The following is a 56,582-nucleotide window of genomic DNA, read 5'->3' on the forward strand; positions in this document are numbered from 1 at the left end:
GTTGGCTTCTTCGATCATTCGTTCTTTCATATTCCTGGGCTTGGATATATTCCGTTCGTTGTTCTTCCATCAGTTGATTGAAAATGGTGGTTAAAATATTTTTCGATACGTCATCTTTGACAGAATGTTCAATAATGCTTTGAACCTCTTCGTTATTCAGTGTAAAATGTACTTGGGTCATATGAAGTCCTCCTAGGTATGTTTTTGCGTTAAAAACATTGTACCGTAAAAGGACGTTTATATGGCCTTTTTACTTTTACACAATTATATGGACTTTATCGATTTTTTCGTAATCCTTTTAATTTTAAATAATATTCGACAATACATTCATCATTTTATTATTATCTTGATTTTCTAATTCATGGATAATATGAAGATAAGTATTTTGAGTTGTTGTTATGTTAGAATGTCCTAATCTCTTTGCTACTGTGGCAATTGATACACCACCATATAATAGTAAGGATGCATGGGTATGTCTTAAAGAGTGAATAGTTATTTCTGGGACATTCGTACTCCTACAGTGTCTTTGTAATATCTGATTAATTGTAGAATTATGAATTCTTTCTTTTACAAAAATTGGTTCATTAGGATTCATGTTAACAATTAAATGTGAGAACTGCATAACTGTCTGCCAATCTAATTGAACTTTACGATTCGAAGATTGATTCTTTGTGGGTTGAAAGCCACCTAATGCTTTTTTATAATTCCATGTTTTATTAATATCTAACGTTTGACGAGAAAAATCAAAATCATTTGGGGTTACTCCAAGCGCTTCACCAAATCTTAGCCCTGTCTTTGCAATTAAAAAAATTAGCCAATCATAATTTACTTCTGTACCTAACTCCAATTCATTTAAAAGTGCTTTAAGCTCAAATTGATTTAAATATTGCGCTCTTTTTGAAGATGGTTTTTTCCCTTTAATAACAACTTTACGAGTAGGATCTCTCTCAAGTAGTCCATCATCAAAAGCATCGAAAATTGCGCTCTTAACCTGATGATGAAAGTCCATTGTAGTCTGCCGTTCATGTGTTTCAGCAAAATCATTCATTAGTTGTTGATAGGATTTTCTATTTAAATCTTTTAACCTCAAAGTTGGTGCTAAATTCACCAAATGCTTATGAGAAATATAATACTTCTGCAATGTTGTTTCTCTGATAGCACCTACTTTATACATATGTACCCATTCAATAAAATATTGATGTAACAACTCATTTTGTTTTCTTTTTGACATAAAATACCTCCTGATAAATTTAAGATAACTCTATTATCAGGAGATATTGAATTTATACAAATAAACTTTGAAGTAAATATGTTTTTATTTTTTTACATCTATTAATCTTTTGCTCAGTAATAAATATTATATTATCTATTTTTTTAAAGTATTGAGAGATTAACAGTTGTGTTTGATAATTATTAGGTATTGGTATATTGATATTACCCATGTTTTCAAACGTCAAACTTTGCCTAACACTACCTTCTGTATTTCGATTTACTTCATATAAAAATTTTTCAGTTTGTGTATAATAATAAAAATATCTATCATTAATTTCATCATTTAACCGAAATACAATATACAAAGGACTGACAATTAATATATTGTCTGTATCATTATATCCAATAGAACCAACGTTAATTCTTGATGGATTATACGCAAAATCTTTTGGCTCTATTATTCTATATGTACTTTTATCTAAATTATTAAGACGAGTACTTTCAAATTGTTCACTCTGGTTAATAAAACCTTTTTTATTATTTACCGATGAAACAATATATTCTTTATTCTCTTTATTTATTTTCCCTTTTTTCGAAATATAATTGTTCAACTTACATAAAACCATATTGTCATTAGCTTTAGTTGAATATACTTTTCTTAAAAAAACATGTTTCATTTTTAAAATAAGATTTAATTTTTCCTGTTCAAGAGTAATTACATTATTGATGAAGTCAATAATACTCCTAATTTTAATTTGTTCGTCAATTTTTGATGGCATATTAAAATTATACTTTAATAAATTATTACTTGTTATACCAAATACTTTCATCCCAGTTCCCATACGGTAACCAAATTTTCGGAAATCAGTTGTTAAAAAAGTATAGTACATAAACAAACTGTCAATATTAGCTTTGGGTCTCAAAGCAATAGTATGCAGACCCGCAACAATGTTTTCATCTGGATTTATATTTAAGACTGCAGGCCAAGCGATACCTTGATAATCTTCTGAAGCATCAGCTAATATAATGTCATCTTTTTTTAATGTTCTATATTTTCCTTCTAGTATACATGGTAAATTATTTTCTTCATTAATGACATTCGCTATGCCTGTGTGAATATCACCATAATGAATATATCTGAAACCTGAATTTCTATGAGTTTCATATTTTCTTGATAATGGATATGAGCGTAGTAGCTCAATTAAGTTAGCTAATTCACACTGCATCCATGTTATTGTTACCTTAAACATGCGTTTCCTTTATAGATAAAGTAATTACTGTACACAAGCAAGAGTAATTTTAGATATTTTACTTTCACCGCACTCAAGTAAAAATTTCTGAAAGCACTCTTTTAAATCAATATTTCTTTGGTATAATGAAAATAATATATAAATGGATATTTATTAAACATGTGAGTAGGTGAAGGTTTATGAATAATATTTTTACTCAAGAGCAAGAAATGGAAAATAAATTAATTGAATTGTTAACTGTGGAAGGTTCTCATTGGAATTATCGTGAGGATTTAAAAACAGAAGAGCAGTTATGGGATAATTTTTTTAATCATTTAAAATATACAAATAAAGCGATTTTACTTGAAAATCCTTTAACGGAACAAGAAAAAGAACGAATCAAATTAGATGTAACTTCTACAACTTTTTTTGAGTCTGCGAAATTTTTAAGAGGAGAAAACGGTGTAGCAAAAGTTATTTTAGAACGCGAAGATGCGAGTTTAGGGCGAGTAGAATTAAAAGTGGTCAGCGCCCGTGAAGTAGCTGGTGGTGATTCGGTTTACGAGATTATCAATCAATTCGAAGCGAAGAAAACAAATATACAAGACCAAGATGCACGGTTTGATGTTACATTATTAATCAATGGTTTGCCTATGATACATATTGAATTAAAAAGTCACAGAAAACCATGGAATGATGCTTTTCGTCAAATTCAGCGATATATTTCAAATGGAAAATTTCAAGGGATTTATTCGACTGTACAAATGTTTGTGGTGTCAAATGGTACTGAAACAAAATACATAGCGGCTGGTGAAGAAGATCAATTAAATCCAGCATTCTTAACAGGATGGGTAGACAAAGATAATAAGCCTGTACGAAATTATCTAGATTTTGCAGAAGAGGTTTTAACTATTCCTGCTGCTCACAATATGGTGGCCCATTATTCTGTATTGGACCATGATAAAAAAGCGATTATTTTACTGCGACCTTATCAAATTCATGCGATAGAAGCGGTGAAAACAGCGAATAAAAATTATGAATCAGGTTATGTTTGGCATACTACAGGATCAGGAAAAACTTTGACTTCTTACAAAGTAGCTCATAGTTTACTAGAAAATAAAAAAATAGAAAAAACTATTTTTATTGTGGATCGTAGAGATTTAGATCAGCAAACAACGAGCTCATTTTTATCTTATTCTGAAAATGATTCTGTTCAAATTGACCAAACAGATAATGTGAATGAATTAATTGAAAAGTTATCATCTAAAGAAAAAACGGTCATTGTAACAACTATTCAAAAATTAAATCATGTAATGCTACAACATGAAAGATTCCCTAAAAATAAAAAGATAAATCGTGCTAAAGGTGCGAACATTGGTTTTGTTGTGGATGAAGCGCATAGAGCAGTGACGCCTTGGAAACAGAAAGAATTAAATGAATTTTTCGGGAACTCACAGTGGTATGGATTTACAGGAACTCCATTATTTGCTGAAAATGCTAGAGATGAATTTGGTGATATGGCCCGAACGACTGAAGAACAATACGGGGAGCGATTGCATGAATATACTGTTAAAGAGGCAATTCATGATCGGGCAGTTTTAGGTTTCCAAGTGGAATATAAATCAACCATTAGTGATTTTCAAATAGATCAACATTTAATCCAACATCACCCGAATTTGAATATTGATGCTCTAACGATAGAAGAAAAAGAAGCTAAGTTAGAGTCGAGTTTATTTGATGAACCAGCTCATATGGAACAAGTAGCTGATTCTATAATTAATAAGTCTCAGAATAAATTCGGATTCTTAAATGGTGTAGGACAGACATTTGGTGGAATGCTAACAACTAACTCGATTGATAAGGCAATTGATTATTATAATTTATTTAAAGAGATTAAAAATGGAAACCATCCAGACATTAAAATTAGTAAAAAAACTAAAAGTACGGTCAATGATTTTCCTAAAGTGGCGATTACATATTCTGTTTCAGATAATGAAGAACATTCAGTAAAACATCAAAATGCGATGAAAGAAGTACTAAGCGATTATAACGAAATGTTTGACACAAATTTCACTCTTGAAACGATAAATAGTTACAATCGGAACCTTAATGAACGATTAGCCAGAAAAAAGGAAAAATATAAATATAGAGATGAGCAGTTAGATTTAGTGATTGTGGTTGATCGCTTGTTAACAGGATTCGATGCTCCTTCGTTGTCGACTTTATTTATGGATAGATCGCCAATGAAGCCTCATCATTTAATACAAGCTTTTTCTAGAACGAATCGAATTTTTAATGATCGAAAGAAATTTGGGCAAATTGTTACTTTTCAGACACCACATTTATATGAGAAGGCAGTAGATGAAGCGTTATATCTTTATTCGAATGGCGGAGAAAACGAAGTACAGGCTCCTACATGGGAAGAATCAATGTTAGAATTTGAAGAAGCATTAACAGAATTCAGAGAAATAACACCGACTCCTGAACATATGATAGAATTAAACCAACTTGAAGAAATGAGAAAAGCTGCCAGTGCTTTCCAACGTTTTGATAAAGCATATAGCTCACTTCAAGTGTATACGAATTATATGGATGATTTTTCTGAAGGAGAATTTGAGGAAATTTATAACCTCGAACAAGATGGATTAGAACAATTTAATGGTGCTTATGAAAATTTAATCGAAAGAATTCGTGATGAGGTTGTTGGTCCTGAAAAAGAAGATATACCTTTTGAATTCGATATTGAATATGAAATTGAATCGATCAAAACAGAAAAAATAGATTATGAATATTTACTATCTTTAGTAGATAGTTATAGACAAGCTCAAATTGAAGAACCCAATAAAGATCATAGTAAAAAACTATCAGAAATTACTAAAGTTATCGAAGAATTTGGTAGAGGAAATCCAAAATTATCAGAAATTGTATTAGATTTTATCCATCGTTTCTCTACTGATCCAGAAAAATATAAAGATGTTAAAGCTGCAAATTGGATAAGCGAAAGAGTTAGCGAAAAGCAGAGAAATAAATTACAAGAATTTGCTAGTGAGTATCATTTAAGCGAGCCAGCCTTAGAATTTTTTGCCTCCAATTATGATCCAGAAAAAGATGGAAGTGACAAACAAATTGGGATTAGAGAGTTGCTCAATACAGCTGATTATGAATCCTATAAAGCTGAAAATCCTGATGTGTATGACAAAAAACTAATTTATAATTATAATCTTCGTCAAGAAGTAGGAGAATTTGTCGAGGAAGAAATTTTAACTTATGAGTTAAAATAATATTACTACAAAAAGATGGAGAGTCTAAGAAAATTTGTCTTAGATTCTCCATCTTTAAATTATGATGTGAAGGCAAAAGTAGTTGGTTTCTCCCACTACTTTTGCCTTTTTTATTTTAAGATGAAATTTAATTTTTAAAATTCTTCATGTTTCGCTGGATCTAAATCTTTATTCCGACCATCTTCGCGAGTTAAGCCATTGATTTGATTCATTTCTTCATCGGATAGCTCAAAGTCAAAAATGTTCAAATTCTCAGTTTGACGCCCTGCGTGACTTGATTTTGGAATCGGAAGAACACCGAGTTGGATTTCCCAACGTAAAACAACTTGTGCCGTCGTTTTTCCGTGTTTGTCCGCAATGTCCATAATAACTTTTTCATCTAAGGTCTCATTTTTCTGTCCGACAGGTCCCCAAGCTTGCGTGATAATCCCTTTTGAAGTATCAAATTTTAGCTGTTCTTCTTGGTTAAAGTAAGGATGCAATTCAACTTGATTAATGACAGGCAAAACTCCTGTTTCTTTTTCCAAACGTTCAATGTGCTCTGGTAAGAAGTTGCTGACCCCAATTGAACGAATAAGTCCTGCTTTTTGCGCATCAATCATTGCTTTCCAAGCTTCAACATACTTATCTTGCTTTGGATTAGGCCAGTGAATTAAGTATAAGTCAAGATAGTCTAAACCGGTACGCATAATCGACTCTTCAATAGCTTTCATAGCATCCGCATAGGCGTGATGACGTCCAGGCAATTTTGAAGTGACTGTAATTTCATTACGTGGAATGCCGCTATTTCGAATCGCATATCCTACAGCGCCTTCATTTTCATAATTATAGGCTGAATCGATTAATCGATAACCATTCTTTAAGGCCATTTCAATTCGTCGAGCACCGTCGCTCCCTTTAAATCCTGATGTTCCAAAGCCAATTTTGGGAATTTTAAAACTGTCTGATAAAATATAATGTTCCATATTACCGCCTCCTATATATTATTTATTTCAAAAATTATATATTCGTTTAGTTTTCTAAATCATTTCATTAGAATTTTTTATGAGTTCTTCTTTTCCATTATCTCAAAAATAATTATCGATGCAAAGAAAATGAATGTACTCTGAAATGTACGGGATGTTCCAGCTCGTGTGAATCCAATCTGAAAAATAGGTAGAACAGCCGAACGAACGCAAACTATGTTAAATCATCGAACAATTTCATTTATCAAGGATTAACCATGTTAATTGCCCCTTATTTCTTTTATAATAAAGAAGAATGAAAAATATAAGGGTGAGAAAAAATGTCCTATCAGGCTTTATACCGAGTATGGCGTCCTCAAACATTTAAAGATGTTTACGGACAAGAAATGATTGCACAAACACTACAAAATGCCATTCGAAAAAAACAACCAAGTCATGCTTATTTATTTACAGGACCACGGGGAACAGGAAAAACGAGTATTGCTAAAATATTTGCGAAAGCCATTAACTGCCAACATCCAGTAGACGGTGAACCATGCAATGAATGTGCCATCTGCCAACAAATTACAGAAGGTAGTTTAGGCGATGTCATTGAAATAGATGCGGCAAGTAATAATGGCGTCGAAGAAATTCGAGATATCCGCGAAAAAGCAAATTATGCCCCAACACAAGCGGATTATAAAGTTTATATTATTGACGAGGTGCATATGTTATCGATGGGCGCTTTTAATGCTCTTTTGAAAACATTAGAAGAACCTCCAAAAAATGTTATCTTTCTACTAGCAACTACAGAACCACACAAAATACCGCTAACCATTATCTCGCGGACTCAACGTTTCGATTTTCGACGAATTTCACAAGAAGACATTATGCGACGTATGGAATACATTTTAAAAGAAATGAATGTCGACTTTGAAGAAGATGCTTTATTACTCATTGCGAAAGCTGCTGAAGGCGGAATGCGTGATGGTTTAAGTATTCTAGACCAGGCACTGTCTTTTCACGACCATCAAATTTTAACAGAAGATATCCAACAAATTACAGGCAGTGTAACCCAAGATTTGCTCGAAGATTACTTCAAATCATTAACCGAAAAAAATACAAAAAATGCACTAGACTTACTTCAAAACTTGCTAGCTGAAGGAAAAGATGCCGGAAGATTTGTAGAAGATGTGATTTTATTTGGTCGAGATTTATTGCTTTTCCAAAACACAAAAGAAAAAGATCGTTCATTGTTTAAAATTGCAAAATTTAGCGATCGCTTTGAACAACTCGCTACCAGCATTCCAGAAGATTTTCTCTATCAAATCATCAGCGTCTTTAACAATACCCAGCAAGAGTTGCGATTAAGCAACCATGCCGAAGTTTATCTAGAAGTGGCCACAATTAAGTTATCTCAACGTGAAGTGGAAGCAACCATTTCAGGTTCTCAAATGGCAGCTGAAGCACCACAAACCCAACCCTCCCTTCCAGGGAATGACGAAGTGGCTGCTCTTCAAAAAGAATTAGCCAGTATGAAACAAACTCTTCAAACATTGAAAGAGAATGGAGCGACTGCAACTAATAATAGTCCACAAATAAACACACAAAAAAAAGCAACCCCAAAAAGTCCAACTGGGCAATTTAAAGCCAATAGAACAAGCGTCTATAAAGTGCTTGAAGAAGCTACCCATGAAGATTTACGAGAGATAAAATCTGTTTGGATAGATATTTTGGATGTTTTAGATGTTGGACAAAAAGCATTAATGAATAATTCTGAGCCTGTTGCTGCAAGTCCAACAGCACTTGTTGTAAAATTTGATTATGATATTTTGTGTGAACGAGCGCAAGAAGATACATTGTTGCACGAAACAGTCAATAGTTATTTAGATAAAATTATTGACAAAAAAATCCAACTCGTTTGTATCACAAGCGAAGAATGGCCTAAAGCAAGACAAGATTATATTGATCGCATGAATCACAAAGAAAAAAATAAGGATTCAAAGATAGAAAAAGATACAGATAATCAAGCAGAAAAAAAAGAAAATGAAGTTGTTTCTAAAGCAGTTGAAATGTTTGGAGAAGACTTTGTTGAAATTGTAGACTAGTACTTATAGACTAAATAAAATATTAAAGATTTTAAGGAGAATTTATCAATGCGTGGAAATATGAAAAATATGATGAAGCAAATGCAAAAAATGCAAAAAGACATGGGACAAGCTCAAGAAAAATTAGAACAAAAAACATTCACTGGAGTAGCCAATGACGACTTAGTCAAAATAACAATGAATGGTAAGCGTGAAGTCCAAGACGTAAAGATCAAAGAAGATATTGCGGAAATGGGCGATAGTGAGTTTTTAGAAGATTTGGTTTTATTGGCACTAAATGATGTCTTACAACAAGTAGAAAATGAAACAGAACAAGTTATGGGCAAATATACAAATAATTTAAATATCCCAGGAATGTAAGACAGTTTTAGATGAAAGCAGGAAGATTAAATGTATTATCCAGAACCTATTTCTCGTTTAATGGAAAGCTATATGAAATTACCCGGGATTGGTGAGAAGACGGCATCTCGATTGGCCTTTTATACGGTCAATATGCGAGAAGAGGATGTGACAGATTTTGCGAAGAATCTGGTAAGTGTAAAACGAGATTTAAAATATTGTTCGATTTGTGGAAATATAACAGAGAGTGATCCTTGTTCAATTTGTTCGGATAAAAATCGTGATCAATCAGTCATTTTGGTTGTTGAACAAGCCAAAGATGTCATTGCGTTAGAAAAAATGCAAGAATATAGCGGATTATATCATGTGCTGCACGGCGTTTTATCTCCCGTAGAAGGTACAGGGCCTGAAGACATTAATATGGCTTCTTTATTAAAAAGGCTGCAAAATGATGAGGTTAAAGAAGTGATTATTGCAACCAATGCAAATGTAGAAGGAGAAGCAACGGCAACTTATCTATCCCGTCTGATTAAACCAGCAGAGATAAAAGTCTCCCGTTTAGCGCATGGTTTGTCTGTAGGCAGCGATATTGAGTATGCAGATGAAGTGACTTTACTAAAAGCGGTAGAAGGGCGTACAGAAATGTAAGGTTTTATTCTTCGCATAAGAACCAACGGCTTTATTTCATTTTGTATAATTAATGGAAAATTATGCTATTCTAACGTATAATGACTTATATAGAAGGTTGTAGAAACGGAGAGAGTCTATTGCAAGGATTGTTTATAACAGTAGAGGGACCAGATGGCTCAGGGAAAACCACACTTGTTCGAAAGCTAGGTGCCTGTTTAGCCGATCATTTGAAAGTTCCTTTAACGGTAACTAGAGAACCGGGGGGCAGTGATATTGCAGAAAAAATTCGCGAAGTAATTATTGACCCTGTGAATAAAGAAATGGATGACCGCACGGAAGCTTTGCTGTTTGCGGCGAGTCGTCGACAACATATCATTGAAACCATTAAGCCAGCGCTGACACGTGGAGAGGTTGTGTTATGTGACCGTTTTGTAGATAGTTCGATCGCTTATCAGGGAGCTGGTCGAGAAATTGGTGTAAAAGAGGTCGCAACGCTCAATCAATTTGCAACAGAAAATTTAACGCCTGATCTTACACTTTATTTAGATGTGGATGCTCAAGTGGGATTGAATCGAATTGGCAGCGAACTTTCCAACCGCGAAAAAGATCGATTAGAACTAGAAAAAATTGATTTTCATAATCGTGTGCGAGAAGCTTATCATGTTTTATTAGTAAACAATTCTGAACGGATGATTTTAATTGATGCTAGCCAAAGCAAAGAAAAAGTATTAGAAGACACTTGGCAAGTCTTGAAATCAAAACTACAGGGATTAGATTTATTAAAAGAATAAAATGATTTTAAAGTATTAGGAGGAGATAATAATGAAATTAATTATTGCAATCGTACAAGATGAAGACAGTAAAAAGCTAAATGAAACATTTACAAAAAATGGTGTAAGATCTACAAGATTAGCATCAACAGGTGGTTTCATGCGTGCGGGAAACAGTACATTTATAGTGGGTACAGAGAATAATAAAGTCGACACGGTTATAGACATTATTGAAGAAGTATGTAAAACACGTGTTCAATCCATTATGGCACCTCCAACTTATGACTTTAATTTTGAAATGAATCTAAACTACCCAGTAGATGTTGAAGTGGGCGGAGCCACAGTGTTTGTTCTTGATATCGAACAATTCAAAAAAATATAATATTTAGGAAGAAGTTATTATGGCATCTGTTGCAAGTAAACAACCTGAAATTCAAACGTTATTTTCAAAAATCATTAAAAATAAACAACTCCAACATGCCTATATCTTCGAAGGAGTTGCGGGATCTGGCAAACTGGAGATGGCAAAGTGGTTAGCACAAAGTATTCATTGTCAGCATCGACTGCCGGATGGTTCCCCATGTCTTTCTTGTAATCAATGTGTGAGAATTGAGCATGAAGAGCATCCAGATGTAACGATTATCGAACCTGAAGGGCTTTCCATAAAAGTGAACCAAGTTCGTGCAATTAAGGATGAATTTTCAAAGAGTGGGATGGAAAGTCGTCGAAAAATTTTAATCATTGAAGACATGGATAAAATAACCACAAGTGCTGCCAATAGTTTGTTAAAGTTTATCGAAGAACCCGAAGGAGAAATTACAATTTTGCTTCTAACGACGGAGGTTCAACAATTATTACCGACCATCGTCTCAAGATGCCAATTGATCCATTTCCCTGTTCGCAATATCCATGAACGAGTGGAAGAAATTACAGCAAAAGATATTCCACGTCAAACAGCAACTTTACTTGCGAATCTCACACAAGATGCAGCGGAAGCGCAAGAGATTTATGAGAAAGAAAATTTTGGAGCGCTAGTTAAGACGATATGGGAATGGTTTAAATTATTAAACAAAAGAGATGACCAAGCCTTAATTTATATCCAAACGAACTTAATGGAACAGGTAGACAATCGGGAAGCTTCTGCCCGTTTGTTAGATTTACTTATTTTATTGTATCAAGATTTAATTACGATTTATTTTGAACAAGATCGAGTTTTAGCTTTTTCTAAATACGAAAAAGAACTAGACCAAATGATAACTCCCACAATCGGTTATAAATTGCCACAATTTTTATCGATTGTTCTAGAGGGAAAGAAGAAATTAAATCGTTATGTTGCTGCTCAAGGCGTTTTTGAGCAAATTGCTTTACGAATAATAGATCTATAAGAGTAGTTAAAAGCAAAAAGTGAAGAATATGTAGTATAACAGGAGTGGAATTTTTGGAAAAAAAAGAAATCATCGACACAATTGTCGAGATAGAATCAAAAACGGACGCCACTCTTCAGACACTAAGTACATTAAAGGATGAGATCGCAAACCTTTTAGAAGAAAATCAAACTTTGCGTATGGAAAATAAGCACTTACGTGAAAGACTAGAAGATCAAGCCGTTCAAGTACAAGAGAATCAAGAAAATGCTGGCTTGACGAAATCTCGATTAAATTTAGAAAATATTTATGAAGAGGGCTTTCACGTATGTAATATGTTTTATGGGCAACGTCGTGTTGAAGATGAACCATGTGCTTTTTGTTTAGAAGTAATTTACGGCGAAAGATAGTAATAGACCCCATTTCTTCGTGGGTTCTATTACTTTTTTTGTGGGATCGTCAGATGGAGAAGGTGGAAAATGTGTTAAAAGAAAATGAAAGAATAGATCAGTTGATGCAATATGATTTAAAAATTATTCAAAGTCCTAAAGTCTTTTCTTTTTCATTAGATGCTGTTTTACTCGGTCATTTTGCGAAGCTAAGGAATCGAGATGATCAAAAAGTGATAGATCTGTGTTCTGGAAATGGTGCAGTTGCTTTGATGATTTCCCAAAAAACAAAAAGTCCTGTCTATGGGATTGAAATCCAAGAAGAACTGGTTGATATGGCCCGACGGAGTATCCAATTAAATGGGCTAGAAGATCGGATTTCCATGATTCATAAAGATTTAAAAAACCTCAGTACGGTGCATTATGATACGGTTGATGTCATTACTTGTAACCCACCATATTTTCCACTTGAAGAAAATGGTCAGGTGAATCCGAATGAACACCTTGCGATTGCCCGCCATGAATTGTATTTGTCTTTAGATGAACTGCTTCATACCATTTCTAAGTTGTTGAAAATGAATGGTAAAGCTTATATTGTGTATCGCCCCAGTCGTTTTTTAGAGTTAATGGATGGGATGCGTAAATACCATATCACGCCAAAAAGTGTTCAATTTGTGCATCCAAATGAGCAATCCAGTGCGAACATGGTACTTGTCGAAGGCATTAAATATGGGAAAGAAGCAGGGTTTAAAATGCTGCCTCCTTTATACGTACATGATGAATCAGGAAATTATCGCCCAGAAGTTAGGAAGATTCTTTATGGAGAAGAATAGTTATTTTTATGTTTTATGGTGTCGCGACCATTCTTTTTATGCGGGCTATACGACAGATTTAAAGCGTCGAGAGCATGAACATAATGAAGGAATCGGTGCAAAATATACACGTCCCGCTTATCGTCGACCGCTAAAGATGATTTATGCCGAGACCTTTGAGACAAGAAGCGAAGCGATGAAAGCTGAAGCAGCCTTCAAAAAATTAACTCGTCCCCAAAAAGAAACCTACCTTCGGGAAAATGACGTGATTTTTCCTTTGTCTAAAAAGAGAGACTGTATCATTAAAAAGCGAGGGATAAAAAGATGAAAACCCAACAAAGTTATGCAGAAAATCAGTTTGGAACATTGTATTTAGTTCCCACCCCTATAGGCAATCTTGACGATATGACCTTTCGAGCGGTACAAACCTTAAAAGAAGTGGATTTGATTGCTTGTGAAGACACTCGTGTAACCCAAAAACTACTCAATCATTTTGAAATTGAAACGACTAAAATCAGCTACCACGAACATAATGTGCACGCGCAGACAAATGCGCTCATTCAAGATTTGCTGGATGGAAAAAATATTGCACAAGTTAGTGATGCAGGAATGCCTTCAATTAGTGATCCTGGAGTTGAACTCGTAGCGGCAGCAGTTGCCCAAAATATCTCAGTTGTTCCATTACCGGGAGCGAACGCAGCTTTAACTGCTCTAATTGCTTCTGGACTCGCACCGCAGCCCTTTACATTTTACGGTTTTTTAAGCCGAAAAAAATCAGAATTAAATGAAGAATTAGAACATTTAAAAGACAAACCTGAAACTTTGATGTTTTATGAATCCCCGCATCGTTTGACTTCATTCTTAAAAGAATTAGTAGCTGTATTTGGGGAAGAACGTCAAGTCGTATTGGCACGAGAACTAACCAAACGGTATGAAGAATTTATTCGTGGGACTGCCAATGAAGTTTACGAGTGGGCCAATGAAACGCAACTTCGTGGTGAATTTGTCGTCTTGGTTGCTGGAAATGACGAAGTGGAAGAAGAAAATTATTGGGAAGATTGGACCGTACTCGAACACATCGACTATAAAATGACCTATGAAAAAATGTCGAGTAAAGATGCAATCAAAGCCGTCGCAAAAGAACGTGGACTTCCCAAAAGAGAAGTTTATGCAGAATATCACCAATAATAAATAATATAGTCTTAAATGGCTTTAGAAAAACGGTATGAAGGAATCGACTCTGATTCCTTCATACCGTTTTTATCGAAATCGAGAAAGAAACTGAAGTCATTATACTAGAGAAACGTACTACCCTAAGGAGTGAGCGTGAAAAAATTATCGACTCCTTAGGGTAAAGCGTCTATCCTCAGGAATGAGTGTGAAAAACGCATCAACTCCTTAGGGTAAAGCGTCTATCCTCAGGAGTGAGCGTGAAAAAAAGCACCTACTCCCTAGGGTAAAGCAGAAGTCTTCAGAAAAATACCCAATAAAAGCTCACTATTTAAAATAGATCACTTAAATACGAGACATTTTCTCAGATAATGTCCAATAAACTAGAAATACGAGACATTTTCTCAGATAATGTCCAGTAAAGCAGAAATACGAGACAATTTCTCAGATAATGTCCAGTAAAGCAGAAATACGAGACATTTTCTCAAATAATGTCCAGTAAATCAGAAAAAAAGCTATTATAGAACTAAATTCCTCATTCCATACGGATAATTTTGTTAGATCACTGATTACTAGTAAAATGACTATAATAATGACTCAATGACTAACGCATTTGTTTACGACCACCTATCTATATTGATGAGGAGTGGGATTTATGGTTAAAAATTTTTCAATTATACAAATTAACGATATGCACGGTTATATTGAACCACATTTAGAACATTTTTATGATAAGGAAGGAATAACAGTGAAAGAAGCTGGCGGTTTTTCTCGCATAAAAACAGTCATTGAGAATAGCCAAAAAGAACAACCAACTTTTATTTTTGACAATGGCGATACCTTTCATGGAACGTACGAAGCAGTGGATTCAAAAGGGGAGCAACTGATTCCCTTAGTCAATGAGTTGGGCATTCAAGCGATGACTTTCCATTGGGACATGGGTTACGGTCCAGAACGATTAAAAACGATAGGAGAAAAATTAAATTATCCTATTTTAGCGATAAATGCATACAGAGAAGAAAACGATGAATTGTATTTTGAACCGTACACCATTGTGAAACAAGACGACATTTCCATCGGTATTATAGGAATAGCGGCAACCATTATCGATAAAACCATGCCGGCGTATTTCAGTAAGGGCTTATATTTTACCTTAGGAGATAAAGAACTGCCAAAATATGTAGAAGAACTTCAAAAGAAAGAGGTAGACTTAATTGTAGTTCTTTCTCATCTCGGTTTCCCCCAAGATGTTAAAATGATGCAAGAAATTGAGGGCGTAGATATTTGTTTAAGTGGCCATACACATAATCGTCTGTCTGAACCCGTCCAAATAAACAACACGACCATCATACAATCCGGTTCGCAAAGTTCATTTATTGGAAAAATTGATCTAACCGTCGATGACCAACAAATAACAGAACTAGAACACTCATTAATCACCATTACGGAAGATATTCCTGAAAATCCGACAATGAAAGAGTTAGTGAATGAGGCAGTAGAACCATACAAAGAACAATTAACAGAAATTGTAGGACATACGGATGGTATTTTACATCGCGGATGGAATGTAGAAAGTACGATGGATAATTTACTTTTAGAAGCCATTCAACATCAGACAAATTCTGACCTGGTGTTTTCAAATGGCTGGCGTTATGGCGCACCGATGGTCAAAGGACCTATTACACTGAAGGAACTCTACCAAATGATTCCCATGGATCCTCCGATTTCAACAACAGAGCTAACGGGAAGAGAAATTATTGAAATGCTGGAAGAAAATATAGAAAATACTTATGCCGCAAATCCCTATAATCAAATGGGCGGATACTTGAAACGAGCGATTGGACTAAAAGCTTTCTTCAAAGTAGAAAGTCCTAAAGGCCATCGCATTCAAACCTTATTAGTTGCCGGAAAACCGGTAGATTTAGATAAAACCTATTCGGTAAGTTACGTCACAAACCAAGGCGTCCCTTCAAAATATGGTAAAAATCACCAAAATTTAGAAGTCCATGCGATTGAAGCCCTACGAAATTATTTAAAAGAAAATGAAGTTTACCATGCGAAACTATTGGGTACATTTGAGGTTATTTAAAATTTCTTTGAATAAAATAATAAATTCCCCCTAAAGTAATAGTTTTAAATAAACCTACTTTAGGGGGTTATTAGGAATAGAGGGAGATTGTTTTGTTTACTGGAGTATTTAAATGACACGTCTTAGAGATCAAAGAAATCAGTGAAGTAAGTTTTTAAATCCTCCATGACTAAAAGATCATTCACGTCTTCTACAATTTCTTTCCAGTTCGGCTCAACTAAATCAATTTCACCCGTCATTATTTCATAACGAGAGTCTTCTGGCGGTGTATCATTTTTAGCCTTAATACAAACTGGATAACTGGTGTTAGGGTCTTTGTTTAATATTTTTTCTAAAACAATCTCATGTTCCCAATCATCACCAAAATCATACGTATAAATGACACGATCTTTTTCTTTGAGGAACCAATTGCTTAATACTTCTTCTTTTTGGTCAAAAATAGGTTCATCATCAAAAGAAAAGGGCATAAATAAGTCTAGAATCTTTCCATCATCCACATCTTCTTCCGTATTATTTACTCCAATACGGACTTCTCCAAAAGGTAAATTTGTTCCGTCTGTTTTTCGTACTTCAAATTCATGAAGATGACTGCCCATCCAGTCAAAAGCTGCCAATAGGATGTAATGAAACTCTTCAAAAGTCGTATCACTTTCAATTAATAAACGTCTCCAAACGGGTACACCTACATCTTTTAAAATAATTTTAAATTGAAAAATCACGGTAATCCTCCTGAAAGATAGAATATCTTTATTCTACTTTTAGAGAAAGGATAAAGCAAATATTTTATGTAAAAGGCAGTTTTTATCACATGTTTTATTAGATTAAGTGTAAAATATTGAAGAAACCTTTCTATCATTATAAAAAAATGTTAAAATAGATTGGAATTTAAAACTTAATAAAAGAAAGTAGGTAACTTGATGTTACATAAAGCTCGCTTATTCTTTAGTACTGTGGCGATATCACTTTTTTTAGTAGCCTGTACGGACGTACCAGCTGAAGAGACGACGGATGTGGATGTATTAGAAGAAACAACAGAAACTCAGACAAATCAAGAATCTGAAGCACCAGAAGCTGAAACAGAAAAAGAAACAGAAACGTCAGAGGAAAGCTCAACGAATGAAGAAGCTGAGAACGAAACAACTGAAGATACTGCAGAAGCTGAAAGTAATCCATCTGTAGAAGCAAATTCTTCAGCTGTAGAAAATGAGTCAGAAGACGCAGTGCTTGAATCTATCGATCAAGCAGCTATTGATCAATTTGTAGCTACAACGGGTTTAAATATCGAAGACTATACTTTTTCTTTTGAAGCAACGGATCAGTATGTTGAAATAACTGTTTATGAAAAACAAGAAGATGAACAAGCACATATGCCTTTATCAGGAATTTACCGTTACATGCTAGATTCTGAAGAAATTTTAGTTCAAGATTATTTAACAGGTGCGTTTATTCCCTACGAAGAAGCTGAATAATAATTATTAACTGCCTAGACTATGTATTCACACAGTCTGTTGGCAGTTTTTTCTTTATCTACTAAAAAGAATGTGTTATCATAAAAGATGTATTATTAAAATATAATGAGTAAATGAAGGAGATTATTAAAATGGCAGAACAATTAAAACCACGTTCCGAAGTTAGTGAAGATTTAAAATGGGATCTAACCGGCATATTCGCTACGGAAGAAGACTTCAAAGCAGCATTAGAAATATTTCCACACGAAGTCGATGCCTTTGTTGAGCAATATAAAGGTAAACTAAAAGATGCAGAAATAGTTGTTGAAGCTTTACATACATATGAAAAAATTATTGCAGAAGCAGGCTATTTACAACAATATGCTATGTTGCCCGTTAATGCAGATATTACAGATGGACAAGCTGCTTCTAAAATGCGTTCAGTAGCTACAATCATTTCTAAAGAAAGTGCTAAACTAAGCTTTTTTGATTCAGAAGTTCTTACGCTATCTGAATCTGAGATTGCCCAAGTAGCAAAAATAGAACCTGCATTTAAAGCATGGGTAAGAAAAACAAATAAAAACAAAAAAGCAGCTTTGGCTCCTGAAGTGGAAGAAGCATTAGAATTATTAGATCCAGTTTTGGGCTCATACCAAGAAATATTTGAACAAGCTCGCTCCAATGATCCTGATTTTGGAACGTTTGAAGTGGATGGAAAAGAATATCCACTGAGCTTTGTTTTATATGAAGATTACTATATGTACCACACAGATCCTAAGGTTCGACGTGCTTCTTATGATCAGTTTAATAAAGTATTGGGTCAATATAAAAATACAGTAGCGACTGCTTACTATAACCAAGTCGTTAAAGAAAAAACGATTGCAACCATGCGTGGTTACGACTCCGTGATTGATTATTTACTTGAACCACAAGAAGTGACACGAGAAATGTATAATCGCCAAATTGATGTCATTATGGAAAAATTTGCACCTGTCATGCAAAAATATATTACTCATTTAAAAGAGAAAAATGGTTTAGACAAAGTGACTTATGCAGATTTAAAAATTGATGTGGATCCAGAATTCAAGCAAGATATTACCATTGAAGAAACAAAAGATTTAGTTAAAGAAGCCTTAGCGCCTTTTGGACAAGAATATGTTGACTTAATTTTAAGTTCATATGATGAAAGATGGGTAGACTTTGCCCGAAATATTGGGAAACGATCAGGGGCTTTCTGCTCTACGACCTATCAAAAACACCCTTATATCATGATGTCCTTCTCTGGTTTATTAAGTGATGCCTACACATTATTCCATGAATTAGGCCATGCCGGTCAAGGTGTATTATCTCATCAAAACAATTCAAATACGGGAGCAAGACCTTCATTATACTTAATAGAAGCTCCTTCAACCTTTCATGAATTGCTTTTGACGGATTATTTAAAAGAACGTACAGATGATCCAAGAGAAGAACGCTCAGCTTTATCTATGATGATTTCTAAAACTTACTTTCATAATTTTGTGACTCATTTATTAGAAGCCGCATATCAACGTGAAGTTTATCGTTTAATTGATGACGGGGAAAGTTTCGATGCCAATAAATTATCAGAAATTAAGCGAAAAGTGTTAGAACAATTCTGGGGCGACGCTGTAGAAATTGAGCCCGGTGCAGAATTAACTTGGATGCGTCAAGCTCATTACTATATGGGACTATATCCATATACGTATTCAGCTGGACTAACGATCGCGACGCAAGCTTTCTTGAAAATTAAAAGTGGCGAATCAGATATGGAAAATTGGTTAGATTTCTTACGCTTAGGTGGTCAAGAAGCTCCACTCGAAGCCACGAAAGTAGCGAATGTCGATGTGGACACGGACCAAGCTTTACTTGATACGATTGAGTATTTAGATGAATCGGTCGATCGTATTATTGAATTAAGCGGCCAATTAGAAGGTTAATACATTAAAATAAAACAAATTAACTAAGAAATAAATTACTCTAAATAAAACCGCAATGGAAGTCCTCTAATTTTAGAGGGCTTTCCTTGCGTTTTTTTAATTTGTATACGATCTAAGTTTATATTGTTTGAAATACAGATTTAGATATAGGAGATTTATATAAATTATGTTAAGTTAGTATTAATTAAATTAAAGAAGGGCATGACTAAAGTGATGTATGATTTTCAAACAAGGATAAATCGTGAAGGAGCTGGTTCATTTAAATGGGATTCTATGCAGGCGGCCAATCCTGAAGTTTCATCAAATGTAGTACCTTTATCTATTGCAGATATGGAATTTGTTAATGCGCCAGAAATTAAGAAAGGTCTACAAAAATATTTAGAAACTGCTGTATTAGGTTATCAAGCCGCTTATCCATCATTTATAGAGGCAGTTGTCGATTGGCAAGAAAAACGATATGGCTGGTCTATTCAAAGCGATTGGCTTGTGGATGCTAATAATGTAGTGTCGGCTATATATGCCGCAGTTCAAGCCTTTACTGAAGAAGACGATGGCGTAATTATTTTTAGACCTTCTTATCCGCCCTTTGGTAATGCGATTGATGTAAATAATCGAATCGAAGTAGGCATCCCATTATTAAATGACGAAGGTTATTACACGATTGATTTTGATAAATTTGAAAAAGCTGCTGCAGAACCTAATAATAAGATGCTGATTTTGTGTAATCCTCATAATCCAGTCGGTCGTGTTTGGACAAAAGAAGAACTGAAAAAAATTGCAGAAATTTCTGTTAAACATAATCTATTGGTTGTATCCGATGAAATTTGGCGAGATTTTACAATGCCAGGTTATGAATATACACCATTAGCTACAGTGAATGATGAGTTAGCTTCATCATTGATGACTTGTACTTCTACATCGAAATCATTTAACTTAGCGGGTTTAAAATTAGCTTCTATCATCATTAAAGATGAAAAATTACGCGAAAAGTTTCAAGCAGAACTTGAATTAATGCGTGGTGGAGTTGTAGGACCACTTGCCTATAAAGGTGTAGAGTTAGCCTATACAAAAGCTGAACCTTGGTTAGATGAAGTAGTAAAAGTTATAGATACAAATCAAAATCTTGTACATGATTTCTTTAAAGAAAAATATCCAAAAATTAAAGCACCTAAAATTGAAGGGACATATGTTCAATGGGTTGATTTCAATGGTATAGGCATGTCAGATGAAGAAAGAATAAACTTTTTAGAACAAGAAGCTGAATTCTTTACGGATCACGGAATTAAATTTGGAGAAGAAGGTTGTGGTTATGAAAGAATTAATTTAGCATTACCAACTGAAATTCTACGTGAATCACTTGAACGTTTGGTGGATGCACTAAAAGAATATGAACAAGTTTAATTTTAAAGAAGAATAAAAGAATTCTTTAAACACTTCGTCTCGGATTCTCATTAAATGGGGATCCGAGATTTTTTGTTGAATACTTACGTTTGAATGGTTGCTAAAAATGTAAATAACGCCTAAAATATAAAAAGCTATTATAAGATTTAACAAAAATAGGTTAAATCAAAATTTAGAATTGGAGTGATATACATGTTAGATTTTTTAGAACGAATATTGATGCCTTTGGCTCAAAAAATTGGGAATAATAAATACCTTCTGGCTATTCGTGATGGTTTTTTAATTACCATGCCTTTATTGATTGTGGGTTCCTTTTTTCTTTTATTTGCCAATTTTCCTATTCCTGGTTGGACAGAGTTTTGGGCAAAAATATTTGGAGACAATTGGATTCAATTCTTCTCTAAACCAACAGATGCTACCTTTTCACTTTTAGGTATTTTAACGGTTATGGGGATTGGTTATTCTTTTGCGAAGCAAATGGAAGTCAATCCAATTTTCGGGGCAGCTATTTCCTTAGTGAATTGGTTTTTATTGATGCCTTATGAAATCGTTAGCGACGGAGAAAGTATTTCTGGTATCCCATTACCATGGGTAGGTTCTCAGGGTGTCTTTCTTTCGATTATTGTTGCTATTTTATCTGTACATATTTATAAATGGGCTGAAGACAAAGGCTGGGTGATTAGAATGCCAGAAGGGGTTCCACCTCAAGTAGAGCGTTCTTTCTCTGCTTTAATCCCTTCAGGTGTTGCTTTGTTTGTTTTCTTTATTATCAATATTTTATTTGGCATTACTTCTTATGGAAATGCGTTTGTTTTTGTATATGAAATTTTACAAATTCCATTATTAGCATTAGGAAATACAATGACAGCCATGGTTATCGCTTATTTATTCTTACACTTTTTCTGGTTTATTGGTATTAATGGTGGTTCGGTAGTAGGAGCTGTATTTAATCCTATTTTACAAACGTTATCTGCTGAAAACTTAACGGCTTATCGTGCAGGTGAAGAATTACCTAATATCATTAACCAACAATTTCAAGATTTGTTTGCTACTTTTGGAGGTGCAGGTTCTACACTATCATTGTTGATTGCAATGTTTTTCTTTTGTAAATCAAAACGAATTACGGAATTAGGAAAATTATCTATTTTACCAGGATTTTTTGGAATTAATGAACCGGTCGTATTCGGTTTGCCAATTGTTTTAAATCCAATGATGTTAATTCCATTTGTATTGGTACCTACTATAAATATTATTATTTCCTATGCAAGTATGGCAGCTGGTTTAGTTCCTTACACTAGTGGAGTGGCTGTTCCATGGACAATGCCAGTCATTGTTTCGGGCTTTTTATCTACCGGCTGGCGTGGAGCATTGCTTCAAGGATTGTTGTTAATTTTAGGTGTCATTTTGTATTATCCGTTTATTCGAATTTTGGATCGTCAATATTTAAAAGAAGAATTAGAAAGCACAAATGAATAGAAACGGACAAAATTTGTGAGGAGGATTTATTATGTGGGGCATGATTGCAACTTGGCGTATGGCTGTAGAAGGAATTACAGAAGGTGCCGGAACTTTAAAAAAAGGTGGCAATGCTGCAGATGCGATAGTGGAAGCTATTAGTGAAGTTGAAGATTTTCCTTATTATAAATCAGTTGGTTATGGTGGTTTACCGAATGAAGAGATGGAAGTTGAATTAGATGCGGCTTACATGAATGGAACAACTCTTGACTTTGGCGCAGTAGGGGCTGTAAAAGATTTTGCAAATCCTATTGCGATTGCACGAAGATTGAGCATTGAAAAAGCCAATAATTTCTTAGTTGGAATAGGTGCTGAAAAATTCGCACACAAAGAAGGTTTTGAACGAAAGACAATGTTAACAGAACGGGCTAAAACCCATTATAAAAACCGAACATATAAACTAAGTCAACAAGAAAATGAATTAACCCCTTATACAGGCCATGACACTGTTGGAATGGTTGCATTAGATCAAGAAGGTTTAATGACAGCCGGTACTTCAACAAGTGGCTTATTCATGAAAAAACCAGGGCGTGTTGGTGATTCACCAGTCATTGGAAGTGGTTTTTACGTAGATAGTGAAATCGGTGGTGCCACTGCGACAGGTTTAGGAGAAGACTTAATGAAAGGGATGATCTCTTATGAGATTGTTTCTTTTATGGGTGCAGGATTTTCTCCACAAGAAGCTTGTGAAAAAGCAGTAGACAAGTTAGATAAAAAGTTAAAAGAACGACGAGAAGAAGCAGGCGATTTATCCGTTGTTGCCATGGATAAAGACGGGAATTATGGAGTCGCATCGAACATTGAAGGCTTTTCATTTGCGGTAGTCACTGAAAATGAGGAATCAGAAGTGTTTATCGTAGATAAAATAAAAAACGGTAAATGTCACTACGAAAAAGCAACTCAAGAATGGTTAGATGACTATATGAAAACTCGGACAGCACCATTAAAGGAAGAATGGAAAAAATGACATTAATCGAAGAACAATTACTGAAAGAAATAAATCAGTTAAAAGATCAAATGATCCATAGTATCCAAGAAGTAGTGAAAGTTAAAAGTGTAGCAGGACAACCAAAAGAAGATGCACCTTATGGCGAAGGACCAAAATCCGCACTTATGCGCGCATTAGATATTGCTGAAAATTTAGGTTTCAAAACGGTTAATTTAGATAACCAAATTGGTTACGCTGTTTATGGCGATCCAGCTGACGAGGATTATATTGCTTCAGTGGGACATATGGATGTAGTACCGGAAGGGGATGGCTGGAACTTTCCACCATATTCTGCTCAAATTGAGGATGACACAATGTATGGGCGTGGAGTTTTAGATAACAAAGGTCCAATAATGACAACATTATTTGCACTCGCAGCGATTAAAAATGCTGGAGCAGAAATAAAACGCCCTATTCGCATCGTGTTTGGAACAGATGAAGAGACCGGAAAGTTTAGAGATATCCAACATTACCTAAAGCAACAAAAACCACCGAAATATGGGTTTACGCCAGACTGTAAATATTCCGTTGTTTATAGCGAGCGTGGGCGTGCTTCTATCTTGTTAAGTGTTGCAAAAGAAAATGTACAAGATTTATTTCATTTTGTAAACCATTACTTTATTGGGGCTAATAACACAGGAGACCGACTAGGCATCGATTACTATAATGAAGAATATGGAACGATGGAAATGCGTGGTTATGAACTTCAAGAAACTGAAGAAACTTATACTTTCAAATTTGTTTTGAGCTATCCGGCTGGTATTACGATTGATGAGATTTATGAAACGGTAAATAAACAAGCTGAAGCTGCTAAAATAGATACAAAATTATTAACAAATAAGGATCCCGTTTTATTTGATAAAAATTCAAAAATGGTAAGACTACTTGGTGATACGTACGAAGAAATCACTGGTTTAAATGGGACACCTGTGACGACGACAGGTGGGACCTATGCAAAAATGATGCCAAATATTGTTCCGTTCGGGCCAAGTTTTCCTGGTCAGAAGGGGATCGGACATCAACCAAATGAGTGGATGCATATTGAAGATCTCATAACCAATGCAAAGATTTATACATTGGCTTTATATCGTTTGGCGAATTTAGAAGACTAAAAGAAAACTCACTAGCTTCTTCTCCTTTTAAGAGAATTAGCTGGTGAGTTTTTTATTGCTCCTATTTGAATTAGTTTTCCCAATATTGTTGAATATTTCCAGGAGCTCCAGTCACGGGGTCTGTGTCTGGAATATTTACGTTTTGAATACTTTCTATAATGGCTTCATAATCACTTGCATCGCCATATTGAAAGTCATAATCAGAGTCGTTTAATGGATAAGCACCGATAATTTCATGATTAGCCGTAGCCTCTAATTTTTTATGGGCCGTTCCCGCAGGTAAAAGCACGACATCGCCTTTGCGAATTGTAAGCAATTGACCATTTTCTCCGCCGAGTTGGACACGAACTTCTCCAGCCGTACAGGCAAGAGCTTCATGAGCTGTTGAATGAAAATGATGTTGATCCATGATTCCGTCTTTCCACCCATTCGTATAGCCGTTATTTGTAAACAATTGAAGAACATCATCCCCTGTATAATCATCATCTAATGTACCCGCTAATACATTTTCAAAATATAAAACAGGTAATGTATTATTTGGATAAGGCTTTTCTTCGTTAAGATAAATAGGTTCTACCATAAGAAATTTCCTCTTTGTTTTAATATCTCTTGGATTGCTAGTGTTCCAAATGATTACAATTGTCTTAATGCAAATATACCAATAATTTGAAAAACTCTACATTAATTTGCTTATGCAATAAATGTTTTTTCTAAATGGGTGCCTATTTTTATCTGAAAGATTTTTTTACGAGAGGCTTCGATACCTCTTATAACACCTAGGGCAGAAATATCATTTTAAGTAGGAAGAAAAATTATAGGGATTTCCAGAAGAATTTTTATGGGGTAGCGCAACAGCGGTAAACCAATTAGAAGGGGCCTATAATGAAGGGAACGGAACCCTAAATCGCTCAAAAAAAATCATTCAACTGGTATAAAAAAGTGATTGAAACAAACGGTGAGGATTTAAGCAATCACTAATTAAAAGGATAAAAAATAGTTGTTCTCTGCTTTTTAGCTGGAGAACAACTATTTTTATCTTCTTTTAACTTAGACAGATTGGTTGTCCATAAACCAATTCGCTGAATAGGAGGCTTGTCGCATCGTCAAATGAGCGTCATTATTTTCATGTTGAGTACTCCCAATTAAAATACCAGTGAAAAAGAAGTTGTCCATTAAACCAAATCGTTGGTTAATCACTTGAGCTTGTGGCCAATCGACGAACACAAAACGACCTTGCTTATGAGGAAGAATTAATTTCTGGTGATATAGACGTTCAATCAATGGTCTATCTTTAGCAATATGTTCAATTGTTGTATCAAAGCCTGTTGCATTAATTAAAAGATCAGCAGTTTTGGTTTGATCAGCTCTGATAGTAAATGTTCCATTCTCTTCTAGTTGTACGTCAGAAATACCCTCTACTAATCTTACTTTACCAGCATCCAGTAACTCAAATAACCATTTAAATGTTTTATTTGGTACACGAGCTTTAAAGAAGAGTAATTTCTTGTGGTATTGATTTAGGTAGCGCTCTTGATCTTCACCACTTAGCGTATTAAATAAATCAGGTAGATAAGCAATAAGTTTCGCTGCATAAGAGTGAATGAGTGCTAGTTCCTGATCATTAGATTCTAAAGCTAAACGCATAGCCTTTAAATCATCTGCTTTATAGCGATTATAAACAGTTTTGACATCTACCCCTTCTTGTTTGATATCTTCTATAAAGATTTTAATCATTTCATCTAAAGGAATCATTCCCTTGTGAGAATCCATTTGAGCTTTTATCCAATCTCTTGAAAATGTAAATTGAAATTCTTCTTTCTCCAAAGGAATAGTAGGGAAATTAAAAATTTCACCGGAAGGCACGTAATACGTCAATGGTTCTTTGAGTTCATAGTTGGTCATTAAAAAACGCATCAAATCAATACCCGTTGCACCACTACCAATCACCCCAATTTTTTCATCCCCTGTCAAATGACCAAGAACTTCATGCATCGGATAAGGATTATGTATATAATTTTCTTTTCCTACAAGTTGGTAATAATCGGCATAGGGCGGATGACCAATCGCAAGGAAGACTGCATCATAAAAAGTATCCAGCCAACCCTTTGTTGTTTTTAATTGATAAATATAATTTCCTGATTTTGTATCGGTTATGGGCTCTTTTGTTTCTGCATCTAAAACATTCAAATCAACCACTTTATAAGGATGATGAGCCACTTGTTTATGGTTAAAATATGGAGCAAACCTTTCTGCTAAATAGCGGCCATATTTTGGTCTCGAAACTAAACCTTCAAAGTTATAAGGTTCGTCATAATTTTCGTGTAACCACTCTACAAAATCATTGGGGACGGAGGAGTCATAGCTAAGAACTTCTGGGTCCACATTTAACATAATCGATTCATCGTCGTGGCCATAGGGGAGTCCAACCCCTAGGACTTCTCTAGGCTCAAAGACATCAATACGATCTTCTTTTTTAAAATTTTTATGGTTTATACATGTTTTGACAATAGTCGCACCGGATATTCCAGCACCAACAATGGCAATTTTCATTGTAAAGCCCCCTTGCTTGTAATTCTTAGGTGTGTTTTCACATCGTAAGTCAACCTATATCATATCATTATTTTTAACAAAATGGGACGTTTCAAAAAAATTTGATTCATCTACTTCATTTTTTTTAATGGAATGTATAATCTAAAATGAGGATGTTTAATTTTATGAAAAATAAGATCGAATAAGATAGTGTAAGCATATTTGGCAAAGAATACCTTTAATTAGTTAAAGGGGTAAAGGTTGAAATGTCTACAAGGTGTATTACAATAAACATAAGTAAACAAACGAAATTTTAAAGGAGCTGAAGAAGCGAAGTTTACAGTTTATTTAGCGGGACAAATTCATGATAATTGGCGAGAGGAATTAATGAAGCAAGCAAAAGATAAAGGATTGAGCCTCGATTTTGTTTATCCACAAACTGAACATGATTTATCGGATGCTATAGGTGAGCAGATTTTAGGTGAGCAACCTGGAGATTATTATCGAGATGAAGCAGCTTCGGCTATTAACAACTTTAGGACAACAGTTTTGATGGAAAAAGCAGATATGGTGATTGCTTTATTTGGAGATCAATATCGCCAATGGAATACAGCGATGGATGCAACCACAGCGATTAATAAAGGGAAACCACTCATCATAATTCGTCCTAAAAATCTTATTCATGCACTAAAGGAATTATCAAATAAAGCCAATGTGACCGTAGAAACCGTTGAGCAGGCCGTGCAAGTGCTCGAATACATCAATCAATAAATACATTCATGTACGACCACTCTTTTGGAATAAAAGGGTGGTTTTTTGCTTAGCTTCAAACCGTTGACAATGAGTAGATTATCTAATATAATTTATCTATTCAATAAATCAATTGAATAGATTCTAACAATTAAACTTAATAATTTAAAAGTGAGAGGAGATTATTTTTTGACAAAAGAGTCTATAAAACAAATCTATGATGTCATTATTATCGGAGCGGGTCCTGCTGGAATGACGGCTGCTCTTTATGCCTCACGCGCGAATCTTTCAACTTTAATGATTGAAAGAGGAATGCCAGGTGGTCAAATGGCAAACACAGAAGATATTGAAAATTATCCAAGCTATGATTACATTTTAGGTCCAGACTTATCTTCTAAGATGTTTGAACATGCGAAAAAATTTGGTGCAGAATATACCTATGGTGACATTAAAGAAGTCATTGATCATGGAGAAACCAAAACAGTCATTACAAGCTTGAAAAATTTTGAAGCTTATTCAGTAATTATTGCCACCGGTTCAGAACCTAGAAAATTAGACAGTTCCGGTGAAGAAGAGCTGGCTGGTCGTGGCGTCTCTTATTGTGCAGTATGTGATGGAGCCTTCTTTAAGGATAAAGAGCTCGTCGTGGTCGGTGGAGGAGACTCAGCGGTAGAAGAAGGCATGTATTTAACTAAATTTGCTTCAAAAGTGACCGTTATTCACCGTCGAGAGAAATTAAGAGCTCAAAAGATTCTACAAGAGCGAGCTTTTGCGAATGAAAAAATGAACTTTGAGTGGAATCAAGTGGTTTCTAAAATAAATGGACAAGATAATAAAGTGAGTAGTGTCACCTTAACTTCTACTGTGGATGGTTCTGAACAGGATTTTGAAACTGATGGAGCCTTTATTTATATAGGGAATTTACCAAAATCAGAGCCTTTTAAACATTTAAATATCACAAATGAAGAAGGCTACATTCAAACGAATGAATTAATGGAAACCACCATACCTGGGATTTATGCAGCAGGAGATATCCGGGAAAAACATTTGCGACAAATCGTTACAGCAACGTCCGATGGTAGTATCGCTGCAGAAGCTGCTTCCGGTTATATAGAAAAAATTAAAGAAAAAACAAAATCCACAAATATTAATCAATAGGAGAAAATAAAATGAACGATATTACAATTTACGTAACAGGTACTTGCCCTTACTGTGAAATGATGAAAAACTATTTAAACGAAAATAATTTATCTTTTAAGGAAATTAACGTGCAGAAAGATCCAATCGCTGCAGAACGCTTAGTCAATGAAACGGGACAAATGGGTGTGCCACAAACCAAAATTAATGGCGAATGGGTGCTTGGTTTTGACCCAATGAGAGCAAATTCATTAATCAAACAATAAATAAATGAGGCAGATTTAAGTGGTTTTCACTTAAGTCTGTCTTTACATAACCATGATGCTTACTGGTTTTGAAGCTTGACAACCTCTCAATATTGGATTACATTTAAAGTAATCAATAACATTCTTGAATGGAGGGAAAACAATGTCAAAGGAAAGAGAACTGAAGGATTTATTGTATCAAGAATTTGCACGGATTGGGAAAAGTTTGTCCAGTCCTAAGCGTTTAGAACTTCTAGATTTATTGGCTCAAGGTCCTAAATCAGTAGAAGAGTTGTCAAAAGCAACAACTATGTCAGTCGCTAATGTCTCCCAACATTTACAAACCTTATTTAATTCAAAACTCGTGACTTCTCACAAAAGAGGCAACTATGTCATTTATGAACTGATGGATGAAGCCATTGCGGATTTTTTGGAGGCCCTGCACACCTTATCAGAGAAACAATACATGGAAGTTCAACAGATCAAACAAGAATTCTTAAATGCGAGTCAGGATCTAAATGATATTTCTCTTGAGGAACTGAACCAACGTATGGAAAATGGCGAAATTGTATTAATGGATGTTCGCCCAAAAACGGAGTATGAAAGTAGTCATATACCTGGTGCGGTTTCTGTACCGATGGATGAGTTGGATGCGCATATTTCATCTTTGCCTAAAAACAAAGAGATTGTGGCTTATTGTCGAGGCACGTATTGTTTAATGTCTACAGAAGCCGTAAAACTTTTACATGAGCAAGGCTTAGAAGCTTCGCGTCTACAAAAAAGTGTTCAGGATTGGTATCAATATCAAATGGAACATAGTTGAAAAAAATGTACTTACTAAAAAGGAATCGTTATAATAAAAGTAGCAATGATTATTTTCAGGGAGGTACAAGCGATGAACTTGGTATTTTCTTTTGATGAGGGCTATGCAGATGTGTTTAAAGTTCTCTTACATTCTATTTATTTGAATAACAAAGAGACTCGTTTTAATATTTATTTATTGCATGATGAGATGTTGACAGACACATTAGAAGATTTGCAAAGACATATAGAATACTATAAATATAATTTTTTCCCTATTGATTGCCGAGAGTATTTAGAACAGTCAGAAAACTTTCGAATTAATCGGTATTACACGATAGAAATGTATTTATGGTTGTTTGCACCGTACTTACTACCTAAAGAAGTAGACAGAGCATTATATCTCGATGCAGATATTGTAAATATGAATGCTATAGAAGATTTTTATTCTCAAGATTTTGAAGATCATTTATTTGTAGCGATGGACTATAAGATTAAAAATAAAATGATTCAACCCTTTAATAATTTACGTTTAGGAACGAAGGATGCTGATAACTATTTTAATACCGGGATTGTCTTGATGAATATTCAAAAATTACGTGAGGAAAGAACAGCAAAAGAAATTTCTGAAGCAGTGGTAGATAATAAAGCCATTTTGATTCTCCCAGATCAAGATGTTTTCAATTATTTATATCATGATGAAATAAAAGAAAATTCATGGGAGATTTATAATGTGGATCCTAGATTATATCAAGTCTTCCAATTAATTAATCCAGAAACGTATAACTTAGGTTGGGTTGAAGACGAGGTTGTTTTTATTCATTTTGCTGGGAAACACAAACCATGGGTAGAACGTGAAAAATATAAATGGGATTTAGGTAAATACTATTTTGAATTTGAAAAGATGTTAATGGATACTTATACAGAAAGAGAGAGTGACAGAATAGATGGCAGAACATTTTGATTATCTAGTGATTGGTGGAGGTAGTGGAGGAATAGCTTCCGCAAATCGTGCAGGGGAACATGGGGCGAAAGTTGGTTTGATCGAAGCCAGAAATTTAGGAGGAACTTGCGTTAATTTAGGATGTGTACCCAAAAAAGTTATGTGGTATGTAGCTAAATTAATGGAAGACTTCGATTTATATGGTAAAGGCTATGGACTTGAATTTTCAGAAGAGCCTCAATTGAATTTTAAAAAATTAAAAGAAAATCGAGATCAATACATTGAGTTTTTACACACTGCCTATCAAAGAGGTTTAGATAACAATAATGTTGAACATATCAAAGGTTATGGAAAAATAGTGGATAACCATACTGTCGATGTGGATGGTGTTGAATATACTGCAGACCATATTCTTATTGCAACCGGAGGACGTCCAAAACGATTAAACATTCCGGGAGCCGAATATGGAATTGATTCCGATGGCTTCTTTGATTTAGAAGAACTTCCAGAAAGCGTGGCGATTATCGGTGGCGGTTATATCGGAGTTGAAATTAGCGGATTGCTTCGTACATTTGGTGTAGAAGCGCATGTTTTTGAATTTTTACCTTCTGTTTTAGCAACCTTTGATTCAATCGTTAAAGATGGTTACATGGAAATTGCTGAAAACGAAGGCTTTGCAGATACTATCCATACAGATGCTTCCGTTCAAAAAGTAGAGAAAAAAGGCGATAAATATATTCTGCATTTTGAAGATGGATCTACCCACGAAACAGACTTAGTCCTTTGGGCAACAGGACGTGCACCAAATGTAGAAAATATTGGTCTTGAAAATGTTGGTGTTGAGTTAAATGACCTTGGATTTATTAAAGTCGATCAATATCAAAATACGACTATAGATAACATTTATTCAGTTGGTGATGTTTTAGGTATCTTAAACTTAACTCCTGTTGCGATTGCTGCTGGACGTCAATTATCAGAGCGTCTCTTTAATAACAAAAAAGAAGCAAAAGTGGACTATACCAATGTCCCTTCCGTTGTCTTTACAGAACCTCCAATTGGAGCAGTAGGCTTAACCGAGGATGAAGCCGTTGCAGAATATGGAGAAGGAAATATTAAAGTTTATAAATCCGTCTTTACATCCATGCATAGTTCGATTACCGACAACCGCCAAAAAGCGTATATGAAATTAATTTGCGCTGGAAATGACGAAAAAATTGTTGGTTTGCACGGAATTGGTCAAGGAATGGATGAAATGCTGCAAGGATTTGGTGTCGCTATTAAAATGGGCGCAACCAAAGCTGACTTTGATGAAACTGTCGCTATTCACCCAACAGCTGCCGAAGAATTTGTCACTATGCGTTAATTCAAATAAAATAATGAGTTAAAACGGAAGGATCCCCTAATAAGGAACCTTCCGTTTTATTTTTTTATTTAAAGACTAAATAGTAATTGGAGAAAAGTTTGAGCTCACGTGCGGAGAGAGTTGGTCACACGCAAGCTCGCTTTGCTAACATTCAAGCTCATCTAAAAAAAGATTTTTGAAATTTTAACTTTAAAAATAATCGTTGTCTATAGAAAAAGCTCATTTTAAAAAAGAAAGAGTAAAATACTTGAATACAATTATTTCATATCAAAATCTATTATGTTAAGATGGAACATAATATAGTAAAAAGGATTTAACTAAATGAAAAAATTACTTAAATATTTTCAAGGTTATCGATTAATGGGGATACTCGCGCCACTCTTCAAACTGATAGAGGCTTTAATGGAGCTGACTGTCCCTCTCATTATTGTTCAAATAGTGGATAATGTGATCCCCGCAAATGATCGCAGCCTTCTTCTTTATTATGTTGGATTGATGTTTTTAGTTGCGCTACTTAGTCTGGGATTCTCTATTGCTGGACAATTCTTTTCAGCGCGAGCAGCAATAGGTTTTACGAAAAATTTAACCGAAGATTTATACAAAAAAACAATCGGGTTGAGTCAGGCGGCATTTGATAAATTTACTCCCAGTAGTTTAATTTCAAGGATTACAGGAGATACCTTTCAAATTCAAACAGGCTTGAATCTTTTCTTTCGTTTATTTTTACGTTCACCGTTCATTGTTTTTGGTTCTTTATTCATGGCCATGCAAATTGACTTACGAACAACAAGCTATTTTGTCATTATGACCGTGGTGTTATTTGCTATATCCATAGGAATTATTTACATAACCACACCTTATCAACAACAAATCCGTGTAAAATTCGATGCCTTAGTCACTTCGACTCGAGAACAAATGCAGGGATTTCGAGTCATTCGAGCATTTAGACAGGAAGACCGAGAAAAAGAAGAATTCAAAGTCTTAAATAAAGACCTAACCAAAAAACAACAACAAACGGGTTATATCTCCATCCTTACAAATCCTCTAACCTTTGTCACTATTAATGCGACGTTGATTTTGCTTATTTGGGATGGAGCGAGCTTTGTTAATGAAGGGACATTAACCCAAGGACAAATCGTCGCTCTGGTTAACTATCTGCTTGCGATTTTAGTCGAATTGACCAAAATCGTCATGCAAACTGTTCGATTAAACCGTGGATGGGTAAGTGCTCGCCGTGTGGCTAAAGTGATGGACTATGATTCTGAAAGCGATGAATTCAAAAGCTTAGAAGCAAACATCCAACCATCAAATGACTTAAAGAGCACAGACACTCAAGAGGAGAAAGATACCGCATTTTCCTTTAACCATGTAGATTTCCAATACCCCACCGCAGAAAAAGATGTTTTGTATGATATTAATTTTGAAGTAACGAAAGGAAGTTTCTTTGGAATTATTGGAGGAACGGGAGCAGGTAAATCAACGATTTTACATTTAATTTCTAATATTTATTTACCAACATCTGGAGAAATTCTCTACCACCCTTCAATTTATAAAGGGGCCTCTAGAAAAGGATTAAGAGATGAAATTAGTGTCGTTTCCGGAAAAGTCGCTCTATTTAAGGGGACTATTCGTTCCAACTTATTAGTGGCAAAAGCGGATGCGACAGAAGATGAAATGTGGAAAGCTTTAGAAGATGCTCAAGCGAAGTCATTTGTTGAAAACTTGAGCGAAGGTTTAGATGCACCGGTTTCAGCATTTGGACGAAACTTTTCTGGTGGTCAAAGACAACGACTAACCATTGCGCGAGCATTATTAAAACCTAGTCAAATTTTAATTTTTGATGATGCGACGTCTGCTCTAGATTATCTAACAGAAGCGAATTTATTAAATACTTTAACCGAAAATTATCGTGAGCGAACACTTATTATGGTTTCTCAACGAACCCGTAGTTTAGAAAATGCCGATCAAATATTAGTTATGGATGCTGGAAACCAGATAGGACTTGGTACACATGAGAAACTATTAGAAACCAATCAACTGTATCGAGAAATTTATGAATCACAATTAGTTGCGGAGGTAGAATAGATGAAAACGAATAGAAAAGAGACGACATTACGTTTAATCCGTTTGCTCGCTGATTATAAAATTTTCCTTTTTGGGATTTTATTTTTATCCATTATTCAAGTGGGTCTAACCGTTTATCTCCCTATCTTAATTGGTGAAGCTGTTGATTATATCGTCGGAAAAGGGCAAGTTAATTTTGATCAACTAAAGACGATTTTGGTGCAGATGATTATTGTAGTTATCATTAACACACTTGTCCAATGGATATTACCGATTATGTACCAAAAAGTGTCTTTTGAAATGACAAGTGATTTAAGACAATCTGCTTTGGAAAAAATGCATGGTATGCCGCTGAGTTTTGTGGATAGTCGCAGTACAGGAGATTTAGTCAGTCGGTTGACGACAGATACTGAACAATTAAACGATGGGCTTTTAATGGTCTTCGAGCAGTTTCTAATAGGGCTTTTAACGATTCTATTTACGCTGGTTATGATGTTTCGAATTAACCCAGTGATGATGGCGGTAGTAGCCGTTCTAACACCGATTTCTTTATTTTCTTCACGGTTTATTGCTACAAGAAGTTACGATTACTTTATTAAAAGTGTAGAATCACGCGGAGAATTATCAGAAATTGTTGAAGAAAGTTTAACTCAGAATGAGATTATAACGCTATTCAATATTTATGATGAAAAAGAAGCACAATTCAACGAAATCAACGATCTGTATAGTGATTACTCTGAAAAAGCTACTTTTTATTCATCCACGGTAAATCCAACCACACGCTTTATCAATGCTTTGATTTATGCTGGAGTTGCCTTTATGGGAGTTATTTTAATTTTAAATAATGCCTTAACAGTTGGAGGATTAACCGTATTCCTAAATTATGCGAAAGAATATACGAAACCATTTAATGATATTTCAAATGTATTGGCTGAGCTGCAAAGTGCACTGGCTTCGGCTAATCGCTTATTTACAATATTAGATGGCCCTGTTGAAGTCGAAACTGGAACCAAAGAATATCAGCCTGGACAAGTTAAAGGTGAAGTAGGTTTTGAAGATGTTGACTTCTCCTATACTAAAGACGTTGAGTTAATTCAAGATTTAAATGTTGAGGTTTCCCCAGGGATGAAAGTAGCAATTGTAGGTCCTACGGGTGCTGGAAAATCAACAATGATTAACCTCATCATGCGTTTTTATGAGACAGATGCTGGTCAAATTACTTTGGAAGGCGAACCCATTACAGATTACACAAGAGCTTCGCTGCGTAAGCAACTAGGAATGGTGTTACAAGATGTGTGGTTAAAATCGGGGACAGTCCATGATAATATTGCTTATGGTCATCCAGATGCTGACCGAGAAACGGTGATTAAAGCTGCAAAAGCAGCACACGCACATAAATTCATTACGGCATTACCAGATGGATACGATACAGTTTTAACAGATGGTGGATTGAATTTATCTAAGGGAGAACAACAACTCTTATCAATTGCACGAATTTTTGTTTCTGTTCCAAACGTATTAATACTAGATGAAGCAACGTCATCGATTGATACGCGTACAGAAATGGAAATCCAAGAAGCCTTTCTGAAGTTAATGGAAGGACGCACAAGCTTTATTATTGCGCACCGTTTATCAACCATTCAAGATTCCGACTTAATCTTAGTCATGCAAGATGGTCAAGTCGTTGAGCAAGGCAACCATCATGAATTAATTGAAAAAGAAGGCCTATACTATCAAATGCAAATGGCAAGATCGATAGAGGCCGTTTAAAAACTATAAATGTAAAAGACTTTTGAGATTACTAGAAATTCTCAAAAGTCTTTTTTATTGATTTGATCGAACAAGAAAATAAAAATATTATTATATATTGGAGAGATTTTATTAAGAAAGAATTGTTGAGTGATTGGATTAAATAAAATACAAAACACAAAATACGAACAAACGTTTTCATAATGATTAGTTTATGCTATAATAGTAAAGCAAGAAGTTGAGACGGTGGCTAATCTAATTAGATGGAGGTGGTGCTTATGATATACGTAAGCTCTACTGACTTTGAGAGGAGAGGCCTTTTTGTCAGCATTTGAAACCATTCAAGTCATTATCGCAATTGGAAGTTATTCGATTGCGTTGATTACTTTGGTAGTCAAAGTGCTTAGAAATGACAATAAAAAATAACCGTTCAACTTTGGCGTGTTAACGGTTATTTTTAACTACTAATAAGCCACCGTCTTGAACGGCTTGTCGAGGGTTCTGTTCGCGCAGAGCCCTTTTTCTTATATCTATTATCACATGTACATAGCAAAAAGTAAAGTTTTCTCATTTAATATGAAATTTATGATTTTACCATCTCAAAAATAGGCACAAAAGAATGGTATGAATACTATTATGGCGAGTAAACCAAAGAGTAACTAGATTGTTACGTTGCATTTAATTAAGATGTAACACCTATGATACATGACTCTCTACATCATATCATGTACCTTATAAGTATATTTAATATTTAAAGGAACATTGGTTAGAGAGGATGATTATTTATATATGCGCAAATTTGATGAGGACATTCAGAAGTCGTGTAGTTGGATACGAGACTGCATTTTACTTATTTATATATTTATGATGTTAATCTTTAAAAATGGACTGGCCTTGAGACTGGGAGAAGATAAGTCTTATTTTCTTATACTCATAGGGATTCTGGGGATTTTGTTTATTTATAGAATAATTATTTTCATGTGGACAAAGTTTGGAACAAAAAATAAAAAAGGAGAGGTATCTGATGAATAGTATTTTATCCTTGCTGAATCTATTTTTAGTCTTTCAATCGATTGTTCTTCCAGGGGAAAAAACTTACGAAAACCCAGAAACATTAAATATTGGAATAGAACAGGCGAATATGGAAGTACAAACAGAAAATGTAGAATTTTTGATAGAAGATATTAACGAAGCAGGAAGTCTCACTAAAGGGTATATGGATGAAGATAATATCTTACATACAGTACAAATAGAAGCAAGTTCAACTTCAGATATACCTTCAAGTAACATCGGTCTTATGCGTTTGGCAAATAAAACATATACGATTAGATATACAAAAGATGCTAGTGTAAGTTCCTCTTTTAAAATTGATATTCTCTCTAATAAAATACAAAGAGTACATAGTAGCAGTGTAACTTTGTATAAAGGAACATTGAGCGATAGTAAGTTAGTTAGAATTTCATCAACTAAAGCACAACAAACTTTTAATCAAAAATTATTATTTGGAACGAGAAAGTATAGTATCACTGCTACTGTAAGTAACGGAAAAATTGTTGTTCATGCTATTCCATGATAACTTCTATTGTGGTTCCTCCAAGTCCAAATAAAGCAATCATATCTAGTATAAATTGAATTAAAAAGTATATAGAAAAGGTTAAAACGATCAAACCAATAATTGTACGATATGTCTTCTTATTCTTTCGGGCATACATATAACTATAGGTAGAAATTGGTGTAAACCAAATATAAAGCAAAGGACTTAAAGCTAAAACAAAGATGCAAATATCTTTCCAGTATCTTGTGATATAAGCTTTTATCTTCGGAGTTTCATCAGAGGAAGGCATACTTGTGTTTTCTTTTTCACACTCATAATCCGGTAAAAAGTAAGACATATCTTTTTCAAAAAATTGAGCAATTTGAGCAATATTATCTGTTGAAGGAATAGAAGAGCCATTTTCCCAACGACTGATCGTTTGACGAGAAACATATATTTTTTCTGCTAATTCAGCTTGGGTAATATCATTTTCTTTTCGTAATAATTTAATTTTATCTTTAACCATACTCATTCCTCCAGAGTAACACGATTGTATCATTATTTTAGGTACATTGTATCATAAATGAAGCGTCACTTATTAGATAAAGTGATGTACTTTTAGTGTGAAATAAAAAATAAGGAAAGAAGAGATTAAAAATAAATCGTTTTATAATTTTATAGTCCATTTAATGGAAGTTGGTTTAACCCAGTTCGTCCATAAAAGATTGGGTTTACATAACAATTAATGGGTGGTGATGTTTGTGGAGGAAATAAAGTTAAATAATTACTACAAAAAACAATTAATTTTTTTAATAATTGGGTTTACTTTAGTATTTTTTGTTTTTTATTATGGTAACAATTTTATCTATTCACTATTACATGTTCTACCATATTTCGCTATGGTTACGTTATATTATGAAAAATTTAAGAATCAGCAAATGTTATCCGATTTCAGTAATAAAGAAAATAATTTGAAATTAGATAGTACGGAAAAAGAGAAAATGAAAAAACGTAGTAAGCTGATTTTTAGCTTATCAATAATCATTTCCATAATAATTATTAGTATAAGTTATGTAATAACTAAAAACATCTTTGAGTCTTTATTGTTTTTACCATTATTAGCTATATCAGGTCGAATTTCATTTGATAACCTGAAATATGTAAAAAATATTATCGACTTAAGTTAAATTATTATTCAATAATTATCCGATCAATATTGAATGTACTAGAGAAAAAATGAAAAATTATATAAAAAGAAGTTTCTAGCTGATCGAACTAGAAACTTCTTTTTATGTCTATTCATTCCTCTTTAAGACTAAAATTCAACCGACAATTGAGAAAAAAGAAAATTATTGTTAAAATTTTTTTCCAATACTTTAATAAAATTACGAGGATAAATTAAACTGTTAGTCCGCATTCCTTAAAACTTTCAAAAAATATGATAAAATAGGTTCAGAGAAATTCGAGAGGAGGAGATCTCTCAATGAAAAAAGAAAAATTATTTGTCGTCGGCGACGTTCACGGACAAATTACAATGCTAAAAGAACTGCTCAAATATTGGAAACCTGAAGAGGAACAATTGTTATTCTTAGGCGATCTAGCGGATCGTGGTGAAAATTCAAAAGCAACCCTTGAATGGGCACGAGATTTAAAGGAAGAGCATGAGGCGATTGTGATTAAAGGTAACCACGATGAAATGTTAGAAAAATTCCTCGAAAAGCCAGCAGAACATGTTGCTTTGTATTACATGAATGGTGGGGGAATGACTGTAAATTCTTTACTGAGTCGAAAAGCCAGCCAGCATGAATTTGAAAAGAATGCACAAGAAATTAAAGAAAATTATCCTTGGCTACTTCCATTCTTAAAATCTTTACCTTTGTATCATGAATGGGGAAATTATTTATTTGTGCATGCAGGAGTTAATATGCAAAAAGAAAATTGGAGAGATTCATCTATCCGCGATTTCGTCTGGATTCGAGAAGGCTTTTATGATCAACCGAATCATACAGGCAAAACGATTATCTTCGGGCATACCGTTACAGCCACACTCAACAAAGACTTCAATAACTTTGATATTTGGGAAAGTGGTGATGGACTGATTGGATTGGACGGAGGCGCTGTATATGGCGGGAAGATGCACGCTTTAGTTCTCACAAAAGACGAGATTAAAGAGCATTACTTCGTCGAAAATGACGGCTATCGGTTCGGATAGATAGAAAGAATATTGTAATAGAAAAAAGTAGATAGTAGGAGCATGAGAAAATGGCAGAAGTAAAAGAAGAAAAGACACAAAAAGATCAAACAAGAAATCGAGTACTGACTCTTTTAAATGAAGAATTAACGAATTTTTCGGATAAGCAGATTAAAGTCGTACTTGATTTATTAGCCGATGGAAACACGGTACCTTTTATCGCACGTTATCGAAAAGAAGTCACAGGGTCATTGGACGAAGTGGAAATTCGCGATATTGAGGATCGTTACCAATATTTAACAAACCTTGAGAAACGAAAAGAAGAAGTTCTTCACTCGATTGAGGAACAGGATAAGCTAACACCTGAGTTGGAAAGTGAGATTAAGCAAGCCACACAATTGCAGCGTGTTGAGGATTTATATTTGCCTTATCGACAAAAACGTCGTACTTTGGCGACGATTGCGAAGGAAAAGGGACTTGAACCTTTCGCAGAGTGGTTAATGACTTTCCCTGAAGAGGATTTGGCAAAAGAAGCTGAAAAATACATTAATCCAGAAGAAGAATTAGAAACAGTGGAAGACGTTTATTCTGGAGTTCATGAGATTCTGGCAGAATATACTTCAGATAATGCGGAATTCCGAAAATGGATTCGCGCGAAAACCATGAATAGCGGGAAAATCGAAGTGACTGTGAAAGATGAAGAGGCGGATGAAAAGGGCGTTTATCAAATGTATTATGAGTATGATCGCCCTGTAAATAAACTGGCTTCTCACCAAGTGCTTGCGATTAATCGAGGAGAAAAAGAAAAAATTCTCACGGTAAAAATCGTTGTCGACGAACAAGAAATTTTTGATTATCTCTTTGATGAAACGGTACCGTCTCTAGCGATTTCTGGAGCAATTTCTTTGGTTCAAGAAGCTAATGAAGATGCTTATAAACGCTTTATCCAACCAGCGATTGAGCGTGAAATTCGCGCAACTTTAACAGAAGATGCGGAAGATCAAGCAATTGATGTGTTTGGAGATAATTTAAGAAATCTTCTTTTACAAGCGCCATTGAAGGGGCAAACAATATTAGGTTTTGACCCGGCGTATCGTACAGGTTGTAAACTTGCTGCTGTGGATGAAACAGGAAAACTTTTAGGAATTAAAGTGATTTACCCACATAAACCTGCTTCTAAAAGTAAACGAGAAGCAGCGAAAGGTGAATTAATTGATTTTATTGAAGAGCATCATATTGATACAATCGCCATCGGAAATGGTACAGCCAGTCGTGAGTCCGAACAATTTGTTGCAGATCTTTTAAAAGAAATTGATCGTAAAGTAGCTTATGTGATTGTTAATGAAGCAGGAGCATCCGTTTATTCGGCAAGTGCTGAAGCACGTCGCGAATTTCCGGATTTAGAAGTAGAGGAACGTAGTGCAGTTAGTATTGCCCGTCGCCTACAAGATCCACTCGCTGAATTAGTAAAAATTGATCCACAATCTATTGGTGTGGGGCAATACCAACATGATGTTTCTCAAAAGAAATTGACGGAACGGTTGGATTTTGTTGTAGAGACAGCGGTAAACCAAGTGGGAGTAAACTTAAATACAGCAAGTGCCACCTTACTACAACATATTTCTGGGTTAACGAAAACAACGGCTCAAAACATTGTTGAATATCGTAGTGAAAATGGGTTATTTAATAATCGAAAACAATTAAAAGAAGTTAAACGTTTAGGACCAAAAGCTTTTGAGCAATCAGCTGGTTTCTTACGTATTCCAGATGGCGAAGAATTGTTTGATAATACCGGTATTCACCCCGAAACGTATAAAGAAGCAGAGCAAATTCTTAAAATTACCGATATTCGTAAAAAAGATTTAGGAACGGATGAAGTAAAAGAAATTTTAGGTGCTGTAAATAATAAAGAAGTGCGCGAAGAAGTAGGTCTTGGTAAAGAAACCTATCAAGATATCATTAAAGCTTTAACAACGCCAGGTCGTGATATGCGTGATGATATGCCAGCTCCACTATTGCGTACAGATGTGTTAACGATCGAAGACTTAACAGAAGGTATGGAGTTAGAAGGAAGCGTACGAAATGTTGTGGACTTTGGTGCTTTCGTAGATATTGGTGTCGGACAAGATGGCCTTGTTCACATTTCAAAATTAAGTCAAAGTTACATCAAACATCCAAAAGACGTTGTTGCAGTTGGTGACATTGTAACCGTCTGGGTCGATTCAGTTGATTTAAATAGAGGACGGATTGGCTTGTCAATGTTAGGTGAAAACTAAGAAATTAATTATAAGTCTCGCTCTGTATTAGGGCGAGGCTTTTTTTGATGGTCTAAAAAGGATATAATTTTTATTTTTGGAGAGAAAATTTTGTTATCCTAAGGAGTAGGCGGAAAAAACAGGTCTACTTCTTAGGGTAACGGCTCTATTCTAAGGAGTAAGCGAAAAAACTGGGTCTACTTCATAGGGTAACGGCTCTATCCTAAGGAGTAGGCGGAAAAACTGAGTCTACTTCATAGGGTAAACGGCTCTATCCTAAGGAGTAAGCGAAAAAACTGGGTCTACTTCTTAGGATAACGGTTCTATCCTAAGGAGTTGGCAGAAAAAACAGGTCTACTTCTTAGGGTAACTGTTCTACCCTAAGGAGTGGGCGAAAAAATGGGTCTACTCTGGGAAATAGACGCATTACCTCCCGAAGTGAGCATAAAATACGACTCCACTCTGGAAGATAGCTTCTAAAACTAAAAGAAATTACTGTTAATAACGATTAATTATAGTAATTTTGTGGATCATTATGATTTATGGTCATTTTAACTATTAATATAATTTGAATTTTTTTATTTAAAGATAGATATGTTAAAATATTTTGTGAGTTATGAGTGAAAGAGATACACGAATAAAAATTAAATCCTCAGAATAAAATGAAATGAAATGGGAGAATTATTAATGGAACAAATTGAACTACAAGAATGTGTACAAGATATTTCAAAAAAATATTTTAATAAACCCTTTAAACATACCGCAACCTTCAACCGCCGCCTTCAAACAACCGGTGGACGCTATCATTTAAACACTCATAATTTGGATTTTAACCCTAAAATTTTGGAAACTTTTGGTACAGCAACCTTTGAAGGCATCGTCAAACATGAATTGTGCCACTATCATTTACATATCGAAAAGAAAGGGTACCGTCATAGTGATTCTGATTTTCGTATTCTTTTAAAACAAGTAGAAGGCTTACGTTACACACCTTCCATTGAAACCAAAGAAGGATCCACTCACCTGTGGGTCTATCAATGCAGGGATTGCGATACAACCATCTATCGAAAACGTCGCTTTAACATCAAAAAGTTTGTTTGTTCAAAATGTCGAGGCTCTTTTGAACTACAAGGAAGAGATGAAATAAAAATAGAAAAATATCAGTAATTTATTTTAAAAAAACAAAATTTTTTTCTCCTTCGGAAAACGCGACCTGAATGGGTTTCCTGATAAAAAGATTAGAAAAACAAAAGAATCTTTAATTATATATTGACAACGCTTACAGTATGCGATATCATTCTAAGTGAAGTAAGAGTTAGTGAATATAACTAATTTACTTTTCATATTTTTAATCATCTCCTTTCTACAGAGAAAAGCCCCTACGGAAAAAGGGGCTTTTCTGTTTTTTCTAATTTAAATAAAATTAAAAACGATTTTCACTCATCTTCATCTTTAATTGAACCTTCTATTTTCTTTTTAAAAATAGAAAATTAATCCAAGGTTAAAATTAGATTAAAATATTCCTTGACTTAAATTTTAGGCGTGGTAATATATTTTTACAACTTAATCGAGGAGAAGATAAGATGAATCAACAAAAGCAACAATTAAACAATAACTTCTTCTTTAGCTATTTTAGGTACAGTTTGTAGACATAAGTTCAGACATTATGGATGCAAACTCAGTCATCAAACTGAATTGTATCTCTAATGGCTAAAGCTTATTAAGCTGTGCTGGCCACCTAGAGAAATTAATCTAAGTGGTTGTTAACAACAAGCCAATAAATATAACCTTCACGCACCTATTTAGATTAATACTCTAAGTAGGTGCTTTTTTGTTTGGAAATTAAAGTTACATTGTAGGTTAGGAAAAATTGGAGGATGAGTACATATGAAAAGAAAGAGTATTTTATTTTTAGCCTTATTGAGTTTATTGCTGGGACTAAGTAGATTTCAGACAAGGCCAGTGGAAGCCAGTAATCAAGAAAAAGAGGTGGTTACGATTGGGATTTCAGCTCAATCAAAATCTTATAACTACTATGATGAAGAAAATGAATTGGCGGGTTTTGAAATTGATTTATTCAAAGCCATTGAGCAAGAACTTGATAACTATAAATTTGAATATGAAATTACAGAGTTTGCCTCGCTTTTTGCAGGAGTGGATTCAGGGAAATTTGACTTAATCGTAAATAATATTGGAGAAAATTCTGAGCGTCGCGAGAAATATTTATTCTCCAAAAATCCTTATGTGATTACTCATAATGTTTTAATTACTCGTCCAGATACTGGTGAAGATGTGACTCTTGAGGAGATGGCGGGCCAAACGATTGGATTAGTAGCTGGTTCACTTCAAGCAATCTTTATGGAAAAATACAATGAAGAAAATCTAGATCAGACGATTCAACTAGAGTATATTGATACGGATGGAGCAAATATTATTCGAGAAGTGGCGAGTGGAAGGTACGATATGACGATTTATTCAACCACTTATCTTCAAGATGTTATTGAGACTTTTGGGTTGGATTTAGTCGGGCATCCGATTGAAAATGAAGATGAGATTCAACCACCTGGCGCTTACTTTCTATATAACAAAAATCCCAAAAGCCTTGAGTTACGGAATGCTATTGACCAGGCGGTAGAAAGATTGAGAGAAGAGGGTACGCTGGCTGAGATTTCCGAACAACACTTTGGTCAAGATGACACGGAATTAACAGAAGAGATGATTGAAAAAAATGAGATGATTGATCAAGAAGTTTTAAGTCAAATGGGTGAAACAGAAGAAGTTCAAAAAGTCGTAGTGGGGACTTCTGGACAGACAAAACCTTTAAATTATTTTGATGATAATAATAATCTAGTGGGCCTTGAAATTGATATTCTGGAAGAAATGAATCGTCGTTTAGATACTATTGATATTACTTATGAGATTACCGAATTTGCCTCTCTTTTCGCGGGCTTAGATTCTGGAAAATTTGATTTAGTGGCCAATAATTTAGGGGAAAATGAAGAAAGGCGAGAAAAATTTCTTTTCTCACTTTATCCCTATGTGATTACGCATAATGTCATTATTACGAATATGGATCAAGAACCCGATTTACAAATAAAAGATTTAGCTGGTAAAAGCTTTGGAGTTGTTCCAGCATCCCCTCAGTCGATGTTTTTGGAAAGTTGGAATGAAGAAAACCCTGACTTGGCTGTTGATATTCAATATATCGATTCAGATCCATCCACGATTATTCGCGATGTTCACTCTGGCCGATTTGATGCGACGATTTACAATACGACTTATTTGCATGATGTTCAAGAAACTTTTGGCATCGAACTGCTCGCTCATCCCATAGAAGATGAAGATGCAATCCGGCCACCGGGTTCTTATTTTATCTACCGTCCGGAAGATGAAGCCTTACGTGATTTGATGGATAGTGCGTTAGCAGATATGAGAGAAGACGGTACTTTAGCTGAAATTAGTCATAAATATTTAGGCAGCGATGATACAGCACTTACGCAAGAAATGATAGATAAAAATGATGCCATTGAAGCAGAAAGATTGCAAGTAGCACAAGTAACAACAGAAGACACAAAAAAATCTTCAGACGGAAAAATTTTCGCTCCGAAAATGATTCTTAAAATGCTACCAACGATTTTAAAAAAGTTACCGATTACGGTATTAATGACAATTGTAGCTGCGATTATTGGAGTTACTCTAGGTTTTATTATTGCAGTTATTAAGATTAATGAGGTTCCTATACTCACACAAATATTTAATGTTTTTGTTTCTTTTATGCGTGGCACCCCACAATTAGTTCAACTTTTCTTGGCCTTTTATGGTTTTCCTTTAATTGTTCAGTGGTTAAATGAGCGCTTTGGTTGGACTGTTGACGTGAATGGTATCCCAGCTTTGTTATATGTGTTTGTAGCTTTTGGTCTCAATGAAGCAGCATACAATTCTGAAACTTTCCGCGCAGCAATTTTATCGGTCGATCCAAAGGAAATTGAAGCAGCGAAATCTATTGGATTGACCGATCGACAAACGATGCGTCGGATTATTTTACCTTCTGCTTTAATTGTAGCGATTCCGAATTTAGGAAATAGTTTAATCAGTCTATTGAAAGGGACCTCGCTTGCCTTTACCGTGACTGTTATCGACATTATGGGTCAAGCTCGTATTTTAGCAGGTGCAAATCTTCGGTTCTTTGAAGCCTATATTGCGGTAGCCTTATTCTATTGGGTTTTCTGTATTTTAATTGAGCAAGGTGTTCGTTATCTTGAGCGAAAGCTAAATATAGCAGATCGACCTTTACAGACGCAAGATTCATTAACTGACGTGGAACATTCATAACATTCATGGAAATAAATCAACAAAATACTCGAGCTCACACGTGAAGAGCATCCTCCGCACGCGAGCGAGGGCAGCTCACACGCGGAGGAGATTGTCGGCACGCGAGCGTATTAAAATATGAGACGAATTTTATTATACAAGGAGGAATACGATGTTAAAATTATCAAATTGGTTTAAATCATTTGGAGACCATGAAGTGCTTAAAGATATTCATTTAGAAGTGCCTACGGGGGATGTTTTGACAATCATTGGCTCATCAGGTTCAGGGAAATCAACCTTGCTTCGCAGCATTAATTTTTTGGAGCCGGCGGATAAGGGAAAAATTCAAATTGATGATGTGACGAAAGATGTTCAAACAATGAAACAAGAGGATATTTTAAAGCTACGTCGAAAAACAGCGATGGTTTTTCAAAATTATGCTCTTTTTTCAAAGAAAACAGCTTTAGAAAATGTGATGGAAAGCTTACTTATGGTACAAAATCTTCCGCGAGCTGAAGCAGAAGAGATTGCTCATCATTATTTGGAACAGGTAGGAATGGGTGACCGAGCGGATTATCATACTATTCATTTATCAGGAGGCCAACAACAACGAGTAGGAATTGCTCGTGCATTGGCGATTGAACCAAAAGTGATTTTGTTTGATGAGCCAACTTCTGCCTTAGACCCTGAATTGGTCAGTGGTATCTTAGAAATTATTCAATCCATTGCTCATAATAATACGACAATGTTGCTGGTCACGCATGAAATGAATTTTGCAAAAGAAGTTTCAGACCAAGTTTGCTTTTTAGAAAATGGCGTAATTGTAGAAAAGGGAGATCCCAATCAAATTTTTAATCAACCTGAAAGTGAACGAACAAAAGCTTTTATTCAAGGCATTATACGTTAGAAAGTAGGAAAAACATGAAAATTGCTTATCAAGGAATTGCAGGTTCTTATTCTGAAACAGCGATTCAAAACTATTTAAATCAAGAAGAAAATCAGTCATTAGAAGCTGAACTTATTAGTTATCCTAATTTTAAGGAAATGACTCAAGACTTGGTCACAGATGCTATTGATCTTGGTGTTTTTCCAGTTGAAAATTCGACTACTGGCTTGATCACGCGTACACTTGATTTATTTAAAGGGCTTCCTGTTTTTGTCGAAGAAGAGCGTTATCAGGAGGTTCGGCATACACTTTGGGGGCTTCCGGGTTCTTCTATAGGGGAATTACGAAAAGTTTATTCCCATCCTGAAGCACTTAGTCAGTCGCAAGCTTTTTTTGAAAAGCATCCCCATATTGAAGCGGCTCCTTATGTTGATACGGCTCAAGCCGCTTTGTATGTTCACGAAGAACAGGACCTAACAAAAGCGGCGCTTGCTGGTCCTCAAAATGGGGAACTCTATCACTTAGTCCCACTTTTGAATCAAATTCAGACTGAAAAAACGAATACAACTCGTTTTTTCATGACGAAGCATTGGCAAAAGAGCGAAGAAACAGTCGAAAAAGAATTAGAAGCCTATTATCAAAAATATCCAGAGCGCACACGATGGATGCTCTATGTTGAAACGAAGCATGAACCTGGCTCTTTAGTGACACTCTTGAATATTTTCAACCTCTTTGATTGTAACTTAGAAGGTTTAGATGCGAGACCTATTCGTGATCAACCTTTTAAATACGGCTTCTTTATTGAAGTGGATGTGAGTAATTTGACAGGTAACTATCAGCTCTTATGGGAAAACCTTGAATATGCAAGTGAATATCTACAGATCATTGGTTGTTTTAAGTCTTTAAATATTGAATAGGGAGATTAGTGTGATGCAAAAAACTTTAAACATTGCAATTGTTGGTCTAGGAGTGATTGGTGGCTCATTTGCTTGGGCCTTAAAAGAACAAAAAGAGTTTCCAGTGCATTTAATGGGAATGGACCACGATCCTAAAACGCTTGAACAGGCCCTTCAGGAAGGAGCCATTGACTATGGGGAAACAAATAATCAAACCATTCTACAACAAGCAGATTTAGTAATCATCACCCTTTATCCAAATGATATTGTTAATTTTGTTGAAACACATCGAAGTGATTTTAAAGAGGGGACAATTTTAACCGATACAACAGGTGTAAAGGGAAATTTAGTAAATCAAATACAATCTGTTTTACCTGAAGATGTCGATTTTATTTTTGGTCATCCGATGGCAGGGAAAGAAAGTCAAGGTTTTGCTTATGCGGATGGAGATACTTTTCAAGATGCTAACTATCTAATTACTCCTGTTGAATCGAATAAACAAGAAAATATTGAGCTTTTAACACGAATATTAGTAACCCTTGGCTTTAAACGGGTAAGCGAAGTAAATCCTCAAACGCATGATGAAATGATTGCCTTTGTCAGCCAACTTTGCCATATTCTAGCCGTCTCTTTGATTAATAGTGACGAACCAGAACGTCAGACTGCCGAATTTGTTGGAGATACGTATCGGGAACTTACCCGAATTGCAAAAATCAATGCTCCTCTGTGGACGGAACTTTTTCTCTATAATAAAGAAGAACTTTTAAAGGCCATGGAAAATTTTCAAAATCAATTTAATTATTTAAAGACTGCTATTGAACAAGAGAATCAGACTGCCTTAACAGATTTATTGGTAGAAGCTACATCACGAAGAAAAGAACTGGAGCAAGCAGATTTGAAATTACAATCCGCTACAAATAAAGAAGAAAAATAATAAATAGAATATCAAAAGGAAAAGTCCTCTCTAAATGGATTAGAGAGGTTTTTTATTTGTTAAAAGCAAAAAACAAGACAAGAATAATATTCATATTATTATATTTTTATATACGAATAAGAGTAGTGCATGTTTTGAATAAAAGAGTAGAACACAAACAACTATTGAATTGAAGCGGTTTGAACAAAGGGTAACTAGATTATAAATCATTAATTATGTGATAATAAAAACTTGCTAAGAAAATAAATAATATAAACATGAATATAAGTGTAGTATAATACAATTATTCATGATATACTATTAAAAATCAGGTTTGAAAGAGCTTACAATTTTATAACTCACTAAATACATAGAAGATATCTTTTCGATGAAGGTGTTGTATTGGCATCTTTTAAAAAGGAGCGAGATTATGAATGGAAATATGACATTAGAAAGTTTGTTGAAGTTGTTACGAAAGAACGTTCATATTCTTATTGGTTGGATGATAGGAAGTTTTGCAATTACGGTTCTTTTTACTTTTTATATTATAGAACCGCAGTATGAGTCGATATCAAGAATCGTGGTTAATCAAACAGAAAATAGAATGAGCAATATCACAAGCACAGATATTATGACCAATATCAGTCTAATGACAACCTATCAAAACATTATATTGGAGCCTATTATTCTAGAAGAAGTAATTGAAATCACTCACTCAAAAAACACACTAGATGAAATGCGAGATAAGATTAAGTTTCAAAATGATGAAGAGTCTTTAGTTTTTGGTATTGCAGTAACGGATAAAGATCCTTTAATGGCAGCGGAGCTAGCAAACGTAACCGCTGAAACTTTCCAAGAAAAAATTGGAGAGATTTTACCTGTTAATTCGGTAACGATTTTATCCGAAGCCATCCCTAAAAAAACACCTACCTCGCCTAAGGTTCTTCAAAATATATTGTTTAGCATTTTGTTAGGATTTTTAATTGGTTTTATGCAAATTTTCCTAAGAAATCTGTTAGATAAACGAGTAAAAAGTAGTGAAATTATTACGGATTTAGGCTGGATTAATTTAGGTTCTGTCAATGAAATTTTACCTAGGGAATTAAAAGAGACCATCTTACCTGCTCCAAAACAAACGAAAAAAACTAAAACACGTCCTCGAGTAGAACAAGATAGATTAGAGGAGGCTAGATATGTTCGACAAACGAAGGAAAAAATTGAAGCAAATGAGTCGTAGTCAAAAGAATCCCTCGAGTATGATTGCAGCGATAAGCCCCAATTCCAGAGTAGCTGAGCAATTTCGAACAATCAGGACAAATATACAATTCTCCATGGTCACTAAAAATTTACAGACGATTTTGTTTTCATCTTCTGGTCCTTATGAAGGAAAATCAACGATTTGTACTAATGTTGCTTCTGTATTTGCAGATCAAGGAAAGCGAGTACTTGTTGTTGATGCAGATATGCGGTTGCCTTCGATTGCTAAAATTTTCCATTTGAATAATAAAGTAGGACTTAGTACTTTGATGACTTCACAACATTTAAAAGTAGAGGAAGCGATTCAACATGTGGAAGCTGTTCATTTTGATGTTTTACCGAGTGGAATTGTTCCACCCAATCCCTCTGAATTGTTAGATACTGAGCGGATGGATGAAATTATTGATGAACTGAAGCAACAATATGATCTGATTTTATTTGATTTACCACCGATAGTTTCTGTTACTGATGCACAAATCATGGCGACCAAAGTAGATGGCGTTATTTTAGTCATTCGTAAAGACATTGCAGAAGTTGAAGAGGTTTATAAAGCGAAAGAATTATTAGATTTGGTGAATGCTAATGTGTTAGGTGCTGTTTTTAATGGTGAAACGAATAACTATGACTACTCAAACTCTTACTATCGATGAGTCAATAGCTTTTTTTGAATAGGAGGACATAAAATATGTACCCTTATGCAAAGAGGATTTTTGACTTTATGTCATCTGTTACAATCCTCATTCTTTTATCGCCGTTATTATTACTTGTCGCTCTGTGCATAAAACTAGATTCCAAAGGCCCAGTTTTTTTTAGACAAGAACGGATAGGAATCCATAAAAAACCTTTTATTATTTATAAGTTTCGAACGATGTATGTAGAAACCCCGAAAAATGTTCCCACTGCTATGCTGTTAAGCCCTGAAAAACATATTACAAGAGTAGGTAAATGGATTAGAAAAACGAGTATTGATGAATTACCACAACTATTTAATATTCTTAAAGGACAGATGTCTATTGTAGGTCCGCGACCCGTTATTGCGGCAGAAGCGAAACTTATTCAAGCAAGGACAAAATTGGGTGCTTATTCTATTCTTCCTGGAGTAACAGGCTTAGCACAAATTAATGGACGAGATCTAATAGGTGTTCAAAAAAAGGCTCAACTTGATGGTGAATATGCCAAGAAACGAAGTTTTCTATTTGATCTAAAGGTGTTAATGAGTACTATCGCTTATGTTCTTAAAATGAATGACATTGCAGAGGGAATTATGGAGCTTCCCGATCACACGGAAAAGTTACCAGAAATCCGCAAAAAGATTTTGATGCTTGGAAATTCCGAAATTGTTATCTACAATTTTCGCTTAGAATTAGTGGAAAGATTATTGGCAGATGGACATGAAGTTATTATTTCCTCACCACATGGGGAGAAAATTGAAAAGTTAGTAAAAATGGGGTGTGTTCATGATTCGGTGGAAATTGATCGTCGAGGGACAAATCCTGTTTCTGAAATAAGATTATTAGTTCATTATTATAAGCTGATAAAAAAAGTTCAACCCGATATTGTATTCAGTTATACGATTAAACCAAATATCTATGGTGCCTTAGCCGCGAGAAAAATGGGGGTTCCTTATGTTACCAATGTGACAGGATTAGGATCTGCCATCGAGAATAAAGGGCTCCTCCAACGTTTTATGATTCAGTTATATAGAATCTCTTTATCGAAAGTTCAAACCGTCTTTTTCCAAAACGAAAAAAATCGAGAGCTTTTTTCTAATCATAAGATTGCAGTAAATAAACATATTGTTTTACCTGGTTCAGGAGTTAATCTGAAAAAGTTTAACCTATTAAAATATCCCTCTACAAAAAAAACGGTTAATTTTGTTTTCATTTCAAGAATTATGAAAGAAAAAGGAATCGATGAGTTTTTAGAAGCTGCAAAAAAGATTAAAGAAAAATACCCACAAGCAAGGTTTCATATTGCAGGTTTCTTCGAAGAAGAATATGAAAAAGTAATTGAGGATTATGCGAAAAGAAAAATTATTCAATATCATGGCATGTTGTCTGATGTTCGAGAACTTTTATCGAAAACACATTGCACAATTCTTCCGTCTTATCATGAAGGAATGTCCAATGTGCTTTTAGAATCAGCAGCTTCTGGACGTCCAATTCTCGCTTCCAATGTTCATGGTTGTATAGAAACATTTGATGAAGAAAATAGTGGGTATGGTTTTGAACCTCAAAATACAAAGAGCTTAGTTGCAGCGATTGAACGATTTTTAGCTTTATCTCATAGGGAAAAAGAAAATATGGGTTTAGCGGGACGTAAAAAAATGGAAAAGGAATTTGATCGTCAAGTTGTAGTAAATAACTATCTACAAGAATTGAATAAAGTGATAGAGAAAGTTTTAGAGGTGCGATAATGAGCGATTTATATGAGAGATTAGTCAATAAAGAAGAGAAAGTTTCATTGATTGGTTTAGGCTATGTAGGATTACCCATCGCTATTGCTTTTGCTAAAAAAATAAATGTTATTGGATACGATATTGATGAAAAAAAGATTGAAGAATATAAAAAAGGATTAGATCCGACAAATGAAGCAGGCGATGATGCTGTTAAAGCAACAACGGTAAAGTTTACCGCGGATGCTAGACAATTAATTGATGCAAAGTTTCATATTGTAGGGGTTCCTACTCCTATTACAGAAAGTAATATTCCTAATTTAAATCCTCTTGAAGCTGCAACGAGAACAGTGGGTACTTATTTGACTAAAGGGTCAATTGTTGTATTTGAATCTACTGTATATCCAGGGGTAACAGAAGACATTTGTGTGCCCATCCTTGAAGAAGCTTCGGGTTTAAAGTATGGAGAAGACTTTAAAGTTGGTTTCTCCCCCGAACGCATTAACCCAGGAGATAAGGAAAATCGCTTGGAAACGATTGTTAAAGTAGTCTCAGGAACGGATGAAGAAGCACTAGATACCATTGCAAAAGTCTATGAACTTGTTGTAGATGCAGGAGTTTATCGTGCCGAGTCCATAAAAGTAGCGGAAGCGGCTAAGGTAATTGAAAATGCGCAAAGAGATATTAATATTGCTTTTATGAATGAGCTTTCGATGATTTTTAATCGGATGAATATTGATACGAAAGAAGTTTTGGAAGCTGCAGGTACAAAATGGAACTTTTTAGATTTTACGCCCGGATTGGTGGGGGGGCATTGTATCGGTGTTGATCCTTACTACTTAACTTACAAATCGGAAATGGTAGGCTATCATCCACGAATTGTTTTAGCTGGACGTCGAATTAACAATAAAATGGGGAAATTTGTTGTAGAAAATGTTATTAAGCAATTGATTCAAGCAAAAATTAATATTCCAGACGCAAAAGTTGGAATCTTAGGCTTTACATTTAAAGAAAATGTTCCTGATATTCGAAATACCCGAGTGATCGATATTGTTCACGGTCTTGAAGAATACCAAATTCCGGTAGTGGTCCATGACCCATATGCTGATTACGATGAAGTTTATGCAGAATATGGAATAAAATTAAATAAGTATAGTGAATTAAAGGATTTGGATGTCGTTATTTTAGCTGTAGCTCACGATGAATACAAAACACTAACGGAGTCATTTTTTGAAACATTATATAAATCAGGAAGTAATGGCAACAAAATTATGCTGGATGTAAAAGGTCAATTGGATCGAAATAAAGCATTGGCAGCTGGCTATAGATATTGGCGATTATAAACTCTCCTGATTTAAAAATGACAACAGACAATCGTTTGCATAATTTCTACGATAAATGACGAAGATTGAAAAAGTAAGATTTATAGAAAGGAGAAATTCCTTTGGGGTATGAAGAGATAACATTCAAACCAGACAGTGTTTTCCTAGTAACGGGTGGGGCAGGATTTATTGGGTCCAATTTAGTCGAAGCTTTATTAAATAAAGGCTATGTGGTTCGCGTTTTAGATAATTTATCACAAGGAAAGCAAGAAAATATTGACCTGTTTTCAGAAAATAAAAATTTTATGTGTATTCATGGAGACATTCGAGATTTTGAAACTTGTTTAACCGTGACAGAAGAAGTGGATTATGTTTTACATCAAGCAGCTTGGGGAAGTGTTCCTCGGAGTATCGAGCAACCCTTATTGTATGAAGAAATAAATATTCAGGGGACATTAAACATGCTGGAAGCTTCAAGAAGAAATGAAGTAAAGAAATTTGTCTATGCTTCCAGTTCTTCTGTCTATGGAGACGAACCGAATTTACCAAAAAAGGAAGGGAAAGAGGGTGAGTTATTGTCCCCTTATGCATTGACGAAAAAAGTAAACGAAGAATATGCAAAACTTTATACTAGGCTATATGGCCTTGATACTTATGGATTGAGATATTTTAATGTATTTGGTCGTAGACAAGATTTTAATGGAGCTTATGCGGCAGTTATTCCTAAATTTATTAAGCAATTATTAAACGATGAAACCCCTACAATTTATGGGGATGGTCAGCAGAGTAGAGATTTTACTTATATTGAAAACGTCATTGAAGCTAATTTGAAAGCTTGTAAAGCTTCAAGTGATGTAGCTGGCGAAGTATTTAATATTGCTTATGGTGGAAGAGAAACATTAGAAGCTGTCTATGTTTCGCTCTGTCAGTCACTCAGAAAGAAAATAAAGCCAATATATGCAGATGAAAGAACTGGAGACATTAAACATAGCCACGCGGATATCCAAAAAGCAAAAGAACAGTTGGATTATTTTCCTGATTGGGATTTTGAACGAGGTATAAAAGCAGCAATCGAATGGTACAAAGAAAACATTTAATGACAAAGAGAAGACACACTATTTTTAGGAGGTCTGTTATTCGATGTTTAAAGAAAAAATTCTAACGACCTTAAACGATCGATATTATTTTTTAAAAAATTATTTAAGTGACAACTTACCCAGAATATTTTATCGTACAGCCTTTAATAAAAAAATTAGCCGAGCTGAATATATCCAACATTATGAACTTTCATCTGAGTATATCGATGAAATTGTGGATTTTTGGGAACCGTATGAAACGATTAATTTGCTATGGCACAAAGCATTTTCTGCGATTAGTGGGATTCAAGATCCTCGGTATATTCCAGAGGATATATTCTATAAAAATATTGAGCCTACTTTAAATCGTTATGATTTAGCTCCAGCATATGTTGATAAAAATATGACTGATAAATTATTTTATGCCTTTAAACGGCCACAAACGCTCCTTCGCAATATGAATGGCTTATACTATAATGCCGATTATCAACCGATTCATTTAGAAGAAGCACTGGATTTTATTAAGTCTTACGTTCAGGAACATAAAGTCATTTTAAAACCCTCTATTGATTCGGGAGCTGGAAAAAATGTAAAAATATTAGATTTTAGAGGAAGAAATCCTTCTGTGATTCTTAAAAAAGTAACGAAACTTTTTAAAGATTATGACCAAGACTTCATTGTTCAAATTTTTTTATACCAGCACGATTCATTTAGTCAAATGCATGAAGAATCGCTAAATACGATTCGTTTGATTTCGTTACGCTTAAATGGAAAAATTCATATTTTATCACGAGTCGTTCGGATGGGGAATAATGGCAGTTATACAGATAATGCAAAATCCGGGTCAATTACTTGTGGATTTGATGAAAAAGGCTATTTGAATCCTTATGCAGTAAATCATTGGAATTACGAAATCTATAAAAAACTATATGATTGCTTCGCAATCTAAGCCATGACAGAAAAGAGAGAGTATCCTATAATTAACATAGGAAACATTAATCCGAAGGTTTAATGGGTTTTGCCGAACCTGTATAAAAAACTGGATGAACATTTTATCTTTTGCGATAAGCCGAATACATCTTAGAATGTGAAAATAAAATTACAATATTTTATAGAATGTTCTGTTTCCTAAATTATTTGATGGAGGTTTTCATCATGGAAGTTATGATTGAGACATGTTGTGGAATCGACGTTCATCAGAAGACA

General features: G+C 34.7%; 49 protein-coding genes and 1 pseudogene. 42 read left to right on the forward strand and 8 right to left on the reverse strand.

The window, feature by feature from the left end; translation table 11 throughout:
- The 3 genes from BUB96_RS05905 to BUB96_RS05915 form a co-directional block, all read right to left on the reverse strand.
- Positions 1-181, reverse strand: a 181-nt coding sequence (locus BUB96_RS05905) for a transposase (protein WP_200789051.1), incomplete at its 3' end; no start/stop codon positions are given.
- A gap of 123 nt (positions 182-304) precedes the next feature.
- Entirely contained in the window at positions 305-1,231 is a 927-nt protein-coding gene (locus BUB96_RS05910; protein WP_073297771.1) for a site-specific integrase, read from the reverse strand.
- A gap of 52 nt (positions 1,232-1,283) precedes the next feature.
- On the reverse strand, positions 1,284-2,462 hold the full coding sequence (locus BUB96_RS05915; RefSeq protein ID WP_073297773.1) for a restriction endonuclease subunit S: 1,179 nt from the start codon (positions 2,460-2,462) through the stop codon (positions 1,284-1,286).
- A gap of 179 nt (positions 2,463-2,641) precedes the next feature.
- Between BUB96_RS05915 and BUB96_RS05920 the strand changes: the two genes are divergently transcribed.
- On the forward strand, positions 2,642-5,722 hold the full coding sequence (locus tag BUB96_RS05920; RefSeq protein ID WP_073297776.1) for a type I restriction endonuclease subunit R: 3,081 nt from the start codon (positions 2,642-2,644) through the stop codon (positions 5,720-5,722).
- A gap of 134 nt (positions 5,723-5,856) precedes the next feature.
- Here BUB96_RS05920 and BUB96_RS05925 read toward each other — a convergent pair whose 3' ends face one another.
- Entirely contained in the window at positions 5,857-6,687 is an 831-nt protein-coding gene (locus BUB96_RS05925; protein WP_073297778.1) for an aldo/keto reductase, read from the reverse strand.
- A 320-nt stretch (positions 6,688-7,007) separates the two neighbouring features.
- On the opposite strand from BUB96_RS05925, the gene dnaX reads away from it, so the two are divergent.
- The 11 genes from dnaX (at position 7,008) to BUB96_RS05980 (ending at position 16,337) form a co-directional block, all read left to right on the forward strand.
- Positions 7,008-8,774 (forward strand): DNA polymerase III subunit gamma/tau, encoded by a 1,767-nt coding sequence (gene dnaX / locus BUB96_RS05930; protein WP_073297780.1) that lies wholly within the window; start codon positions 7,008-7,010, stop codon positions 8,772-8,774.
- A gap of 48 nt (positions 8,775-8,822) precedes the next feature.
- Positions 8,823-9,134, forward strand: a complete 312-nt coding sequence (locus tag BUB96_RS05935; RefSeq protein WP_073297782.1) for a YbaB/EbfC family nucleoid-associated protein — start codon at positions 8,823-8,825, stop codon at positions 9,132-9,134.
- 30 nt (positions 9,135-9,164) lie between these two features.
- Positions 9,165-9,761: a recombination mediator RecR gene (recR, locus tag BUB96_RS05940; RefSeq protein WP_073297784.1), complete on the forward strand. Its 597-nt coding sequence runs from the start codon at positions 9,165-9,167 to the stop codon at positions 9,759-9,761.
- A gap of 119 nt (positions 9,762-9,880) precedes the next feature.
- On the forward strand, positions 9,881-10,534 hold the full coding sequence (gene tmk, locus BUB96_RS05945) for a dTMP kinase (RefSeq protein ID WP_073297786.1): 654 nt from the start codon (positions 9,881-9,883) through the stop codon (positions 10,532-10,534).
- A gap of 31 nt (positions 10,535-10,565) precedes the next feature.
- On the forward strand, positions 10,566-10,895 hold the full coding sequence (locus BUB96_RS05950; RefSeq protein WP_073297788.1) for a cyclic-di-AMP receptor: 330 nt from the start codon (positions 10,566-10,568) through the stop codon (positions 10,893-10,895).
- 19 nt (positions 10,896-10,914) lie between these two features.
- Positions 10,915-11,898, forward strand: coding sequence for a DNA polymerase III subunit delta' (holB, locus tag BUB96_RS05955; protein ID WP_073297790.1), 984 nt, complete (start codon positions 10,915-10,917; stop codon positions 11,896-11,898).
- Positions 11,899-11,942: 44 nt separating this feature from the next.
- Positions 11,943-12,287 (forward strand): DNA replication initiation control protein YabA, encoded by a 345-nt coding sequence (locus BUB96_RS05960; protein ID WP_407639289.1) that lies wholly within the window; start codon positions 11,943-11,945, stop codon positions 12,285-12,287.
- 71 nt (positions 12,288-12,358) lie between these two features.
- On the forward strand, positions 12,359-13,099 hold the full coding sequence (locus tag BUB96_RS05965) for a tRNA1(Val) (adenine(37)-N6)-methyltransferase (protein WP_234945810.1): 741 nt from the start codon (positions 12,359-12,361) through the stop codon (positions 13,097-13,099).
- On the forward strand, positions 13,086-13,406 hold the full coding sequence (locus BUB96_RS05970; RefSeq protein WP_073297799.1) for a GIY-YIG nuclease family protein: 321 nt from the start codon (positions 13,086-13,088) through the stop codon (positions 13,404-13,406). The genes BUB96_RS05965 and BUB96_RS05970 overlap by 14 nt, the downstream gene beginning before the upstream one ends.
- Positions 13,403-14,266 (forward strand): 16S rRNA (cytidine(1402)-2'-O)-methyltransferase, encoded by an 864-nt coding sequence (gene rsmI, locus BUB96_RS05975; protein WP_073297801.1) that lies wholly within the window; start codon positions 13,403-13,405, stop codon positions 14,264-14,266. Before BUB96_RS05970 ends, rsmI begins: the two co-directional genes overlap by 4 nt.
- A 637-nt stretch (positions 14,267-14,903) precedes the next feature.
- Positions 14,904-16,337 (forward strand): bifunctional metallophosphatase/5'-nucleotidase, encoded by a 1,434-nt coding sequence (locus tag BUB96_RS05980; RefSeq protein WP_073297803.1) that lies wholly within the window; start codon positions 14,904-14,906, stop codon positions 16,335-16,337.
- A 122-nt stretch (positions 16,338-16,459) separates the two neighbouring features.
- On the opposite strand, the gene BUB96_RS05985 is transcribed toward BUB96_RS05980, so the two are convergent.
- Positions 16,460-17,056, reverse strand: a complete 597-nt coding sequence (locus BUB96_RS05985) for a plasmid pRiA4b ORF-3 family protein (protein ID WP_073297805.1) — start codon at positions 17,054-17,056, stop codon at positions 16,460-16,462.
- A 198-nt stretch (positions 17,057-17,254) separates the two neighbouring features.
- Between BUB96_RS05985 and BUB96_RS05990 the strand changes: the two genes are divergently transcribed.
- From BUB96_RS05990 to BUB96_RS06015, 6 genes are all read left to right on the forward strand, one after another.
- Positions 17,255-17,806, forward strand: coding sequence for a hypothetical protein (locus BUB96_RS05990; protein WP_073297808.1), 552 nt, complete (start codon positions 17,255-17,257; stop codon positions 17,804-17,806).
- Positions 17,807-17,937: 131 nt separating this feature from the next.
- The gene (gene pepF / locus BUB96_RS05995) at positions 17,938-19,743 is read left to right on the forward strand and encodes an oligoendopeptidase F (protein WP_073297810.1); all 1,806 of its coding nucleotides are present in this window, start codon (positions 17,938-17,940) and stop codon (positions 19,741-19,743) included.
- A 201-nt stretch (positions 19,744-19,944) separates the two neighbouring features.
- On the forward strand, positions 19,945-21,144 hold the full coding sequence (locus tag BUB96_RS06000) for a MalY/PatB family protein (RefSeq protein WP_200789054.1): 1,200 nt from the start codon (positions 19,945-19,947) through the stop codon (positions 21,142-21,144).
- A gap of 192 nt (positions 21,145-21,336) precedes the next feature.
- Positions 21,337-22,620 carry a PTS sugar transporter subunit IIC gene (locus BUB96_RS06005; protein ID WP_073297814.1) on the forward strand — a complete coding sequence of 428 codons (1,284 nt, stop codon included), beginning with the start codon at positions 21,337-21,339 and terminating at the stop codon, positions 22,618-22,620.
- 31 nt (positions 22,621-22,651) lie between these two features.
- Complete coding sequence (locus BUB96_RS06010; protein ID WP_073297816.1) at positions 22,652-23,626, forward strand: glycosylasparaginase; 975 nt, start codon at positions 22,652-22,654, stop codon at positions 23,624-23,626.
- Positions 23,623-24,759 (forward strand): Sapep family Mn(2+)-dependent dipeptidase, encoded by a 1,137-nt coding sequence (locus tag BUB96_RS06015; protein WP_234945811.1) that lies wholly within the window; start codon positions 23,623-23,625, stop codon positions 24,757-24,759. Before BUB96_RS06010 ends, BUB96_RS06015 begins: the two co-directional genes overlap by 4 nt.
- A 70-nt stretch (positions 24,760-24,829) precedes the next feature.
- Here the strand turns inward: BUB96_RS06015 and BUB96_RS06020 are convergent, their stop codons facing one another.
- Both BUB96_RS06020 and BUB96_RS06030 read right to left on the reverse strand, forming a co-directional pair.
- Positions 24,830-25,339 (reverse strand): cupin domain-containing protein, encoded by a 510-nt coding sequence (locus BUB96_RS06020; RefSeq protein WP_073297820.1) that lies wholly within the window; start codon positions 25,337-25,339, stop codon positions 24,830-24,832.
- A gap of 467 nt (positions 25,340-25,806) precedes the next feature.
- On the reverse strand, positions 25,807-27,309 hold the full coding sequence (locus BUB96_RS06030; RefSeq protein ID WP_073297822.1) for an FAD/NAD(P)-binding protein: 1,503 nt from the start codon (positions 27,307-27,309) through the stop codon (positions 25,807-25,809).
- Between the two features lie 327 nt (positions 27,310-27,636).
- On the opposite strand from BUB96_RS06030, the pseudogene BUB96_RS06035 reads away from it, so the two are divergent.
- The 10 genes and pseudogenes from BUB96_RS06035 to BUB96_RS06085 form a co-directional block, all read left to right on the forward strand.
- Positions 27,637-28,059 (forward strand): annotated as a pseudogene (locus BUB96_RS06035) (YtoQ family protein); the annotation flags it as partial.
- 192 nt (positions 28,060-28,251) lie between these two features.
- Complete coding sequence (gene trxB, locus BUB96_RS06040) at positions 28,252-29,196, forward strand: thioredoxin-disulfide reductase (RefSeq protein ID WP_456061848.1); 945 nt, start codon at positions 28,252-28,254, stop codon at positions 29,194-29,196.
- 11 nt (positions 29,197-29,207) lie between these two features.
- Positions 29,208-29,441, forward strand: a complete 234-nt coding sequence (locus BUB96_RS06045) for a glutaredoxin family protein (protein WP_073297828.1) — start codon at positions 29,208-29,210, stop codon at positions 29,439-29,441.
- A gap of 142 nt (positions 29,442-29,583) precedes the next feature.
- Complete coding sequence (locus tag BUB96_RS06050; protein WP_073297831.1) at positions 29,584-30,243, forward strand: ArsR/SmtB family transcription factor; 660 nt, start codon at positions 29,584-29,586, stop codon at positions 30,241-30,243.
- A 72-nt stretch (positions 30,244-30,315) separates the two neighbouring features.
- Positions 30,316-31,185 (forward strand): glycosyltransferase family 8 protein, encoded by an 870-nt coding sequence (locus BUB96_RS06055; protein ID WP_073297833.1) that lies wholly within the window; start codon positions 30,316-30,318, stop codon positions 31,183-31,185.
- The gene (gor, locus tag BUB96_RS06060; RefSeq protein ID WP_073297836.1) at positions 31,169-32,527 is read left to right on the forward strand and encodes a glutathione-disulfide reductase; all 1,359 of its coding nucleotides are present in this window, start codon (positions 31,169-31,171) and stop codon (positions 32,525-32,527) included. Before BUB96_RS06055 ends, gor begins: the two co-directional genes overlap by 17 nt.
- A gap of 321 nt (positions 32,528-32,848) precedes the next feature.
- Entirely contained in the window at positions 32,849-34,612 is a 1,764-nt protein-coding gene (locus BUB96_RS06065; RefSeq protein WP_073297838.1) for an ABC transporter ATP-binding protein, read from the forward strand.
- A complete protein-coding gene (locus tag BUB96_RS06070) occupies positions 34,613-36,361 on the forward strand; it encodes an ABC transporter ATP-binding protein (RefSeq protein WP_073297840.1) in 1,749 nt (582 codons plus the stop codon).
- A 276-nt stretch (positions 36,362-36,637) separates the two neighbouring features.
- A complete protein-coding gene (locus BUB96_RS06075) occupies positions 36,638-36,766 on the forward strand; it encodes a putative holin-like toxin (protein WP_143274288.1) in 129 nt (42 codons plus the stop codon).
- Between the two features lie 598 nt (positions 36,767-37,364).
- Positions 37,365-37,913 (forward strand): DUF5626 family protein, encoded by a 549-nt coding sequence (locus BUB96_RS06085; RefSeq protein ID WP_073297846.1) that lies wholly within the window; start codon positions 37,365-37,367, stop codon positions 37,911-37,913.
- Here the strand turns inward: BUB96_RS06085 and BUB96_RS06090 are convergent.
- Complete coding sequence (locus BUB96_RS06090) at positions 37,903-38,400, reverse strand: helix-turn-helix domain-containing protein (protein ID WP_073297848.1); 498 nt, start codon at positions 38,398-38,400, stop codon at positions 37,903-37,905. The two genes, BUB96_RS06085 and BUB96_RS06090, sit on opposite strands and share 11 nt — an antisense overlap.
- 235 nt (positions 38,401-38,635) lie before the next feature.
- Here BUB96_RS06090 and BUB96_RS06095 point away from each other — a divergent pair, with 235 nt between their 5' ends.
- The 14 genes from BUB96_RS06095 to BUB96_RS06175 all read left to right on the forward strand — a co-directional run bounded on the left by BUB96_RS06095 (position 38,636) and on the right by BUB96_RS06175 (position 56,325).
- A complete protein-coding gene (locus tag BUB96_RS06095; RefSeq protein ID WP_073297850.1) occupies positions 38,636-39,061 on the forward strand; it encodes a hypothetical protein in 426 nt (141 codons plus the stop codon).
- A 296-nt stretch (positions 39,062-39,357) separates the two neighbouring features.
- A complete protein-coding gene (locus tag BUB96_RS06100) occupies positions 39,358-40,086 on the forward strand; it encodes a metallophosphoesterase family protein (protein ID WP_073297853.1) in 729 nt (242 codons plus the stop codon).
- A 50-nt stretch (positions 40,087-40,136) separates the two neighbouring features.
- Entirely contained in the window at positions 40,137-42,341 is a 2,205-nt protein-coding gene (locus BUB96_RS06105) for a Tex family protein (RefSeq protein WP_073297855.1), read from the forward strand.
- A 666-nt stretch (positions 42,342-43,007) separates the two neighbouring features.
- Positions 43,008-43,487, forward strand: coding sequence for a SprT family protein (locus BUB96_RS06110; RefSeq protein WP_073297857.1), 480 nt, complete (start codon positions 43,008-43,010; stop codon positions 43,485-43,487).
- Positions 43,488-44,207: 720 nt separating this feature from the next.
- Positions 44,208-46,652, forward strand: coding sequence for an ABC transporter substrate-binding protein/permease (locus BUB96_RS10165; RefSeq protein WP_084136922.1), 2,445 nt, complete (start codon positions 44,208-44,210; stop codon positions 46,650-46,652).
- Between the two features lie 151 nt (positions 46,653-46,803).
- Positions 46,804-47,538 (forward strand): amino acid ABC transporter ATP-binding protein, encoded by a 735-nt coding sequence (locus BUB96_RS06130; RefSeq protein ID WP_073297859.1) that lies wholly within the window; start codon positions 46,804-46,806, stop codon positions 47,536-47,538.
- A 14-nt stretch (positions 47,539-47,552) separates the two neighbouring features.
- Positions 47,553-48,434, forward strand: coding sequence for a prephenate dehydratase (locus tag BUB96_RS06135; RefSeq protein ID WP_073297861.1), 882 nt, complete (start codon positions 47,553-47,555; stop codon positions 48,432-48,434).
- 13 nt (positions 48,435-48,447) lie between these two features.
- Positions 48,448-49,347 carry a prephenate dehydrogenase gene (locus BUB96_RS06140; RefSeq protein WP_073297863.1) on the forward strand — a complete coding sequence of 300 codons (900 nt, stop codon included), beginning with the start codon at positions 48,448-48,450 and terminating at the stop codon, positions 49,345-49,347.
- 409 nt (positions 49,348-49,756) lie between these two features.
- Positions 49,757-50,563 carry a YveK family protein gene (locus tag BUB96_RS06145; RefSeq protein WP_073297865.1) on the forward strand — a complete coding sequence of 269 codons (807 nt, stop codon included), beginning with the start codon at positions 49,757-49,759 and terminating at the stop codon, positions 50,561-50,563.
- Entirely contained in the window at positions 50,520-51,233 is a 714-nt protein-coding gene (locus BUB96_RS06150) for a CpsD/CapB family tyrosine-protein kinase (protein ID WP_073297867.1), read from the forward strand. Before BUB96_RS06145 ends, BUB96_RS06150 begins: the two co-directional genes overlap by 44 nt.
- Positions 51,234-51,268: 35 nt before the next feature.
- A complete protein-coding gene (locus BUB96_RS10680; protein WP_084136928.1) occupies positions 51,269-52,999 on the forward strand; it encodes a sugar transferase in 1,731 nt (576 codons plus the stop codon).
- Positions 52,999-54,321, forward strand: a complete 1,323-nt coding sequence (locus BUB96_RS06165) for a nucleotide sugar dehydrogenase (protein ID WP_073297869.1) — start codon at positions 52,999-53,001, stop codon at positions 54,319-54,321. Before BUB96_RS10680 ends, BUB96_RS06165 begins: the two co-directional genes overlap by 1 nt.
- Before the next feature lie 101 nt (positions 54,322-54,422).
- Positions 54,423-55,397: an SDR family oxidoreductase gene (locus BUB96_RS06170; RefSeq protein WP_073297872.1), complete on the forward strand. Its 975-nt coding sequence runs from the start codon at positions 54,423-54,425 to the stop codon at positions 55,395-55,397.
- Positions 55,398-55,440: 43 nt separating this feature from the next.
- Positions 55,441-56,325 (forward strand): sugar-transfer associated ATP-grasp domain-containing protein, encoded by an 885-nt coding sequence (locus BUB96_RS06175; RefSeq protein ID WP_073297874.1) that lies wholly within the window; start codon positions 55,441-55,443, stop codon positions 56,323-56,325.
- The last annotated feature ends 257 nt before the right edge of the window (positions 56,326-56,582 follow it).

The organism is Atopostipes suicloacalis DSM 15692 (assembly GCF_900129085.1).
Classification (GTDB): Bacteria; Bacillota; Bacilli; order Lactobacillales; family Carnobacteriaceae_A; genus Atopostipes; species Atopostipes suicloacalis.

Bases quoted from the DNA above. Each gene is read 5' to 3' on its own strand.
- BUB96_RS05910 (WP_073297771.1), bottom strand. From the start codon at position 1,231: ATGTCAAAAAGAAAACAAAATGAGTTGTTACATCAATATTTTATTGAA.
- BUB96_RS05915 (WP_073297773.1), bottom strand. From the start codon at position 2,462: ATGTTTAAGGTAACAATAACATGGATGCAGTGTGAATTAGCTAACTTA.
- BUB96_RS05920 (WP_073297776.1), top strand. From the start codon at position 2,642: ATGAATAATATTTTTACTCAAGAGCAAGAAATGGAAAATAAATTAATT.
- BUB96_RS05925 (WP_073297778.1), bottom strand. From the start codon at position 6,687: ATGGAACATTATATTTTATCAGACAGTTTTAAAATTCCCAAAATTGGC.
- dnaX (WP_073297780.1), top strand. From the start codon at position 7,008: ATGTCCTATCAGGCTTTATACCGAGTATGGCGTCCTCAAACATTTAAA.
- BUB96_RS05935 (WP_073297782.1), top strand. From the start codon at position 8,823: ATGCGTGGAAATATGAAAAATATGATGAAGCAAATGCAAAAAATGCAA.
- recR (WP_073297784.1), top strand. From the start codon at position 9,165: ATGTATTATCCAGAACCTATTTCTCGTTTAATGGAAAGCTATATGAAA.
- BUB96_RS05950 (WP_073297788.1), top strand. From the start codon at position 10,566: ATGAAATTAATTATTGCAATCGTACAAGATGAAGACAGTAAAAAGCTA.
- holB (WP_073297790.1), top strand. From the start codon at position 10,915: ATGGCATCTGTTGCAAGTAAACAACCTGAAATTCAAACGTTATTTTCA.
- BUB96_RS05970 (WP_073297799.1), top strand. From the start codon at position 13,086: ATGGAGAAGAATAGTTATTTTTATGTTTTATGGTGTCGCGACCATTCT.
- rsmI (WP_073297801.1), top strand. From the start codon at position 13,403: ATGAAAACCCAACAAAGTTATGCAGAAAATCAGTTTGGAACATTGTAT.
- BUB96_RS05980 (WP_073297803.1), top strand. From the start codon at position 14,904: ATGGTTAAAAATTTTTCAATTATACAAATTAACGATATGCACGGTTAT.
- BUB96_RS05990 (WP_073297808.1), top strand. From the start codon at position 17,255: ATGTTACATAAAGCTCGCTTATTCTTTAGTACTGTGGCGATATCACTT.
- pepF (WP_073297810.1), top strand. From the start codon at position 17,938: ATGGCAGAACAATTAAAACCACGTTCCGAAGTTAGTGAAGATTTAAAA.
- BUB96_RS06000 (WP_200789054.1), top strand. From the start codon at position 19,945: ATGACTAAAGTGATGTATGATTTTCAAACAAGGATAAATCGTGAAGGA.
- BUB96_RS06005 (WP_073297814.1), top strand. From the start codon at position 21,337: ATGTTAGATTTTTTAGAACGAATATTGATGCCTTTGGCTCAAAAAATT.
- BUB96_RS06010 (WP_073297816.1), top strand. From the start codon at position 22,652: ATGTGGGGCATGATTGCAACTTGGCGTATGGCTGTAGAAGGAATTACA.
- BUB96_RS06015 (WP_234945811.1), top strand. From the start codon at position 23,623: ATGACATTAATCGAAGAACAATTACTGAAAGAAATAAATCAGTTAAAA.
- BUB96_RS06020 (WP_073297820.1), bottom strand. From the start codon at position 25,339: ATGGTAGAACCTATTTATCTTAACGAAGAAAAGCCTTATCCAAATAAT.
- BUB96_RS06030 (WP_073297822.1), bottom strand. From the start codon at position 27,309: ATGAAAATTGCCATTGTTGGTGCTGGAATATCCGGTGCGACTATTGTC.
- BUB96_RS06045 (WP_073297828.1), top strand. From the start codon at position 29,208: ATGAACGATATTACAATTTACGTAACAGGTACTTGCCCTTACTGTGAA.
- BUB96_RS06050 (WP_073297831.1), top strand. From the start codon at position 29,584: ATGTCAAAGGAAAGAGAACTGAAGGATTTATTGTATCAAGAATTTGCA.
- BUB96_RS06055 (WP_073297833.1), top strand. From the start codon at position 30,316: ATGAACTTGGTATTTTCTTTTGATGAGGGCTATGCAGATGTGTTTAAA.
- gor (WP_073297836.1), top strand. From the start codon at position 31,169: ATGGCAGAACATTTTGATTATCTAGTGATTGGTGGAGGTAGTGGAGGA.
- BUB96_RS06065 (WP_073297838.1), top strand. From the start codon at position 32,849: ATGAAAAAATTACTTAAATATTTTCAAGGTTATCGATTAATGGGGATA.
- BUB96_RS06070 (WP_073297840.1), top strand. From the start codon at position 34,613: ATGAAAACGAATAGAAAAGAGACGACATTACGTTTAATCCGTTTGCTC.
- BUB96_RS06085 (WP_073297846.1), top strand. From the start codon at position 37,365: ATGAATAGTATTTTATCCTTGCTGAATCTATTTTTAGTCTTTCAATCG.
- BUB96_RS06090 (WP_073297848.1), bottom strand. From the start codon at position 38,400: ATGGTTAAAGATAAAATTAAATTATTACGAAAAGAAAATGATATTACC.
- BUB96_RS06100 (WP_073297853.1), top strand. From the start codon at position 39,358: ATGAAAAAAGAAAAATTATTTGTCGTCGGCGACGTTCACGGACAAATT.
- BUB96_RS06105 (WP_073297855.1), top strand. From the start codon at position 40,137: ATGGCAGAAGTAAAAGAAGAAAAGACACAAAAAGATCAAACAAGAAAT.
- BUB96_RS06110 (WP_073297857.1), top strand. From the start codon at position 43,008: ATGGAACAAATTGAACTACAAGAATGTGTACAAGATATTTCAAAAAAA.
- BUB96_RS10165 (WP_084136922.1), top strand. From the start codon at position 44,208: ATGAAAAGAAAGAGTATTTTATTTTTAGCCTTATTGAGTTTATTGCTG.
- BUB96_RS06130 (WP_073297859.1), top strand. From the start codon at position 46,804: ATGTTAAAATTATCAAATTGGTTTAAATCATTTGGAGACCATGAAGTG.
- BUB96_RS06135 (WP_073297861.1), top strand. From the start codon at position 47,553: ATGAAAATTGCTTATCAAGGAATTGCAGGTTCTTATTCTGAAACAGCG.
- BUB96_RS06140 (WP_073297863.1), top strand. From the start codon at position 48,448: ATGCAAAAAACTTTAAACATTGCAATTGTTGGTCTAGGAGTGATTGGT.
- BUB96_RS06145 (WP_073297865.1), top strand. From the start codon at position 49,757: ATGAATGGAAATATGACATTAGAAAGTTTGTTGAAGTTGTTACGAAAG.
- BUB96_RS06150 (WP_073297867.1), top strand. From the start codon at position 50,520: ATGTTCGACAAACGAAGGAAAAAATTGAAGCAAATGAGTCGTAGTCAA.
- BUB96_RS10680 (WP_084136928.1), top strand. From the start codon at position 51,269: ATGTACCCTTATGCAAAGAGGATTTTTGACTTTATGTCATCTGTTACA.
- BUB96_RS06165 (WP_073297869.1), top strand. From the start codon at position 52,999: ATGAGCGATTTATATGAGAGATTAGTCAATAAAGAAGAGAAAGTTTCA.
- BUB96_RS06175 (WP_073297874.1), top strand. From the start codon at position 55,441: ATGTTTAAAGAAAAAATTCTAACGACCTTAAACGATCGATATTATTTT.